The following is a 57,671-nucleotide window of genomic DNA, read 5'->3' on the forward strand; positions in this document are numbered from 1 at the left end:
TCATAATCATAACCTGGGAAGGTACGAGAATCTGATGCAGTATTTGTCAAGCCTGGCAAGGTTGTCAGTGCATATGTTGCAAGAGTAGTATCAGTATTTAATACTTTGTAGTATGTTGTAGCATCAATTGATTTTGGAACCAATGTCTTATCAGTAATTGTATTTCCATTAAAGGTAATGCTAATGTCACCTGCAACTGTATCTGAAGCAGAATCACCTGAATACGTTACAACAAATGGAGTGTCAATACCAGAAGTAGATTGGTATGTTGTAAAGTTTGTTGTATCACCAGCATTCATATAGCTTGATTCAAGAACATTACCTGATGAATCAACCAATTCAACTAGAACGGAAGAGGTAGATGGATCAGATGCTGCTGAAAGTCGGAAATACGAACCACTAGTAGAGGTTCCACCAAACCATGTATTAATAACCTGATCGTACCAAGTTGATAATGATGAATAGCTAAAAGTATAGTATCCAGCAACTGATGTGCTTTGCATTGTTCCTGATGTTGTTGAAGCTACTGCTGCTCCATTAGCATCATCCATTGACGGAGTAGCTGACACAGCATCAACAAGTGTACCAGTGCCTGAACCAATCGTCGTTGTGCTAGCAGCTTCGGCAGTTGCTTGCTCAAGAGAACTGTTTTCTACAGCAATTGTTTCTGATGAGGTTGAGCTACTAGAATCTGTTCCATTAGTCAACTCGACTGTTTCTGTCTCTGCTAATGTCTCCGTACTCAATTCCGAAGCAGTCACAGCTTCTTCAGCTAAAGCCGTTTCTGTAACTGCAACCCCACTCACTAAAGTAGTAGCGGTTGCCAAACCACGAAGCAATTGAATAGATGGCTTGTTATCTGTGGTAGTAACTTTTACTTTTTCTGAAACATTGCCTCCTAAACGTACAAGACCGATTTGTGACATAACCGTCCGCACCCAATGTTTTCCAGATTTGTGCATTTTTACACGGCTCTTACGAGACGTCTCAGTAAAATCCTTTTTCATTTAAAATCCTTTCCACTATTTTCCACAATAGTATCTATAAATAAGTATCAAGCTTCTATTTTTGTTAAAAATATAGGTTGCTTTTGTAGCATTTTATCATTATTATTCAGAAAAATCAAGGATATATCGTTTAAAACTTTATAGTAATTTCTACTGTCACTTTGTTTACTTTAAATTGTAGACCACCAATCATTTTTTTAGTTAACCCTTTATGGAGAATGATTCGACTGTCATGCTGACTAGAAATTTTCTACTATATAAAAAATGCCAGGTTTCCCTGACATTTTTTTAGATTACAAAACTAATGATTAGTTTTTATAAATCATTTCCACGAACAGTTTCTTCCTGTTCCGTAGTTCCCTTTTTCCGACGTTTGTAAAACGCACCCAAGAGCAGGCCTGCTCCAGCAAGTGACCATGCACCACTATTGTTTTCACCTGTATTCGGAAGAACACGTTTATTCGGTTTTTGACTTTCAGAACTTGGTTCGGAAGCTGACTCTGAGATAGATTCGGATACAGATTCTGAGATTGACTCAGACACAGATTCTGAAATAGATTCGGAGACTGACTCTGAAACTGATTCAGAAACTGATTCTGATACGGATTCAGAGATGGACTCAGAAACTGATTCTGAAATGGATTCGCTCACTGACTCAGAAATTGACTCAGATACAGATTCTGAGACTGATTCTGAGATTGACTCAGAAACTGACTCGGAGATCGATTCTGAGACTGACTCGGATACGGATTCAGATACTGACTCGGAGACTGATTCACTGATTGACTCAGAGATTGATTCCGAAACTGATTCGCTGACTGACTCACTGATTGACTCAGAGATGGACTCAGATACTGATTCGCTGACTGACTCGCTGATCGACTCAGAGATTGATTCAGATACTGATTCGCTGACTGACTCGCTGATCGACTCAGAGATGGACTCAGACACAGATTCTGAAATGGACTCGGAGATGGATTCTGAGACTGACTCTGAAATTGACTCGGATACTGATTCTGAAATTGACTCAGACACTGATTCTGAAATCGACTCGGACACTGACTCAGAAATTGACTCTGAAATGGATTCTGAGACTGACTCGGATACTGACTCTGAAATGGATTCTGATACAGATTCTGAGATTGACTCTGATACAGATTCAGAAATAGACTCAGATACTGACTCGGAGACGGATTCTGAAATGGACTCTGAGATGGATTCTGATACTGACTCAGAAATTGACTCGCTGACTGATTCTGAAATGGACTCAGAAACTGACTCGGAAATTGACTCTGATACAGATTCTGAGACTGACTCGGAGATCGATTCTGAGACTGACTCGGAAATTGACTCTGAGATAGATTCTGATACTGATTCACTTACTGACTCGCTGATCGACTCAGACACAGATTCTGAAATGGATTCTGAAACTGACTCAGAAATCGATTCTGAGACTGACTCGGAAATTGACTCTGAGATAGATTCTGATACTGATTCACTTACTGACTCGCTGATCGACTCAGAGATGGACTCAGAAATGGATTCAGATACTGATTCAGATACTGACTCTGAAATCGATTCTGATACTGATTCACTTACTGACTCGCTGATCGACTCAGACACAGATTCTGAAATGGATTCAGATACTGATTCTGATACTGACTCTGAAATCGATTCTGATACTGACTCTGAAATTGACTCTGATACGGATTCTGAGATGGATTCTGATACTGACTCTGAGATAGATTCTGATACAGATTCACTTACTGACTCGCTGATCGACTCAGAGATGGACTCAGACACAGATTCTGAAATGGACTCGGATACTGACTCAGAGATTGACTCTGAGACGGATTCTGAAATTGATTCAGAAACTGATTCTGATACGGATTCAGAGATGGACTCAGAAACTGATTCTGAAATGGATTCGGATACTGACTCGGAGATCGATTCGCTCACTGACTCAGAAATTGACTCAGATACAGATTCTGATACGGATTCAGAGATGGACTCAGAAACTGATTCTGAAATGGATTCGGATACTGACTCGGAGATAGATTCGCTCACTGACTCAGAAATTGACTCGGAGATCGATTCTGATACAGATTCACTTACTGACTCGCTGATCGACTCAGAGATGGACTCAGACACAGATTCTGAGATTGACTCAGAAATGGATTCAGAAACTGATTCTGAGATGGACTCGGATACAGATTCAGAAATCGACTCGGACACTGACTCTGATACGGATTCTGAAATGGACTCGGATACTGACTCGGATACGGATTCTGAAATGGACTCAGACACTGATTCTGAGATGGATTCTGAAACTGACTCGGAAATAGATTCTGAAATTGATTCAGAAACAGATTCTGAAATTGACTCAGAAATTGATCCAGAAACTGATTCTGAGATTGACTCAGAAACTGATTCTGAGATTGACTCAGAAACTGATTCTGAGATTGACTCAGATACGGATTCTGAAATGGACACAGAAATGGATTCAGAAACTGATTCTGAGACGGATTCTGAGATAGATTCTGAGACTGACTCAGAAATGGATTCTGAAACTGATTCTGAGATTGACTCGGATACTGACTCAGACACTGACTCGGAGATGGATTCGGATACTGATTCTGAAATGGATTCTGAGACTGACTCGGATACAGATTCACTTACTGACTCGCTGATCGACTCAGAAATCGATTCTGAGACTGACTCAGAAATGGATTCTGAGACTGACTCAGAAATTGACTCAGATACAGATTCTGAGATGGATTCAGACACAGATTCTGAAATGGACTCTGAGACTGATTCCGAGATGGATTCTGAGACTGACTCTGAGATAGATTCAGATACTGATTCTGAGATTGACTCAGAAACTGATTCTGAGATTGACTCAGAAACTGATTCTGAGATTGACTCAGATACGGATTCTGAAATGGACACAGAAATGGATTCAGAAACTGATTCTGAGACGGATTCTGAGATAGATTCTGAGACTGACTCAGAAATGGATTCTGAAACTGATTCTGAGATTGACTCGGATACTGACTCAGACACTGACTCGGAGATGGATTCGGATACTGATTCTGAAATGGATTCTGAGACTGACTCGGATACAGATTCACTTACTGACTCGCTGATCGACTCAGAAATCGATTCTGAGACTGACTCAGAAATGGATTCTGAGACTGACTCAGAAATTGACTCAGATACAGATTCTGAGATGGATTCAGACACAGATTCTGAAATGGACTCTGAGACTGATTCCGAGATGGATTCTGAGACTGACTCTGAGATAGATTCAGATACTGATTCAGAGATTGACTCAGAAACTGACTCTGAAATCGATTCTGAGACTGATTCTGAGATGGATTCTGAAACTGACTCAGAAATTGACTCAGATACAGATTCTGAGATGGATTCAGACACAGATTCTGAAATGGACTCTGAGACTGATTCCGAGATGGATTCTGAGACTGACTCTGAGATAGATTCAGATACTGATTCTGAGATTGACTCTGAGATTGACTCTGATACGGACTCAGAAATTGATTCAGAAACTGATTCTGAGACTGACTCGGATACGGACTCTGATACGGACTCAGAAATTGATTCAGAAACTGATTCTGAGACGGATTCTGAGATAGACTCTGAAATGGATTCTGAGACTGACTCGGATACAGATTCAGAAATAGACTCAGATACTGACTCGGATACGGATTCTGAGATAGACTCAGAAACTGATTCTGATATAGATTCGGAGATTGATTCTGATACGGACTCAGAGATTGATTCTGAGACTGACTCGCTGACTGATTCTGAGATGGACTCGGAGACGGATTCTGAGACTGACTCAGAAATGGATTCTGAGACTGACTCAGAAACTGATTCTGAGATGGACTCACTTACTGACTCGGAGACGGATTCTGAAATGGACTCTGAGATTGATTCTGATACTGACTCAGAAATTGACTCGCTGACTGATTCTGAGACTGACTCGGATACGGATTCTGAAATGGACTCAGAAACTGACTCGGAAATTGACTCTGATACAGATTCTGAGACTGACTCGGAGATCGATTCTGAGACTGACTCGGAAATTGACTCTGAGATAGATTCTGATACTGATTCACTTACTGACTCGCTGATCGACTCAGACACAGATTCTGAAATGGATTCTGAAACTGACTCTGAAATCGATTCTGATACTGACTCGGAGATTGATTCCGACACAGATTCGCTGACTGACTCTGAGATAGATTCTGATACTGACTCTGAAACTGATTCAGAAATGGATTCAGAAACTGATTCGCTGACTGATTCTGAGATAGACTCTGATACTGACTCAGAGACGGATTCTGAAATGGACTCAGAAATTGATTCAGAAACTGATTCTGAGATGGACTCTGATACAGATTCGGAGACAGACTCGGATACTGACTCTGAGATGGATTCTGAGATTGACTCAGAAACTGACTCGGAAATTGATTCTGATACTGACTCGGAAATTGACTCTGATACGGATTCTGAAATGGACTCAGACACTGATTCTGAGATGGATTCTGATACTGACTCTGAAATGGATTCTGATACAGATTCTGAGATTGACTCTGATACAGATTCAGAAATAGACTCAGATACTGACTCGGAGACGGATTCTGAAATGGACTCAGAAACTGACTCGGAAATTGACTCTGATACAGATTCTGAGACTGACTCTGAAATCGATTCTGATACTGACTCGCTGACTGACTCTGAGATTGATTCTGATACTGACTCGGAAATTGACTCAGAGATAGATTCTGATACAGATTCTGAGACTGATTCAGAGATGGACTCAGACACTGATTCTGAGATGGATTCTGAAACTGACTCGGAAATTGATTCAGATACTGATTCTGAGATGGATTCTGAAACTGACTCTGAGATAGATTCGGATACAGATTCAGAAATAGACTCAGATACTGACTCTGATACGGATTCTGAAATGGACTCGGATACTGACTCGGATACGGATTCTGAAATGGACTCCGAAACTGATTCTGAGATGGATTCTGAAACTGACTCGGAAATTGACTCTGAGATAGATTCAGAAACAGATTCTGAAATTGACTCAGAAATTGATTCAGATACTGATTCACTTACCGACTCTGATACAGACTCAGAGATTGACTCTGAGACGGATTCTGAGACTGACTCTGAGATAGATTCTGAAACTGATTCTGAGATGGACTCGGAGATGGACTCTGATACCGATTCGGATACGGACTCCGAAACTGATTCTGAAATGGACTCTGATACTGACTCTGAAATTGACTCAGATACAGATTCTGAAATGGATTCAGATACGGATTCTGAGACTGATTCTGAGATGGATTCGGAGACAGATTCAGATACAGATTCAGAAATAGACTCAGAGATGGATTCTGAGACTGACTCAGAAATTGATTCACTTACTGACTCAGAAATTGATTCCGATACTGATTCAGAGATTGACTCAGACACTGACTCGGAAATAGATTCTGAGACTGATTCAGAGATTGACTCAGAAACTGACTCTGAAATCGATTCTGATACTGACTCTGAGATAGATTCGGAGATAGATTCAGATACTGATTCTGAGATGGATTCTGAGACTGATTCAGAAATAGACTCAGAGACTGACTCTGAAATGGACTCGGAGGCTGATTCTGAAATGGACTCTGATACTGACTCTGAGATGGACTCTGATACTGACTCTGAGATGGACTCTGATACTGACTCTGATACTGATTCTGATACTGACTCTGAAATGGATTCGGAGATAGATTCTGATACGGATTCGCTTACTGACTCAGAAATTGATTCTGAAATGGATTCTGAGATGGATTCTGAAATAGACTCTGATACTGACTCGGAGACGGATTCTGATACAGATTCTGAGATAGACTCTGATACAGATTCAGAAATAGACTCAGAGACTGACTCGGAGACGGATTCTGAAATGGACTCAGAAATTGACTCGCTTACTGATTCCGAGATTGATTCAGAAACTGACTCGGAGACTGACTCAGAAATGGATTCTGAGACTGATTCTGATACGGATTCTGAAATGGACTCTGACACGGATTCCGATACAGATTCAGAAATAGACTCGGAGATTGACTCTGATACGGATTCAGAAATAGACTCTGATACTGACTCAGAGATGGATTCTGAGACTGATTCTGAGATTGACTCAGAAACTGATTCTGATACGGATTCGGAGATTGACTCAGAAACTGATTCTGAGACTGACTCGCTTACTGACTCTGAAATGGATTCTGAGACTGATTCAGAAATAGACTCTGATACGGATTCTGAAATGGACTCAGAAATTGATTCTGAGATGGACTCTGACACGGATTCCGATACAGATTCAGAAATAGACTCGGAGATTGACTCTGATACGGATTCAGAAATAGACTCTGATACTGACTCAGAGATGGATTCTGAGACTGATTCTGAAATGGACTCTGATACAGATTCAGAAATAGACTCTGATACTGACTCGGAGACGGATTCTGAGATGGACTCAGACACTGACTCGGAAATTGATTCAGATACTGATTCAGAGATTGACTCAGAAACTGACTCTGAAATCGATTCTGAGACTGACTCTGAGATGGACTCTGAAATGGATTCTGAGACGGATTCAGATACTGACTCTGAGATAGATTCTGAGACGGATTCTGAGACGGATTCTGAAATGGACTCTGAAATGGATTCTGAGAGGGATTCTGAAACTGACTCTGATACCGATTCTGAAATGGACTCAGAGATTGATTCTGAGATGGACTCTGATACAGATTCAGATACTGACTCAGAAATTGACTCGCTGACTGATTCTGAGATGGATTCTGAAATGGACTCAGATACGGATTCTGAGATAGACTCTGATACTGACTCAGAAACGGATTCTCTGACTGACTCAGAAATTGACTCTGATACGGATTCAGAAACTGATTCAGAAACTGATTCTGAAATGGATTCCGAGACTGACTCAGAGATTGATTCAGAAACGGACTCAGATACTGACTCTGAAACAGATTCAGAAATGGATTCTGATACCGACTCACTGACTGACTCTGATACGGATTCTGAAACAGATTCACTAATCGACTCGGAGATAGAGTCACTTATCGAGGTTGAAACAGAAGTAGAAGTTGATGTCGATTCTGATTGCGACAATGAAGCAGATTTCGATGTCGATTCGGAATTAGACAACGATTCCGACTGTGAAAGGGATGTAGAGTCAGATAACGACTGCGAATTTGATACGGATTGGGAGACCGAATCAATTCCAGGGTCGATATTATCAATATCAATACCTGCCAATGGAGATTCGTCATAACGTTCTGGATAAAGAGTACGTCCATCCCCCTTTAGAATCCCTTCAAGAGTCGTTTGGACAATAGCCGTAGCTGTACGCACATAAAAAGTTTTGGAATTTCCTTCTGTGACAAAGGTCCAAGTCATATTATTTGCGACACCACCACCGATGGTACGCCACTCCGTAATGTTAACTGCATAATTATTATAAACCAAATTATCAAACGATGATTTAGCCATATACGGTGTATAGTCGCTATTTCGAATCAAATTCCCGTCTGAATAGTAAGACATGGATCGAGAGACAATCGTATCATCCGATGCCACTACAATACCAAATTGGTTGTTGGTAGCAAAGGCCGGAGATAAAGAGACCTGCCAAGTTGTCTGATTGGTCCCAGTGTCATAGGAATACGTAATCGCATCGATAATGGTATTGTTTCCATTTTGTGACGCATCACTACCTGCCAATGTTCCGGAGTAGATGTATTGAGTCACTCCATTGGAATCCACATAGGAAGTTGGGGTATTGCTGGTCACTGATTCACGACTTGCTGATGCTGCAATCGATGACAAATCAATTGCAGCAGAAGTAGCTTCTTCTGTCTCAATTGTTTCTGATGAAGCATCCGCTGTTACTTCTGAATCCTCGCTTGTAGCCGCTGTTGTTGTCGGTCCCATAGTGACCGTATCAGTCGTTGCCAACGTATCAGTTGAAACCTCGGAAGAAGTAACTGTTTCTTCAGCCCAAACGTGCTCATTCACTGGCAAAGTCGCGCCTAAAAGAGCCCCTGCTGAGAGTGCTCCTTTTATCCATGCAGAAGATAATGATTGTTCTTCTAAAAGGGGAGTAACTTTTACTTTTTTCTCTTTCTGAGAAGAAGATTTACCAACTAAGACAAAGCCAATTTGAGTCAAAACTGTACGTACCCAGTTTTTCCCAGACTTGTGCATTTTTACACGTGTTTTTCGGGAAGTTTCACTATAACCTTTTTTAATTGAACGATTGTGCATAGATATCCTCATCATTTTTAAAAATTGATAAATATTATACCAAATTTCATTCGTTATTTCAAATAATTTGATAAAAAGGCTCCATAATCTCCATAGTGGATTTACCCACTACAGAAATTATAGAGCCAACTTATATCACGAACGCCATTGAGCTACCCTATTCCAATGCTAAACTGGAAGCGACCAATAAACTCATCAAGGACATCAAGAGACAGGCTTTCGGCTTTAGGAACTTTAAGAACTTTAAAACTAAGATTTACATCGCTTTGAATATTGAAAAAGAGAGAACGAATTTCGTCCTCTCTAGGTGTTAGCTTTTCGTCTACCCACTACAGTTGACAAAGAGCCAAAAAATGCCAGGTTTCCCTGACATTTTTTAGATTACAAAACTAATGACTAGTATTATAAATCTTTCGTATGAACAGTTTCCTCAGTCCCTTTTTTCCGACGTTTGTAGAACGCACCCAAGAGCAATCCTGCTCCAACAAGTCCTAATGTATCATCACTATTTTCACCTGTGCTTGGAAGAACACGTTTGTTCGGTGTTTGACTTTCGGAACTTGGTTCAGAAACTGATTCGCTGACTGATTCTGATACTGACTCTGATGCTGACTCTGAAATGGATTCTGAGACTGACTCAGAGACGGATTCTGAAATAGACTCAGAGATTGATTCTGATACTGACTCTGAAATGGATTCAGATACTGACTCGGAGATTGACTCAGATACTGATTCAGAGATTGACTCAGAAACTGACTCGGAAATTGATTCAGAAACTGATTCTGAAATGGACTCTGATACTGATTCTGATACTGACTCGGAAATTGACTCAGATACTGATTCTGATACTGACTCGGAAATTGACTCAGAGATAGATTCTGATACAGATTCTGAGACTGATTCAGAGATGGACTCTGATACTGATTCTGAGACTGACTCGGAAATGGACTCAGAGACTGATTCTGAGACTGACTCGGAAATGGACTCAGAGATAGATTCTGATACAGATTCTGAGACTGATTCTGAAATGGACTCAGAAACTGATTCAGAAATGGATTCTGATACTGACTCAGAGATGGACTCGGAGACTGATTCTGAAATCGACTCAGAGATTGATTCTGATACTGATTCAGAGATTGACTCAGACACAGATTCTGAAATGGACTCAGAAACTGACTCGGAAATTGACTCGGAGACTGATTCTGATACTGACTCAGAAATTGATTCAGAAACTGATTCTGAGATGGACTCAGAGACGGATTCTGAGATAGACTCAGAGATTGATTCTGAGACTGACTCGGAGATTGACTCGGAAATCGATTCTGATACTGACTCGGATACTGATTCTGATACAGATTCAGAAATAGACTCAGAGATGGATTCTGAGATAGATTCTGAGATGGACTCAGAAATGGATTCTGAGACTGATTCTGATACTGATTCAGATACTGACTCGGAGACGGATTCTGAGATTGACTCGGATACTGACTCAGACACTGACTCGGAAATTGACTCTGAAATTGATTCAGAAACAGATTCTGAAATGGACTCAGAAATTGATTCTGAGACTGATTCAGAGATTGACTCAGACACTGACTCGGAAATAGATTCTGATACTGACTCGGAAATTGACTCTGAGACGGATTCTGAAATGGACTCAGACACTGATTCTGAGATGGATTCTGAGACTGACTCGGAAATTGATTCTGAGACTGATTCAGAGATTGACTCAGACACTGATTCTGAGATGGATTCTGAAACTGACTCGGAAATTGATTCTGAGACTGATTCTGAGATGGATTCTGAAACTGACTCTGAGATAGATTCGGATACAGATTCAGAAATAGACTCAGATACTGACTCTGATACGGATTCTGAAATGGACTCGGATACTGACTCGGATACGGATTCTGAAATGGACTCAGACACTGATTCTGAGATGGATTCTGAAACTGACTCTGAAATTGATTCTGAAATGGACTCTGATACTGACTCAGAAATTGACTCAGAGATAGATTCTGAGACTGACTCGGAGATGGATTCAGATACAGATTCTGAAATTGACTCAGAGATGGATTCTGAGACTGATTCAGAGACTGATTCAGACACAGATTCTGAAATGGACTCAGAGATGGATTCTGAAATAGATTCAGAGACTGACTCAGAGATGGACTCAGAAACTGATTCTGAGACTGACTCGGATACTGATTCTGAGATGGACTCTGATACAGATTCAGAAATAGACTCAGATACGGATTCTGAAATGGATTCTGAGATTGATTCTGATACTGACTCAGAAATTGACTCGGAGATCGATTCTGATACAGATTCACTTACTGACTCGCTGATCGACTCAGAGATGGACTCAGACACAGATTCTGAGATTGACTCAGAAATGGATTCAGAAACTGATTCTGAAATCGATTCTGATACTGACTCGGAGATTGACTCAGATACTGATTCTGAAATGGATTCTGAGACTGACTCGGATACTGACTCGGATACAGATTCACTTACTGACTCGCTGATCGACTCAGAAATGGATTCAGAAACTGATTCTGAAATCGACTCGGATACTGATTCACTGATTGACTCAGAGATTGATTCCGAAACTGATTCGCTGACTGACTCACTGATTGACTCAGAGATGGACTCGGAGATTGACTCGGAGATTGACTCTGATACAGATTCTGATACAGATTCAGAAATAGACTCAGATACTGACTCTGATACTGATTCAGAAATAGACTCAGAGATGGACTCGGAGACGGATTCTGAGACTGATTCAGAAATTGATTCAGAAACTGATTCTGAGATGGACTCGGATACAGATTCAGAAATCGACTCGGACACTGACTCAGAAATTGACTCTGAGATAGACTCAGATACGGATTCTGAAACTGATTCTGAAATAGATTCACTTACTGACTCAGAAATTGATTCTGACACTGATTCAGAGACTGACTCGGATACTGATTCACTGATTGACTCAGAGATTGATTCCGAAACTGATTCGCTGACTGATTCTGAGATAGACTCTGATACAGATTCTGATACTGACTCGGAGATTGACTCTGAAATGGATTCTGAGACTGACTCTGATACGGATTCTGAAATGGACTCAGAGATGGATTCAGATACGGATTCAGAAATCGACTCGGACACTGACTCAGAAATTGACTCTGAGATAGATTCAGATACGGATTCAGACACTGACTCAGAAATTGATTCTGAAACTGATTCTGAGATTGACTCTGATACTGACTCAGAGACAGATTCTGAAATGGACTCGGATACGGATTCTGATACAGATTCAGAAATAGACTCAGATACTGACTCGGATACGGATTCAGAAATAGACTCAGATACTGACTCGGATACGGATTCTGAAATAGATTCGGAGATGGATTCTGAGACTGACTCAGATACCGATTCTGAGACTGATTCAGATAAGGATTCTGACACTGACTCTGAAACTGACTCGGAGATCGATTCAGATACTGATTCAGAGATTGACTCTGATACGGATTCTGAGATTGACTCAGAAATTGACTCTGATACGGATTCTGAGATGGATTCTGAAACTGACTCGGAGATCGATTCTGATACAGATTCACTTACTGACTCGCTGATCGACTCAGAGATGGACTCAGACACAGATTCTGAGATTGACTCAGAAATGGATTCAGAAACTGATTCTGAAATCGATTCTGATACTGACTCGGAGATTGACTCAGATACTGATTCTGAAATGGATTCTGATACTGACTCGGAGATTGACTCAGATACTGATTCTGAAATGGATTCTGATACTGACTCGGATACTGACTCGGATACAGATTCACTTACTGACTCGCTGATCGACTCAGAGATGGACTCAGAAACTGATTCTGAAATCGACTCGGATACTGATTCACTGATTGACTCAGAGATTGATTCAGAAACTGATTCGCTGACTGACTCACTGATTGACTCGGAGATTGACTCTGATACGGATTCTGATACTGACTCAGATACGGATTCTGAAATGGACTCTGATACGGATTCTGATACAGATTCAGAAATTGATTCAGAAACTGATTCAGAAACTGATTCTGAGATTGACTCGGATACAGATTCAGAAATCGACTCGGACACTGACTCAGAAATTGACTCTGAGATAGACTCAGATACGGATTCAGACACTGACTCAGAAATTGATTCTGAGACTGACTCTGAAATGGACTCAGAAACAGATTCGGATACTGACTCGGAAATCGATTCTGAGACTGACTCTGAGATGGATTCAGATACGGATTCAGAAATCGACTCGGACACTGACTCTGAAATTGATTCTGAGATGGACTCAGACACAGATTCTGAAATGGACTCTGAGACTGACTCAGAGAGCGATTCTGATACTGACTCAGAGATTGATTCTGAGACTGACTCAGAAATTGACTCGCTTACTGACTCTGAGATGGACTCAGAAACTGATTCTGAGATGGATTCTGATACTGACTCGGAAATAGATTCAGATACAGATTCTGAGACTGACTCGGAAACTGATTCTGATACTGACTCGGAGATAGATTCGGATACAGATTCAGAAATTGACTCGGAAATGGATTCTGATACTGATTCAGAGATTGACTCAGAAACTGATTCTGAAATGGACTCTGATACTGACTCGGAGATCGATTCTGATACTGACTCGGAAATTGACTCTGAGATAGATTCTGAGACTGATTCACTTACTGACTCGCTGATCGACTCAGACACAGATTCTGAGATTGACTCAGAGATGGATTCAGATACGGATTCAGAAATCGACTCGGACACTGACTCTGAAATCGACTCGGACACTGACTCGGAAATCGACTCTGATACGGATTCTGAGATGGACTCTGAGATAGATTCTGAAATGGACTCTGATACTGACTCGGAAATCGACTCTGATACGGATTCACTTACTGACTCGGAGATTGATTCTGATACTGACTCTGAAACTGATTCTGAGATGGATTCTGACACTGATTCAGACACAGATTCTGAGATGGACTCAGAAACTGATTCTGAAATGGACTCTGATACTGACTCAGAAATTGACTCGCTTACTGACTCTGAGATGGACTCAGAAACTGATTCTGAGATGGATTCTGAGACTGACTCGGAAATAGATTCAGATACAGATTCTGAAATGGATTCAGAGATGGACTCAGATACGGATTCAGAAATTGACTCTGATACCGATTCTGAGACGGACTCGGAAATTGACTCGGATACCGATTCTGAGACGGACTCGGAGATTGATTCTGAGACTGACTCAGAAACTGATTCTGAAATAGATTCTGATACTGACTCTGAAACTGATTCTGAAATGGACTCGGATACAGATTCGCTGACTGAACTGCTGAGAGATTCAGAATTTGAAATCGATTCTGAAGTACTTACTGATTCAGAATTTGAGATAGATTCTGAAGTACTTGTTGACTCAGAATTTGAGATAGATTCTGAAGTACTTGTTGACTCAGAATTTGAGATAGATTCTGAAGTACTTGTTGACTCAGAATTTGAGATAGATTCTGAAGTACTTGTTGACTCAGAATTTGAGATAGATTCTGAAGTACTTGTTGATTCAGATAGTGATGTCGATAGCGACTCCGAACTACTTGTATTAGCAGTATACCAATGAGTAGTTTGCGTCAATGTTGGACTTGCTGGGTTGGTAAATGACAACGGTTGGTTGATACCGTAAAACGACATTTTTTGATCAGGATTATCAGTTGTTTCTCCCGAATACGGTGTACGTACAAACATGGTATGAATACCAGTATAGTTTCCATCAGCTGGTAACCACAATACTATATATTTTAGAGTTCCATTGGTATCGCTTGTTAAATCAAGGTTAGGGTTAACATCAATCACGAGACTCTGCGTTCCTGAAAGATACAAATCTGATATTGAGGTAACTGCGGTACCGTTATCAAATCCATCTGTATATGTCCATCCAACAGGCATTCTCATTACAGAATAATTGTCTAAAATAGAAGTATCTATTGTAAAGCTCGTACTAGTCCCTGCTGGAACAATCTCACCTGTTGTACCAAAATGGAAGAATCCACTCATGTCTAGAGATGTAAAGTCATGTGTGCCTGTATAAGTAGGATCAATAAGATAAAGGCTCTTAGTAATCGTTCCATCTGTTCCGATAGGTGTTGCGGTTAACTTCAGACCAACCACAGAAACATTACGCGACCTATCTAAGTAAGTAGCGCCAGCTGCCTTTGTCACTGTCGTCGTAGTAGTCGTTGACGAATTGTAGTCGTAATCCGGGAATTCACGTGAGTCTGAAGCAGTATTTGTCAAACCAGGCAATGTAGTGACAGTATAGGTCGCTAACGTAGTATCTGTATTTAGTACCTTATAATAAGTTGTTGCATCAATTGTCTTCGGAACCAAGGTCTTATCTTGGATTGTATTTCCATTAAAGGTGATACTAATATCACCTGCAACTGTATCTGAAGCAGAATCACCTGAATAAGTTACAACAAACGGAACATTAACCCCTGAAGTAGATTGATAAGTTGTAAAGTTCGTTGTGTCACCAATATTCATGTAACTTGATTCGAGAACATTACCTGATGAATCAACCAACTCTACCAGAACTGAGGAGGTAGATGGATCAGCTGATGCTGACATTCGGAAATAAGATCCACTAGTAGAAGTTCCACCAAACCAACTATTAACAACGGAATCATACCAACTAGACAACGGCGAATAATTAAACGTGTAGTAACCTTCTACACTAGTTGCTACCATCGTACCAGAAGTTGCTGAGGATACTGATGCTCCATTAGCATCATCCATTGACGGAGTAGCTGACACAGCATCAACAAGTGTACCAGTGCCTGAACCAATCGTCGTTGTGCTAGCAGCTTCAGCAGTTGCTTGCTCAAGAGAACTGTTTTCTACAGCAATTGTTTCTGATGAGGTTGAGCTACTAGAGTCTGTTCCCGTAGTCAACTCGACTGTTTCTGTCTCTGCTAATGTCTCCGTACTCAATTCCGAAGCAGTTACCACTTCTCCAGACAAAGCCGCTTCGGCAACAACACCTCCCGCCAAGGCAGTAGCCGTTGCCAGACCACGAAGCATCTGGACAGATGACTTGTTAGTTGTATTCTCAACTTTTACATTTTCCGACGCACTTCCTTCCAAGCGTATGAGTCCGATTTGCGACATAATTGTCCGTACCCAATGTTTTCCAGATTTGTGCATTTTTACGCGTGTTTTTCGCGAAGTTTCTTTATAACCTTTTTTCGATGAGCGATTATACATAAATATCCTTCTTTATTTTTTTAAAAATACCTCTCCATTGTACTAAACTTTATTTCCAATTACAACAATTTTGAACCGATTAATTTTTCAAATATTAGAATCGACTAAACTTTTATCGAATAAAAAACCCTATTATCATTTTCATAAACTGAAAAGATAATAGAGCTTATTTTATCATCTATGTAAAATAATGTTACTCACACTTTTAAAATATCAGCCCGACAATTAGTATTCTAGTAAAGTCTGCTAAAAATAAATAAAATAGTATTAATTTGACCCCTTGCCGGAAGAACTTAAACTGCATCCGAACTATTTCCAGAAGTAACCATATTCGACGCCGCAAACAGGGGCATTGGTTTCACAGAGGCATTTGTAAGTCGTCTGTCTCAAGTTGAACCAAATAGACTCTATATTTTCTCAAGGCATTTGCATCTAAGCTCACGATTTCTTTAACTGCATAATGCAATTGCCTATTGATAAGATTACTATGATTAGTTTCTCTTCCCATATCATCTATTTTTGTAAGATGAATAAAGGTCCAGTTTAACAGAAATCTGTTTATACAGCTCCATCTGACCAGCTGACAAAGCATCCTTCTGGCATTTTTCTAAACGTGCTACATATGAAGCCAACTGAGCCTTGGTGTCATACCCTAGGGCAAGCAAAAGCGCTAACCTTTCCTCAGCATTCGAAATCATCGTCGCGATGTCATCTAGCATAGTGGTTCGAGATAATCCTTCTGCTCTCTGAGAATAGTAATAAGGGCCCTGATTCGTGAAGTGAATCTGATTTGCCTTCAGATAAAGCTTATAGATTGTCGCATCGTCCTCTCGCAAGCGACCAATCGGATAGCGGATATCTCCAAAAAGCTCTCTCTTAAACAATTTAAGCGGGGAGAAGGTAAAGGTCAAGTGCATATTGTTCTTCATATTTCCTTCCAAATCTAACCACTCTTGTACAGAATAAACCCGTTCGAAGTAATTATCTTCATTTTGGAAGAAAAGGAAACTCTGTCTTTCTTCATTAAAAGAAGTAAAGTTTACCGCCGCAATGTCCGAACCCGACTGTACGGCTGCTGTATACAAACCTTCTAAATAAGTATCTTCAACAAAATCATCTGAATCCACAAATGTAATAAAAGCCCCACGCGCCAATTCAATACCTTTATTGCGGGCCGCTGATACTCCAGCATTAGTTTGGTGAATCAACCGAATCCGTTGGTCCTTCTTGGCATATTCTTCTAAAATAAAGGCGGAGCCGTCTGTCGAACCATCGTTGATTAAGATAAACTCACAATCCTGATGAGTCTGTTTCAGCAGTGAATCCAAACAACGTTTCAAATATGGCTCAACATTATAAACCGGAACAATCACGCTGATCAAGCTAGACTCTACCATCTTTTTGGGAGCCTCAATCCCTACCCATGCTACAACTTGATTCAAATAGGTCCTATCTACCACATCCTCGACATGTTCATCGTAATTGAATTCTGCGGTATGCTTATGTGTTAGTTTTACCTTGTGCGACGCCTTCATCTGGTACCATTCATATTCCGAATCAATATGCCCCAAATCAATAGCTTGATAGCCCCTTCTATTCAAGTCGTAAGCTAGCACTTTAGCTGTTGGACCTAGCATTAAAAGAATCAAACGATTGTCTGCTGCTGCCAACACTTCTGGTAAAATTTCATCATAGTAGCTAAAAGCGTTCTTAGATGGACAAACAATCCGATGAACTGACTGAGCATTGGAAAACAAATCATTGCCCATTCCAGAACGAGAGGTCTCCCCCTCCACAATCAACACATCGAGCCCTTCCCAAAGACGACGGATTGATTGAAAATACAAGTCCGATTGACTCTTATCTACCAAATCAATGTAAGGGCGAGACAGGAATGTTGAACCATACCAATCTGACTGACAGTTTGTCTTGTAAAAATCACTATATTTATCAAAATGACTCCGCCAAAACAGTTGCGCATTCTGATTATACCGCTCCATGCCTTCAAAAACATCCGGCAAGCAAACTAAAAAATCCTCACTGCTCTGTAAATGCAAAATCCCTAACAAGGCTTGAGCTAGATCTTCATCATAATCCTGATATGGGATACTGTGCCCTGTCATTACATCAATTTCCCCATCTCCAAAGCGAGCCACAGATGCCCTATTTTCTTGGATAAATCTTAAGCTGTCTAAAATCGGTAATACCCGAATATCTTGTAAATCTTTCATTCTCCACCATTACACAAAGCTTTAAAAACAGCTTCGGTCAATAATTTTCTCGTAAAATACCCCTGACGTAGTAAGGGATTGAAATTTCGCACCGACTCTACCATACTCTGATAATCTTGAGGGGTCATCTGTTCTATTTTTTCCACAGCCTCATCTAGACTATCAACTACTATCCCTAGCCCATTGTCCTCGATTAAGGTTTGATTCGCAATACCTCTTTGGACCAATACGGGTATTCCTGCCGCCAAGAAGCTCCCCAATTTATAAGGGCAGTATAACTTTTGATATTCCTTATCGTGGTCATCCATCCAGACCAGACCAAACCCTCCTGCGGACATTTCCATCAACAATTGTTCCGATGGCCGGTATGGAAAGTACCGAACGCTATCTGGTAAGTCAACAGATTGACTAGCATATAAATTGAGTTGGATAGGATAAGACCAAGATTGGACAAAACTAAATCGATCTGGTGACCCTGGAAAGTGGATTACCTTTTTAAACGTCGCATCCTGCATAGGAGTCTGAGTCGGTTGATCCCACATTCCTTGGATAACTGTTTTTTTAACCGTCAATCCATGGGCACGTAAGGTATCAAGCATAGCCTGACTTGGTGCAACAATAACATCTGCTTGATTGTAATATGCAATCGTTCGGTCCATGAGGTAGTAGTTCCCAGCAAACATCAGCGGAACCACATCGTGGATAAAAATTACAATTTTAATCCGATATGCACGTAGTTTAGCCATGAGCCGCTCATCAAAAGCTGTTGTATTCCAAGTTGGAGTTTGAAAAATCACCACATCTCCATGTCGCAATCCAGCAACAATCCCATCGATTCGCTTGCTCAATTCCTCAGGACTATCCGTATCCATCCGATACGCGTGAATCCCCATTTCTCGGTAGCCAAGAGAAACGGCAACATCTGTTACCATATTCTGACCAAGTTGAGCAGTACTTGACCCTGCATGACCATTGATATTTGTAATATATACTCGCATTAGTTTTTCCTGTATTTTTCTAGCAACTTCAAACGAAAATTCAATTCTTTATAAGCAGCAATATCACCCTGACGAAGTTTACTATCACGGTTAATCCCTCCGCGCCATTCAAAAGCCTTGATTTCTCGTTCTAAATCAAAACCAATTAATCCCAAGACTTCCAGACGTTCCGTTACTGGAACTGTACCAAAAACTGTAGCCAAATCAGCTACTTCTGTCATTGATTCTTTATTTACTCGATAAATCAGACTAGATCTGTGCATATAGGCAATCTTATCCGCCATCAGATAGAGTTTCCACGTAGTACGATCATCCTCGCCAAAACCATCCGTTGGATACAAAACCGTCTCAAAGAGCGACTTTTTATACATTTTACTCCAAGGAACAGTAAAGCAAGAGCTGATATTATTGGGGACCCCATACTGATAAGCAAACCATTCCTCTGGAGTATAGACTGCCTCGTAGTAATCCTCTGGCCCAATGTGAAGTAGATACCTTCCCTCTTCTTCTACATATTTAGTAAAATTAGAGATGGCTACATCACTACCTGTACGTTGCATCAAATCATACAAATCACTGACATGATTTGGATCAATCCAGTCATCAGCATCCACAAAGACGATATACTCTCCTGTCGCGATCTCTAACGAGGTATTTCGTCCTGCTCCCAATCCTTCATTTTTAGGTTTATGGACCACACGAACACGAGAATCCTTTTGTTTGAATTCTTCACAGATGGTAGCTGTCCCATCCCTTGATCCATCATTTATAAGTATAATTTCCAAATTTTGATAGTCTTGCTTCAATATGCTTTCTACACATTGACTTAAATACTTTTCACCGTTATAAACCGGAACGATAACACTGACCTTTTCCATATTTACCTCGTCTTATTCTTAGTTCCAAATTCCAAATTGATGATGAGCAGACCAAAGTCCTGTCACAAAAGATTGGATTAATTCAGGGTCTGATAAAAAATCTGCCAAGGACTGTCCTTCCAAGAAACCATAAGGACTCACATGACCAGTAAACGCGCGACATCGTTGCTCTATCTCCTTACGCACCTTCAAATATGCATCCGAATTTTCTAGAGGCTGGTTAACATCGTACCCACCTGCCAAAAATTCCTCTGCTGTCATATGATGCGCCAACTCACGTAGACTACGAAAGCGGGCTTCCTCAAAGTTTGGCAACTCAATGTTGAGAACAGGTGTTCCCAAAGCCAAACAAGGCAAGGTCCCATGTAAACGAGTCGTGATGACAAAACGAGCAGATTGATAGAGATAAAGGTAGTATTTAGCCACCTTCATTCGATGGCTGGGGGTCATGTACTGGTGGTTAACATCTGCACTCATGCGCAAGACTGGCAAGCGGGAATCTTTCTGTACCTTGTCAAATACATCATTTGGTAGATCGATCGCTAAAATAAAATCTTGTTTTCGAATATACTTCTCCGGTTGAAGGGTCAAGGTTAAACACCCTGACCAATAAGAATCTACACCTAACGATTCTAGAAAATCTTTGGTATCCTGACTTCTGGCTCCTACTGGCTCATGACGCTTGAAAAATGCCTGATTTGCAGGAGATGAAAAAGCCTCCTTGACGGGTCCGTCTATGTACATAGAAATCAAAAGAGGATCAATTTGGCTGTGTTCCAGCAGGAAATTTTCTGGTCGATGCGAGTACCAACCATTCATAATTAATTTAATCTTCTCATCTGTATCTGGCTGAAAGTCATTCATATAATCACGATTGATATAGTAATCAACTCGTGGCAAAAATCGATTAGCTGCAATCGACTGAATATCATCACCAATATTTCCTGTTGTATAGGTGAAAAGTGCATATTTTGTCATTTCGGTTTCATTCTATAATTGATTTTTATCCTACAAATCTAGAACCAAAGCTACATTAAAATATAACGTTTCTGATAGATACCTACTTTATCAACGTTCCTACAATCAGCACCTTCATGAAACAAAAAAGTGGTAGACTTATCTGCCCACTTGTTTCGTAGTTCGGTTTCAATTTGCTTTACCAATAAGTATATCACATAGCTTGGTATTTTGCTGAACCCAACTATCAAATAAAGCCTATCACCTTAAACAGAATGCACCGTTGCACCTTCTCCGTCTTGAATACGGAAGCTATACTTATGCCCCTGAGTTAAGCTATGATAGAAACCTTCCCCTTGATACAACTGAAAAATCTGCATGGTTTTACGACTTTCTTCATCACGATAAACGTGCTGAACATAGGGATTATCTGCAAATACTTTCTCCAACAAATCTAACCCTGCAGGCCGAGCTTTGCCTTCTATACGAATGACCTGAATCAGATAATCTTCCTCAGAAAATGCCGTAAGCGCCACACGCTCATCCCCCATTAACTGTTGGTAAAATTGAGTTTCTGAGCTAGTCATAAAGAAAACTCCCTCTTCCCTAGCAGCAGTAATATGAATAGGACGCGAATGAGGACTCCCTTCTTTGTCAACAGTCGCAAAAATCCCTACTTTCATGTTCTCCAAAACTTGCATAATATCTGTCATTTCCATAAGTTCCCTCCAGAAAACGTTTTCCATTCCTATTGTAACAGAAAAAGACAAAAGTGTTAAGCCTTTTACGAGAGACCGTAAAACAAAAAGAAAAAGCCTTTTGACTTTTTCTTTTTCGTTTAATAGGTCGCCAATCGCTTTTCTAGCTGAAGCTGACCGAAGGCATATAGCGTACAGATACCCCAGTAAATAAGTGCCACACAAATATAAACTGTCATATAATCCGACTTGGCACCACCAACAATTTTGGCCTTATTGAAAATCTCTGGCACCGTAATCATAGCTGTTAACGAAGTGCTTTTTACCATATCCAAGAGAACATTACTCAAAGGTGGTAGGGCAATCCGAAAAGCTTGGGGAATGATGATTTTTCTGTAAATCACATTGGTTCGCAAACCTAGTGAACGCGCCGCTTCCCACTGCCCCTTATCTATTGCAGATAGAGAAGAACGGATAATTTCAGAAATATAGGCACTAGACATAGAAGTAAAGGCAATGATAGACGCTGTAATAGCATCTAGTTCAATCCCCATAAACGGCAGACCAAAATAGATGAAAAAGAGCAGGACCATGAGCGGAATCCCCCGCATGAGTGAAATATGGGTCATGGCCAACCAACGAAGTGGGGCCAGCTTAGACATTCGCAACAGGGCTACAAAGAAACCACAGAAAGTCCCCAAAGCAAAGCCGATTAACGACAAGGCCAAGGTATAAGGCAAGCCCTCCAAAATTTTCGGTATGGCTTCTCTTGCTATATCCACATTAAAAACAGCCTGCCAGTTGATATTCATCCTATCCTCCTTCTCCTTATAGGAAAAGCCCTCCAATGCGGGCTTTTCCTTATTCTACATCCGATGTGTCAATCACAGGAAGATCCTCTGCTCCCTCAATTGGCTGTGTCAAATCTTGACCACCATAGTATTTCTCTGAAATTGCAAGAAGCGTTCCATCTTCTTTCATTTCGTTGATGACTTGGTCCAACTTCTCTTTCAGACTAGTATCTGTCTTACTCATGACAATTCCTTGTTCCGTTGGATTGTACTTAGCTTCTCCCATTTTCACCTTGATGTCAGGGAAATTTGTCTTCACCCAAGCAATCGCCATCACTTGTGTATAGTAATCATTTGGAATAAAGTCTGTACGACCTGTCGATACATCACGAAGATAAACATCATTAGTCACATTATCGTAGATGACTGGCTCAGCACCCAATTTCTCAGCAATCTTCATGTACTGAGTACCTGCACCACCACCAGCCTTCTTACCTTCCCAGTCGCTGAGGTCGGCCGCTTCCATACCAGATGAGCCATCTTCACGGACAATGTAGCCTCCGACTGAATACTTGTAAGGAGTTGAAAAGTTATACTTTTCCAAACGCTCTGCCGTCGTGTCAAAGTTATTGACTGCAACGTCCACCTTACCGCTATCGACTGCTGTAAAAGCTTCTGCTACACCGATTTCTTGGTATTCAATCTCTAGACCCAAACGTTCACCAATTTCGTTCATCATCTCAATTTCATAACCGACCAACTCATTGTCATCATTGTAGTAGGATGTTGGGTAAAGAGTTCCCGGTGTCGCCACTTTCAAGACACCTGCTGCTTCAATACGCTCCCATTCGGTCTGTTCTGCTGAAGAAGAGTTAGTAGTCGAACTACTTGAACACGCAGCAAGGGCAAGAGAGGACACTAACAAAGCCGAAGCCAGTAGTTTTTTCATCATGATATAATCTCCTTTTTTGTTACATTACTAACATTAAAAGGGTAACATATCCAACTCGCTTTAGCAACTAATTGAACTGAAAATTGATTCGGCTACAATGTGAAACAAGCAGTACTTTCTAACTGCTCTGCTAGTTGCAACAAGAGGTCTTCTCGGCCTTTTGCAGCAGTAAATTGCACACCGATTGGTAATCCTTGTTCAGTCTTATAGGTCGGTAGACTAATAGCTGGTTGCCCAGTGATGTTTGCCTGCTGGGTAAAGGGAGTCCAAGCCAAACTTTCTGCAAACATCTCCCAAATCAAGCTCTGCTGCTCTGCCATTGACAACTCCTGCGTGTGCAACAAGCGTTCCACCATCTCCGGCGATTGAGTGAACTGGTCCAATTTAGGAGCTACATCTGCCACAGTCGGTGTCAGAAGAAGGTCATAGGTTTCGTGAAAATTAGCCATTTTTGCGCTATAACGATCCCAATCTTGTAGGACCTTGGAATAGAGCTTGGCTGGAATTGTTTGCCCACTCTGGTAGATAGCCCAAGTCATGATTTCCATATCATTCGGCGTCATGCGTCGTCCAAAACCTGTTTCTATATCATCAAACATCTGTGCCGTTTCGACGCTATTCATCAAGTAATAGGCTTGCATGACTTCGACACCATCTAGAACAGAATTTGACGACTCAGTGACTTGGTGGCCCAAGGCTTCTAGCTGAGGCAGGAGTGACAAGACAGCTTGTTTAGCATCCGATGAAACTGCACTCCCAATGGGTGATTCCAAGCTATAAGCAATCTTCAAGGGTTTATCTATTGGTAAAAAAAGGGATTGTTCACTCAATAGGGCCAGAGGGAAGGGCGCTTCAACTTGATAGGTCTGCAAATGATAGAGCAACCGCTTCGTATCGCGGACTGATTTGGTTAAGGCAAAATTGCTGGAAGCTCCTTGCCAACCACGGTAAGAATTTGGTCCAACAGGAATACGACCTCGACTGGGCTTGAGACCAATCAAACCATTGAAAGAAGCAGGGATACGGATAGAGCCACCGCCGTCCGAAGCCGCTGCCAAAGGCACCATACCCGAAGCTACTGCCGCTGCCGCACCTCCACTGGAGCCACCCGCATTGCGACTCACATCTAGCGGAAGTTTGGTCGGACCATGCAGGCTAGAGTTCGAGATGTTCTTAAAACCAAACTCAGGTGTATTTGTCCGACCTAAAATGATAAACCCTAAATCCTTAAAAGCCTGCACTAGTCTATCTGTATGATTAGCACGATAGTTCTGAAACAGACGCGATCCTGCCGTTGACAACTGCCCTGCTTCATTTTGCCCCAAATCTTTCAACAAGAGAGGAACACCGCCAAAAGCTTTGTCTTGAAAGTTGTTTGATTCCGCTTCTTGCAGGGCTTGCTCGTACTGCTTGCTGACGACTGCGTTGAGACTCGGATTTAGCTCCTCTATTTGCTCAATCGCTTCTAAAACCAATTCTTTAGCAGATACCTGACCACCTTGAACCGCCAAAGCCATTTCCGTCGCATCTTTCCACATAGGTAACTCCTTATATTTTTCATAAGCTTATCATGAATGCAAAAAATCAGCAAGTTGAATGAACTTACTGATTTTAGTGGATTATTACAAGTCATCAAAGGCGTCTTTCACCTTGTCAAAAAATCCCTTTTTTTGTGGTTGAACATGGATATTCCCTGCCGCGGCGAATTCCTTGAGGGCAGCTTTTTGGCGATCATTGAGATGAGTTGGAGTGACGACGTTAATAGTAACGTACTGGTCACCTATTGCTCCACCGCGTAGGCTTGGAGCCCCTTTCCCTTTAAGGCGGAATTTCTTACCAGTTTGTGTTCCTTCAGGAATGACCAAGTCCACATCGCCATGCACGGTCGGCACGTGAACCGTATCTCCAAGAGTTGCTTGGACAAAGTTAAGGTTGAGTTTGTAGTGAATGGTTGTTCCATCACGCTCAAATTTGTCCGAAGCCTTGACTTGAATGACAACGAAGAGGTCACCGTATGGACCACCGTTGAAACCTGCTTCTCCCTGACCTGCTAGACGAATCTGTTGACCAGTTTCCACACCTGCTGGTACCTTGACAGTTACAGTATGAGCTTGTTTCTCATGACCTGTTCCATGACAAGTTTGACATGGTTCCTTGATTTGTTTTCCACGACCGTGACAGACATCACAGGTCATTTGACGGCGCATGGTACCAAGCGGTGTCTGTGTATCCACGTTGATAACTCCTGAGCCATGACAACGACCACAAGTTACAGGGCTAGTGCCTGGTTTAGCGCCTGACCCCGTACATGTCTTACAGGTCGCTTCGCGGTGATAGCTGATCTCCTGCTCCGTTCCAAAAATGGCATCTTCAAAGCTGATGTCCACACGGTAGCGAAGATCGTCACCCTGACGAGGAGCATTTGGATTACGGCTCGCTCCACCACCAAAGAAACTAGAGAAGATGTCTTCAAAACCGCCGAAGCCCGCTCCGTCAAAACCACCAAATCCACCTGCTCCTCCGCCGAAGCCTCCATTAGCACCAGCAGGACCATACTGGTCATAGGCTGCCCGTTTCTGCGGGTCGCTCAAGGTTTCATATGCCTCTTGGACCTCCTTGTACTTGTCCTCTGCACCAGCCTCCTTGTTGATGTCAGGGTGGTACTTCTTAGACAACTTCCGATAGGCTTTTTTTATCTCGTCCTGGGAAGCATCCTTGGAAACCCCCAGACGATCGTAAAATTCAGTATTGTTCATATAAGATACTAAGGGCGTTAAGCGGACACAGCCAAAATAGGAGTTTTGACGCAGGACGTCACCGTCCTAGGAAAAACTATCTTTTTGGCACAGTCCGTAGCCCGTGTTCGATTGCGAACACTTTCCTTTCTATCATGGTTTTGGAAAAGTGAAAACAGCAAACTGACGCAGTGTGCCTAACACACTAGGAAGTTTATCTTTTCACTAGGTTTTTAGCCTGTGTTCGAATAGCCGAACTTGTATTCCTTTCTTTAGAATATAGAAAGTAACCCGTGTTCGATTACGAACACTTTCCTTTCTGTAAAAGTTAGAAGGGTATTTACCCAAAAACAGAGGCTGGGTTGCAACCTCTGTGATTAGGATTTTGATTGACTAATGATTTTATTCTCGGGAAATGAGAACTGAGTTCGTGCTAAGAACTTCGGAAAAAAGATTTTCCGAACCCTAGATACTCAAAGAAATTCAAGACTAGGCTAGGCAACTGGACGAAGATTGAACTAGAGTTCATCGAGGAGAGTTAACAAAGCCTAGTGAAGAATTTCGAAGAGTATTACTTTTCAGTAAACTCGCCATCCACTACATCATCGCCTGCGTTGTTAGTAGTTTGGGCTCCTTCTTGGCCTGCGGCTGCTTGTTGTGCTGCTGCAGCTTGTTCGTAGAGTTTCACTGCAAGGGCTTGAGCTTTTTCGTTGAGGTTTTCAAGCTTGGCTTTCATGTCGTCCAAGTTGTTTGCTTCTTGTGCTGCCTTCAACTCATCAAGAGCTGCTTGAGCTTGGTCACGTTCTGCGTCAAAGCCTTTTCCTTCAGTTTCTTTGAGAGTTTTCTCAGTCGCAAAGATTGCTTGGTCAACATCGTTACGAAGGTCAACTTCTTCCTTACGTTTCTTATCTGCTTCAGCGTTTGCTTCTGCATCTTTCATCATGCGGTCGATTTCTTCATCTGTCAAACCTGAGTTAGACTGGATAACGATGGTTTGCTCTTTTTGCGTACCAAGGTCTTTGGCTTTTACAGAAACAATACCGTTCTTGTCGATGTCAAATGTTACTTCGATTTGTGGGATACCACGAGGTGCTGCAGGGATGTCTGTCAATTGGAAGCGACCAAGAGTCTTGTTGTCCGCTGCCATTGGACGCTCACCTTGAAGCACATGGATGTCAACAGCTGGCTGGTTGTCTGCCGCAGTTGAGAAGACTTGTGATTTAGAAGTTGGGATAGTTGTATTGCGGTCGATGAGTTTTGTAAATACGCCACCCATTGTTTCGATACCAAGTGACAATGGTGTTACGTCAAGAAGGACAACATCTTTGACATCACCAGTGATGACACCACCTTGGATAGCCGCACCCATGGCAACAACTTCATCAGGGTTAACTGATTTGTTTGGCTCTTTACCAGTTTCAGCTTTTACAGCTTCTACAACGGCTGGAATACGAGTTGAACCACCAACAAGGATAACTTCGTCGATTTCTGACAAGCTGAGACCTGCATCTGAAAGGGCTTGACGAACAGGTACTTTTGTACGTTCTACAAGGTCGTAAGTCAATTCATCAAATTTGGCACGAGTCAAAGTCATTTCCAAGTGAAGCGGACCTGCTGCACCTGCAGTGATGAACGGCAAGCTGATTTGAGTTGAAGTCACACCTGAAAGGTCTTTCTTAGCTTTTTCAGCCGCATCTTTCAAACGTTGAAGAGCCATTTTGTCAGCTGACAAGTCGATGCCGTTTTCTTTCTTGAATTCTGCTACCATGTGGTCGATAATCTTTTGGTCAAAGTCGTCACCACCGAGCTTGTTGTCACCTGCTGTTGCAAGTACGTCAAAGACACCGTCACCGAGCTCAAGGATAGATACGTCGAAAGTACCACCACCAAGGTCGAATACCAAGATTTTCTCGTCTTTGTCAGTCTTGTCCAAACCGTAAGCAAGGGCTGCTGCAGTTGGTTCGTTGACAATACGCTCTACTTCGAGACCTGCGATTTTACCAGCGTCTTTTGTTGCTTGACGTTGGGCATCGTTGAAGTAAGCAGGAACCGTGATAACGGCTTTAGTTACTTTTTCACCAAGGTATTCTTCAGCGTAGCCTTTCAAATATTGAAGGATCATAGCTGAGATTTCTTGTGGTGTGTACTCTTTACCATTTGCTGAAACTTTTTCAGAAGTTCCCATTTTTGATTTGATAGAGATGATAGTATCTGGGTTGGTTACTGCTTGGCGTTTTGCCGCGTCACCAACGATGATTTCACCATTTTTGAAAGACACAACAGATGGAGTTGTGCGGTTTCCTTCTGGGTTTGCGATAATTTTTGATTCAGTTCCTTCAAGAACTGCAACTGCTGAGTTTGTTGTACCTAAGTCAATACCGATAATTTTAGACATATGATTTACCTCTTTTTTTATTTCTTTTAGTGATACTCTCCTTAAGTGGCGACGCCGTCAGAGCCCGCTTTTGCGGTCTCTTTGACTAAAGTTTGAGCCAATTGTCTCAAACTTTGCGTATCTACCGCCACGGCGGAGAGTATCAAATGGGCTCACGATGTTCGCCAGCCTACAAGCCTAAGGCCTGTCTTTGTTTACAATTTCATAGTTTAACGACATTTCGGTCAGGTTGTTCGACGCATGAAGATATAGTCATCTTCAATGTTGTTTGATTCTTGAAAGCCTAATTTCTTCCAGAAATTTCTAGCTTCCAAATGTTCTTTATGAACTGGTAGAGAAATTTGAGCTAGGCTGTGCTCTATGCTCAGATAGTCTATGCAGACTTCAGCTGCTTTTCTGCCAAATCCTTTTCCTTGATGATACTTATCAATTAAGAAATTGATGATTTCACCATTGCTGTCTTTGCAGTAAAGCGAAACGTAGCCTATCAATTCACCTTCATTGTAAATAGCTTTCGGATGTGAGAATGGTCGAAGGCTCCAAGCTTCTGCCAATGAAAACTCAACTGAATCGACATAATCTTTGTTAGATAAGCCAGAATCTAGATGTAAGCAATCGTGAAAATTTTCATCGCTGATTTCGCGTAGTTCTATCATTTATTCTGACACCACCACCATAGCCGGTCTCAACAGACGTTCATGCAACTTGTAGCCTTTTTGGAAGACTTGTGCGATGTGTTCTGCTGGGCAGTCGTCTGTGGCCGGAACGGTTTGAATGGCCATGTGAAGATTTGGATCAAAGACATCGGTTGCGACTTCTTCCACCCCTTCTTCTTTGAGGGCTTGAATCAAGCTTTCCTGTACCATTTCCAAGCCTTTTTTGACATCTTCTGTCAAACCTTCGACTTGAAGGGCACGCTCTAAGTTATCCAAGCTCGGCAAGATTTTCTTAGCCAAGTCTTGTGAACGGTAACGCTGTATAGTCTGGCGTTCCTCGTTAGCACGACGTTGGATATTTTGCATTTCAGCGTGGGCACGGAGGTATTTGTTTTCAAATTCCTCTGCACGCTCATTTGCCAAATCCAATTCTGATTTTTCAGGAGTTTCGACAACTTCTTCTGTTGTTGCTACTTCCTCAACAATTTCTTCATTTTTGATTTCTTCTGACAAAGCATTCTCCTTTTAATTGACTTCGTAATGATTACTGCTCAGGTAACGATAGTAATCGGTTAATTTCATAAATAGGACGCGACTGATAATGTTGATTAAACTCATCTGCCTACGATAGTCCATGTCAACAGGACCGAGCAAACTCATCTGGGCCATGCCCCGATAAGGGATTGGAAAGCAATGATGAATGACCGTCACATCTGCGAGGGCTGGATCCATACTTTCCGCCACGGAAATGCTAGTCTGCTGATCTGGCGCCAAGCCCTTTCGCAACTCTGGAGCCAATAGCTGTGGGCTATCCAAGAGCTGGTAGGTGGCAAGATTACCATAAGTCAGCGAAGCAACTTTTCCACTGATAAAGACTGATTCTTGGAAGAGTGTGGAAAAGATATAATCCATCAGATCCAAGACATTGTCCGTCGTGGTAAAGTAGCGTTGCACAACTTGGGGAACCTCCGTCCGTAGCTTGTAGTGGATAGATAGGACCGTCTGACCAACGAAGCGTTCATCCACCAAACGTTTGAGCACTTCCAAGTCCCTTGTCAAAAAGTTCTTAGGAATGGCAAACTGGACGGTGACAGGTTTTGACTGATCCAAGGTCAAGACTGCCAAGGCATCGTGACTACTTAACTGCACGATATCAAAGGAAGTCAACTGCTGACTGGTCGGCTCCACATCCAGTATCACCGAAGTGTAGCCTGTCAAATCAGCTAGGACTGTACTGGCCCGCTCCAAGATGTCTTCTAGCTTGAAGGCTTCAAAGTCGAAGGCCTTGACCACCTGATAAACATCCTCTTCATTGATATGTTCCAAGTTGAGCGAGTGGTTAACAAAGTATTGAAAACCAGCCCGACTGGGCATCCGACCGCTTGACGTGTGGGCCTTTTCTAGCAAACCCAACTGCTCTAGCTTAGCCATATCATTACGAATGGTAGCCGAACTAGAAGCAATCATCTCCTGCAAGGCCTTAGAACCAACTGGCTCATGGTGGCGCGTAAACAATTCAACAATCAGATTCAAAATATCATTTTGACGTTGGGTAATCATCTCCGCTCCTTTCATGAACACTCTGATTTTTGTTTTAGCACTCTCGTATGTCGAGTGCTAAACTTTATACTCCCATTATACGCCGAAAAAATGGATTGTCAAGAGAAAAAACCAAAAAATTAGCACTCTTTTACCTAGAGTGCTAAAAATCAGTCTGAAGACCTAGTTGTTTTTTACAAGTCGATAAAAACGGTATCCAATCAACAGCAAGAGAGGGATATAGATTGCGGAAAGAACAAGCGTAAATACATGATCATGCTCATTCAGATTCATCCCTATCAAAATGAAATAAAGTCCTAAGGATAGTAGATAGCGTCTTTGGATGATTGTTTTAACAAATACCAGCTTGCTTTCCCTATCACCGTATATCTCAAGATCTCCCTTTACAGCTGCCTTCCTAAAAATAACGAAGCTTTGGCATGATGTGACAAATTCCCAACCATAGTCCTCGTACATGCGTAGATAGGATTCTCTATCCTTGTTTTTTCTTTCTTTAAAATCAACTTGGTAGACGACATCTTCTGGCTCACATTTTTCAAAATGATAAAAGAAGCTCCAACGAATTTTAGTTAGCCTCCACCCTTTCCGATGCATTTCAGTCAGATACTGCGCCTGCTGATTGAAATCCGTGATAAAAAATACTTTACACTCTGTCTTAGTTTCCATAACTTTCCCCCTTACTATTTCGATAAAGTCGTTCAATTCGAGCCAATTCTATATCTAGAATTTCTCGACCTGTTGCTGTTATTTGGTAAAACTTTCGCTTGTCTTCTTCTCTGACGAGAATTAAACCAAAAATGAAATGCAGCTACCGCATTCACTCCCCTTCCCTTAGTTCCAAGATATTCCAAAAATTTAAAACCATCATCAGCGTTATAGCAATCAAGCTGATAAAACTATTTCGATTTAGAAAAATCACTGCGAAGATTGCAAGAGCATTGATAAGTGCTGCAATTCGTTTCTGTTTTGTCATTTTCCAACCTCCTTATACTTCTGACGCAAACGCATCAAACCAATTGAACAATAGAGTAAAACTGGTAAGTCAGCAATAGCCATACCAATCATAACAGCAGGCAATTTCAAGACATAAAATAGCAAGATAAAGAAAACAAACAAGGAAGTGGCCAGTAGAAACTGTCTGGTAATAATTCTGTCAATCATCTCGAACTTACTCTGACGGTCACTATAGAGCTCAACTTCTCCCAAACTCTCATTTTTTCTAAAATAAGAGAAATGATTGCAATCACCGACATATTCCCAGCCATAATCTGCAAACATCTGGAGGTATTCCTCCTTATCCTGACCTTTGGGCTTAAAATCCAGTTGATAGCTAACTTCTTCAGGTAGACATTTCTCAAAGACATAGAAAAAGCCAAATTTATTTTTTTGAAATTTCCATCCTTGGCGGTGCTGCTCTGCCAGATAATGTTCTTCCTTTTCAAAATCAGGCAAGAAGAAGAAATGAATTTCTGTCTTAGTCTCCATAACTTTCTCCCTTACTGTTTCGATAAAGTCGTTCAATTCGAGCCAATTCTATATCTAGAATTTCTCGACCTGTTGCTGTTATTTGGTAAAACTTTCGCTTGTCTTCTTCTCTAACAAAGGCAATCAAGCCGTCCTTCTCCATCTTTGATAGGGTACCGTACATGGTTCCAGGGCTAATCACGACCTGACCTGCCGTGACTTCCTTGGTCTTCTGGGTAATATCGTAACCATGCCGTTCTTCCTGTAAATGAAAGAGAATATAGAAGGCTGTCTCTGTCATGGGAACATAGACGCGTTTTAATTTATCGTCCATAAAACTCCTTTCGCACTACGATACATCGAAATTCGATATACAAATTATATCGCATCTCGATACACTTGTCAAGAAAAAAATCAGAGAAGATCCCTGATTTCATTTCTTGATTGTTTTAGAAAATGGTGTTTTATGTGTCGTGATAAAGTTCTCAAGCCAGCTAGCATCATCGCTCTCCGTCGCTACTTCTTCCCTTCCCTCATCCGTGTCCTGTTCTTCATCGTCTGAAAAATCGACTTTCCCAAACAGAACTACCTTGCCCTCCGTTTCAGCACTTGCTGAACTGCTATTAGTTGTTAGAAGCCCAAAAGCTACAAAACCTAGTATTGCAAGAGCACCTAAAACAAGTAATTTCTTCATCATTATTTCCTCCAAGATAAATAAACATTATTCGTAAATTTATAAAACTTACAAGTATCATCTTACAAGAAATAGCGAGCCACTTAAAATTCATTACATATCTGTAACTTTCTCAATTTCCTTATTGATTTGGTGGATTAAATCATAGCAATCTAAAAATTTGGCAATATGCAGGCATTCCTTCATTATTTCTAGGCCACCATCATTTCCATTCATGTAGGACAAGCGTGCTTTTAGGAGCTTAAGCAGCAAGCGATCCCGCATATTCTTTTCCATGATATTGACAGAGTCAAGAATTTTGAGAAAGCGAATAGCAGCAAGCTCCTCTCCCCTATCTAACAAACTACTCGAAATATTGATGAGCACCTTATAGACATTATCTCTGTTTTCTGTGATATCCATATAAAACTTGGTTCGATTGAGAACTTCCATTCCCAACACCTCTAACATCTTGCTAGGAAGACCTCTGCTACAATTTCCGAAAATCCAGAGTTCAAATTTACCCCAATCATCTATGGACATTAAATAGTCCGATAGAATTGCTTTTTCATCCTCAGAAACATCATAATCAGGATCGCACCATTGTTGCTTAAAAATATGAAAGGCCGCAACCATCACCCTATCAAACGGACGTCCATCCCTATCATACTCTGCTTGATGGTACAAAATTCTATCATCCATATACTGAGCATTGTGACTATAAACTGCACGGACAAATTCCTCTGATGAAAACAAATTATCTATCTGAAAGTAGGACTGGTAGAGGGTAGAAAATTCGCCCTCTACCACATTCATCCGTCTCAAGCAATGAAAAAATGTATCTACAGAAAGATTGCTCTTTCCATTTTCAAAGCGTGATAACTGAGCAGGTGTCACGAAATCCCCAGCCACTTCTTTTAGAGACATATTTTTTGATTCTCGAATCATTTTAAAAATTTTTCCGTAATTTCCCATTATATTCTCCACGCGTTACATTTATGTAACGAAATTTGCCAACTTTTGAATCTAGTATATCATAGATTTATCATTTTTTTATAGAAAGGCAGGTAGTTATGTCATCTCTCTTATCTACCCAACAATTATCAAAGCAATACGGGAAACAAAAGGCTGTTCATCAGGTTTCTTTAACGATTAATAAAGGAGAAATCTGTGGTTTAGTCGGTGAAAATGGTGCTGGGAAGACAACGCTTCTCAGAATGTTATCGGGTCTCATTTCCCAAACTTCAGGTACCATTACTAGCTCAAAATATTGTCGTATTGGAGCTTTAATTGAATCCCCTGCTCTACAACCTAATTTATCTGCGATCGATAATCTTCGTTACATGGCTCTGCAATTAAATCTCAAGCAAGCGGACGAAAAAATCTTAGAGACATTAGCAATTGTCGGTTTAGAGGATGTTGATCCTAAGAAAAAATCCAAAGATTTTTCACTGGGAATGCGTCAACGTTTAGCTATTGCCTTAGCTATTCTAGATAAGCCTGACTTTTTAATCCTAGACGAACCGATTAATGGTCTTGACCCTGTTGGAATCAAAGAAATGAGAAGCATTATTTTAAATCTTCGCAATCAATATGGGATGACCATCCTTATCTCCAGTCATATCCTATCAGAGCTTGAGATGGTGGTTGATCGATACATTATTATGCATAAGGGCCTTATCGTCAAAGAATTCTCAAAGCAAGAGCTTGAACAAACTTTAGAGGAACAACTCTATCTACAAACAAACAACCATCCTAAGACCTTTACTATCCTTGAAGAGCAGGGCATCGCTTACAAAATAGATAAGGATTATATCAGTCTGTCATCAGATACGAATGTTATGAGCCTCATTCATCTCTTGATAAACCATGAGATTGAGGTCAAAGAAATTTTTAAACAACAAATGTCATTTGAAGATTATTATCTGACATTGCTTCAAGAAGGAGAAGAGCATGATACATTACTTTAAAGCTGATTTATTTAAGATTCAAAAAGAACAGAGATTAACGATTTCATTGGGAATATTGGCTTTACTGTCCTTTTTATCCGCTTTTTTGTTGCATGGCAACGAAGACTTCACTAGCTCTCTTATTCAATTGCTTTCTCAATTTATCACACTATTTTTTATCGTCCCGACAAACCTATTCTTTGGAGAAGATTTTACTTACCGTACCATCAATCATATTATTATCAAGCAACAAATAAGAAAAGGAGTATTTTTCTATAAAGTCTTAGCAACCCTTGTGCTAAATCTCGCTTATATCCTTCTAGCCTATTTATTGAGTAGCAGTATTGGCTTACTTCTGGGTGCCCCTGTTGATGTTGCAGTGATAATACACAGTTTCATTGCTCAAACACCTTTATTTATCTGTATCTCTCTGTTATCCATCCTGATATTTGTCAAGTCCAATAAAGTCAATCAAGCCTATCTTGCCTTTAGTTTAATTAGCCTTCTTTTTGACAATGTCACCAACCTTATTACTAGTAACCTACTCCATATGACATTACCAACAGATTATTTTCTATTTCTTTCGCTTCAACAGTGGGAAAATATTTCAAGGCTATCTATGTGTATTAGCTTTATGGCTAGTATGCTATATTTTTATATGAGTTACGTTATTTTTAGTAAAAAAGAGTTTAAATAGTGATGTAGGAACCATCACGTACACAAAACTATGACAAATCATGAATATGCTTTGACTAGAGAAGCAACAAACATAACTTTATTCCTATTAATTACTAAAAATGCACCTTTTCATCCAACTTTGATAGGAAGAAACAGGTGCATTTTATATTTGGAAGCAAAAATTTACTTCCCTTGAGCAATCAATTCTGCTCCGCGATGACGATAGGACATATCGCCGACTGCTTCAATGGTAAATTGACCATTTTCATACTTGAGAACAGTGATAGAGCCATTGTCTAAGAATAAATTGGTCGGACTTTCTGGATTGAGCAGATTAACAAGTGTTGCAATAGTCATGCCGTGGCTGACCACCAGAGCATTGCCACCACCTTGTTTTTCTACATCTTTTGCAATGGATTCAAAACCTGTCAACAAGCGCTCGCGCAAGACTTCCCATGACTCTGACCAACCAGCCGTGTCTGCTTCCTGAATACCTGCAGCAATTTCTTCATAAGACATTCCCACTGTATCAATCGTGCCCCGTAAACGTGGCAAAACACCTTGGAAAAGATCCGCATCATACATACCTTCAAAACTTCCGAAACACCATTCGCGGATTCGTTTGTCCTGATAATAGGGAATCTTTCCTAAAATCCCCAATTCACGTTGGGCAATGGTAATGGTCTGAACTGTTCTGCCTAAATCACTAGATACGGCAACCTTGAAATCAAGCCCTGCATCTTTGAGGCCTAAACCAAGTTCACGGATTCCTTCCTCACCGACCTTAGTCAATGGTGTGTCGCACCAACCCTGCACACGACCAATAGTATTGAACATTGTCTTTCCATGGCGGGAAATATATAATCGAGTTTCTGTCATTACACTTCTCCTTGTGTTCCTTTTTCTATCTATTATAGCAAAAAACCGACTGCTTGTCGCAGTCGGTTAGGAGAAAATTGAGTTAACTAGCAATCTCCAACCCAGAACAATCCTTGCTCGTTTTTTTCAAACTGATAAATACTTACCAGCTAATCTGACAACAAAACTATCCCAAGCTATTTTTTTTAAATTCTTCTTCGCTTTAACCATAATAGAATGCGGACGATCCAGTATATTAGTATTCCTATCGTTACCATACGTAATGGAAAAAGTAAGGGACTTTTTTGTTCTATTAACGGCTGGCCAAAATAAATAATTCCAAAAAAGAAACCCATTTCAACCATCAAACGGACAATAAACAACCATTCTTTCTTAGGTATTATTGCCCCATCTTCTTGATGATACTCTTCCCAATATTCTTTGTTCCGCCACTTTAGAATGTTTGCATAGAGCAATTCTACTGTTAACCTTGAGAAAACAATCAGCAAGAATAGTCCCCCAACTATCCCGAGAATATTCGCTTGACCAGCTGTAGCCCATCTTCCTGCTAAACTTCCACTAAAAATGATAGCTAAAGAACCTGTATTTTTGACTGCTGGTTTAGCTAAAAAATTCTTTTGCGTTCTTTCTTCGGAAAATCCAGCTTGCAACTGCCCTTTCAACCAAAAGACATTATAGAAAATACTGATAATATAAACTATCAAAAAAATCCAACCGAGTATGGCCATTCTATCTAAATCAAACCCTGAACCTGTTATTCCAGACACGAAAATCATCAGCAATGATAGTGAAAAAATCAAAATTAGCATAAATATGTTTTGAAAAATCCCTGCTATATCTTGATGCTGAAACACTATCTTCTTAAGAGGAGGAAATACCAAGAATAAGATAAATAGTGTCATAAATCCGACTGAAACTACCAGACTTCTGCCCAAAAAAGTTTGCGAAGCCTCAATTCCATAATCCTTCCCAACAAGCCAATACATACTGAGCATAAGCACACCAACAAACAGACTAGCTAAGTAGAACGAAAGATTCTTCAAGGATATTCTCGTATTAATTAAAGATTGAAAATATTGTTGGTTTCGTTCTTGCGATATAATTTCTTTCTTCCTCATTCTGTACTATTCTTCCGATTTTTTATTTTTCTATAACCCCAAATAACAATACGAAGTCCCCAATATACCAAGATGAGCCTTGGAATTATCTTCAATATTGGAATCAAGGGACTATCAACTGGAAGAATTTCTGTACGAAGATAAGCGAGACCTATGATAAACAAAACCTCCAAAAAAATGCGTATGAACGATTTTGTTTTCTTAGAAGTCCCTCCAATCCCATCCTCTTGACGATATTCTTCCCAATATTCTTTGTTCCGCCACTTTAATATCATGACATAAATATACTCTAGGTTCAAGCGTGAGAATGCCATAACAAACAATAGACCTGCAACCATCCCAAAAATATTTGCTTGACCTGCTGTCATATACCGCGCAAGGACTGTTCCACTAAAAATCAAAGCCATTGATCCTGCACTTTGAACCTTTTTTCGAGACGAGTAATTTCCTTCTGTATGCTCTGGAGAAAAACCATGTTGCAATTGGCTACGAAGCCAATAAATGTGATACAGCATCGACAAAATATAAATAACCCCCAAAACAAAACAAACGGCATAAATGGGTTCATAGCTAAAACTACCTTTTTTATATACAATCATTGCAGTTGCTAAAAGAAACAAATTAATTGTTAGACTTACTGAAAATAGAAAATGCCAAATGCTAGAAAATCGCTGATGTTGGTAAAGCTTCTTTTTCAGATAGGGAATAACAATGGCAAACAATAGCAGAAGATTTATCGCATTGAAAATGAGTAAAGTCACAACAATGGGATTATACAAGGAATTCATTCCATAATCTTTAGGAACCAGCCAGTATGGTACCGCCATTAAAGCACCAACAAAAAAGTTTGATAGATATAAAGCTGGATTATCTAAGGTCCCCCGTCCGTCAACAAATGCTCTAAAATATGCTTTGTTTCGTTCTTGTGATGTGGCTTGATGTCTTGTTTCCATTTATCCCTTTTGTTTCTCCTTATTCTTTCGTATCTTCCATAGAATGATGCGGATAATCCAGTATATAAGTATCCCTATTGTTGCCAGACGTAGAGGAAATTCCAGAGGGTTATTTTGCTCGTTCAGTTTAAGACCCAAATAAATAATTCCAAAAAGCACGCCCGCTTCAACCATCAAGCGAATCATAAACAACCACTTTTTCTTAGGTATTATTATTCCATCCTCTCGACGATACTCTTCCCAATATTCCTTATCCCGCCACTTCAACACTGCCGCATAGGCATATTCTACATGAAGCCTAGAGAAAGCGCCTGTAAATAATACAAATGTAGCGAGCCCAATCCCTGTCATAAGTGTTCCTTTAAATATAAGAGGAGCAATCATGACCAATCCAAACATAATCAACAATGTATTTAAAGAAGCATTAGACAGAGAACTCAAGTAATTCTTTTGAGTGCGCTCTTCTGACATCCCTTTCTCTAACTCCTTTTTTAACCAATCAATATTGTAAGCAATACATAGTGAATACAGGGCGATTCCTCCAACTAGAAACGGTAGGCTAAAAGGAGAGCCATAGATATCCAGCATATTCTTATTGGCCAATGTCAGTATTGCAGATAGTACTATAAGCATAAAATACATTAAAAATACTGATAAAAATTGCCAAATTGAACTAAAGCGCTGATGCTTGTAAAAGAATCTACGAATCGGTTCTACAAAATTCAATAAGATAGACAGAACCAAAAAAACATTACTGCATATAAGGATCTGAGAGAGAATATCCTGTGGAGGGGTCACACCATAGTAAACCACTGTACCAGTGTGGAGTAAGTAGTTAATCCCCCCAACAAAAGCACCTACAATACCAGCGAACCCTATCATTCCCATGGACGCTCGAGTTGCGATGAAAGATTGAAAATATTTTTTATTTCGCTCTTGCGAAAGTTGTGTATTTTTGGTCATTTAGTTTTCCCTCACTACTTACCTGACATCCAGTTCCAAACATTGCTGACTGCTTTTCCAAAAGTTTTGACACCACTCTTCACTATAGATTTCGCCTGTTTTACTAGAGTGGTAGGTGGATTCCCATATTCCCAATTTAAGCCAATATTAATGACCATTCCAACTCCAGCACCGACAACTGTTCCAACAGGTGGTAAGAAGAACGAACCTGCCATCGCACCAGCGGCTGTTGCCCCAGAGCCTGCTAAGAAATCAACTGTGACATCTGAGCCCATACCAACCCAGTCCGTCTTACCATTATGAGTGTTGTCACTCCAATTCGAGTACAGACTTGTCACTGTGGAAACGACTCCTAAACCTTTTCCAAACTTCCCAATCGTTGAAGCCGCTTTAAAATCTTTAAAGCCCTTTGCAACATTAAACTTAGATTTAATATCTATGGAATCCACAATAGAAGCCTGGCCTGTTTTCCACATATTTTTAAAATTAAGCGTTCCATCCGCATTCTTGGCGTAATGTAACCCCTTAAACTTAATATCAACCTTCTGCTCAAAATCTTTTCCTTTTGTAAAGGTGCCATCCCAGTCCTTCAAATCTTTTGGTTTGAAGAGGTTCTTGGTGGAAGTTCCATTCCCCTTTAATGGATCGTAGAGCACCTTTCCTCCTAATCTTAAGACACCAGTATTGTCAACAACAATGGCAACTCCTTTTAAATAGGCACGACCGTTTTTGATTTGGAGGACGGATTGGATAACCGTTTGAAGCCGACCGCCACATGTTGCTACATAGTTATCAATAGAAGGAATAACTCCATCACCGTATTTTTTTATTTGATCTGCAATCCACTGAGCAGCCTCTTCCTCTGTGAAAGATTTTGGCATATTGGCAACCGCAAAGTAAAACGAGTCCTTAAAATCTTTGGATTCTTTTGTAAACCATGACGCATCTACTCCAGGGGGCAGGGTATAGGTTCCATCCGCATTGATCTGGCTCAAGGACAGAACGGCCATCGCCTGCATGGACACGCTCAAGTTCTCCTTAGCGCTTGAGAAGAGACCATTGGTATTGGCGGAAAAATTCCGCAACAATTGTAATTTCCGTTCAACTTCTGCGATATCTGATCCCAAAGAGGAAATTGTCGAACTCAAGCTAGTGAGGGAGCTGTTTAACTGTCCGATGTAAGAAGAATAGTCTGTTCCTTTTTGTCCGGACAAGTTCATGACTTGTGTACTGAGGTAGGAAGACAGCTGCTCAGCAGAAGCCTTCTGACTTTTTAAGGAGGTTAACTGTTTATTCAATTCATCTTCATCGAGAACGCCTTCTCCGCTAACTGTTCCATCTTGGGTTTTATAACTGGATAAGTCCGTCTCTATCGCGTCAACTGCACTCTTCGTTTTGTGAATCGCTGGGATAATGCATTCTGAAAACAAACCAGAAGCGGCCGTATAGGCGGCGCCTGATAACGTACGACCATCCACTGCGGAAACCAACTGTTGAGCACCGGTCGAGAGAGTAGCCATCTCCGATTTGATTCGCGAAATATTCTGCTCTAAGACTGTCATCAAGTTAGACGAATCAGAGCTGACATATTTTAATCCCATGGTAAATCATCCCTTTCTTTTTGTAACTGGCATTTTTCTTCATCTAAATTCTGAAGAGTTCTTGTATAATATCGGTCTAACTCATCTCGGTTTTCTGCCAACATCCGCACTAGGTGCGCTTGTCTTTCTCCCTATACCGTCTTCTGTAACTATTTCTTCCTCAATGGCAGGATTGGTTTCTCTACAGTAAGTGGCTGTAAAGAAAGAGGTAAGTTCAGCTTCCTTGATGGACTGCTCTAAGTCTAAAAACAATACCTTTCCATTATACCAAAATTCCAGACAAGGTGAGCCTGTCTGGAAAGAAAAATATTCGGTAGACTACAGAAGTAAGCCTACTTGAAAGCAAAATTTTCTAACTTATTTGCTGGGACAAGCTTAGGACTTGTGTACTCAGGTAGCTAGTTTCTATTTGTTACCACTCGTGAAATACTTCCGATTTAACCATAATAGAATGCGGATGATCCAATATATTAGTATTCCTATCGTTACCAAACGTAATGGAAAAACAAAGGGACTCCGTTGCTCTAATAGCTGTAAACCGATGTATATTATCCCAAAGAAAAGTACGATTTCGAGTAATATTCGAACAAAAGTTTTAATTGGTTTAGTAATAACATCTTGATTACTATCAGTCACATTTTTCTCCCAATAAATTCTACTCAATCGCTTTAATTTCGCAAGATAAGCATATTCCACATTTAAACGGGAGAATACAATAATAAAAAATAAACCAAATACAATTCCAAAAATATTTGTTTGCTCTGCTGATAAAAACTTGCCCATCATACTGCCGCTGAAAATTAAAGTGAGTGAGCCAACACTTTGTACGGCAGGCTTTGCCAAAAAATTCTTTTTGGTTCGCTCAGTTGAAAAACCGGCATTGAGTTGTCCTTTTAACCAAAATATATTGTAAACAACTGATACTAGATATGTTAACCCAATTTGTAAAATTAAGCTAGACAGAAAAAGCCATCTATGTTAGGCTCAGATAAACTACCACATTTGTCTGAAAGGAACTAACATAAATGACCTATACCCATCTTACCACAAATGAGCTCGTAATGATAGAGGCATACTACCAAGAAGGCGTAAAAATTGTAGATATTATGACATCTCTGGGGAGGTCAAAGCAGACTATCTATAATGTTATCAACTTTCTCAAAGACGGCCATTCCGCCTATGACTACTACGAACGCTATATAGCCAATAAGAAACGCTGTGGTCGGAGGAAAACAAGTCTTTCGCAAGCAGAAAAAGACATTATTCAAACTCATTTGGATTTAGATTGGAGCCTTGATGTCATCAAAGGATCTTATTCGGATAACATTTCTTGCTCTATGAGAACTCTCTATCGACTGGCTGACCGTGGTATTTTCAAGAAAGAGGATTTCCCCTGGAAAGGGAAGAGAAAGCCAAATGGTCATAGTGAAAAACGAGGAAAACAAACGTTTCGCAGAGATTTACGTGAAAGGGCTGAACTCTATCCTGATTTTAATGCAGAATTTGGACACTTGGAAGGAGATACCATTGTTGGGGAAAAGCACAAAAGTGCGGTTATTACCTTGGTAGAACGCCTTTCAAAATCCATCATCACACTGAAAACCAAGGGACGAAAAGCAAGTGATATTGAGGCTGCCATCAATCAATGGCTGTCTCAACTTCCTAAACATCTCTTTAAGTCGATAACCTTTGATTGTGGGAAAGAGTTTTCTAATTGGAAGTCTATTTCGAATGCACATGACATTGATATTTTCTTTGCTGATCCAGGTTGCCCTGGGCAGCGAGGTCTAAATGAACACTCGAACGGTTTGTTAAGACGACACGGACTTCCGAAACAGATGGATTTTACTGATATTTCTCAGCAGTTTTTATCAGCTATAGCTGATAAAAGAAATAGAATCCCTAGAAAGTCTTTGAATTATCAAACACCTTACCAAGTTTTTCTGAGTTATATAAAAAGTCTAACTTAATTTGACAATTTAAATAATAAAAAAACAAGAGCTAAATTACCAGTTGTTGTATTGTAAAAAGAATATTTTCCTTGCTTATAAGTCGATAAAAATAAGCACCCCATCGTCACTTCCAAAATCAATAGTATCACAAAAATAGTTTGAAAAATCGCTGTAATATCTTGATGTTTATATAATAAATTTCTTAACGATGGAACTGATGCAAAAAAAGATAACAGTCCTGTATATAAAATGCTCACGATAAAAATGATACTTACTAAATCAAAAGGTGCATTCCAACCATAAGCAGCCCCAACAGACCAGTATACTCCACCAAAAATCAATCCCGTCACAGTACCTGCAAAGAAACCACCAGCTTTATTTATCGAAGCTCGAGTTGAAGCTAATGATTGAAAATACTCTTTGTTGAGCCTTGACATTGTGTATTTTTCTGTTTTCATCAATTCTACCCTCCAAATCCAAGCCATTTACCAACGCTACTAATAGCTTTTCCAAGCTTGTTGCTCATTTTTCCAAATGAGCCTACTGGATCTTTTACAAATTGTTTTAGGTGCCCAACAGCTCTGGTTGGAGGATTGCCAAATTCAGTATTAATAAGAGTGTTAATACCGAAACCTATGATAGCTCCCGCACCAGTGCCTAGGTCTACAGTGAAGTCAGAAACTGTACCAATCATATCCCATTTTCTATTGAAAGCATTTCTACATAATTATCTATAACTTTTTCTTTCTTATAAAGATACGGGCAAGCCAATAAATAACCATTCCAATAACCCCAAAGCGGCATACTGGAACTAAAAAATGACTTTGAGGCAATATATACATTCCTACAAAAATAAATGTTGCAAATATCAATATCTCCAGTCCCCACCTTAGCAAAGTATGAAGACCTTGACTAGATATCCCATCCTCTCGACGATACTCTTCCCAATACTCCCTGTCTCGCCACTTCAATACTGCCGCATAGGCATACTCCACATGGAGACGAGAAAAAGCTCCAATAAACAATAACAATGCGAATACCCATAAAGTTGATAGTGATAAACCACTAAAAATTATCCCTCCTAGCAATACAACACTAAGAATAAATAATAGAGTTTTTGAAGAGTAGATAGCTGGCAAAGCTTGAAAATTTTTCCTAGCCCGCTCTTCTGACATACCAACTTGTAGCTGTCGGTGAATCCAATGAATATTATAGGCGATACAAATTATATAAGAAACAGTGGCCAAAATCAAAAACGGAAGACTTCTACGAAAATCGTACAAATTCATAAAAGGTTCGTCATAGACAATCAGTAATAAAGTAATAATACTTAAATCATATAAGAGAAAAACGACAAATATTAGCTGCCAGATAGAACTAAAGCGCTGATGCTGATAGAAATAATAACGAAATGGTTCTATCAGATTAATTAAGAAAGATATAAACATAAAAATAATGCTAATTAATAGTGTCGCTGAAAAGAAATCATAGGGAGGATTCCAGCCAAATTTTACAGCTGTTGCCCAATGATAAAGCAATGCTAAACTTCCAATGATGAAGCCAGCCAAACCGACTCCCAACATCCCCATAGACGCTCGAGTTGCGATGAACGATTGAAAATAACGTTTATTGCGTTCTTGTGATGTGTGTTTACTTTCTGTCATATTATCCTCCAAGTGCCCATTTAATTAGACTCTTAGCACCTGATTTGAGGTGTCCAACAACGCTCTTTGGTGGATTTCCAATTGGAATTTTTTGATTAACTAATGAGCTTACCACCATCCCAACTCCTGCTCCAACAACTGTCCCTAACGGAGGTAAGAAGAGAGAGCCAACTGCAGAACCGACAGCCGTCGCACCTGCACCTGCAGTAAAATCAACTACTACATCTGAGCCGAAGCCTACCCAGTCTGTTTTTCCTTTTTTTGTATTAGCTGCCCAATTCCCACCAACACTAGCAACCGTAGAAACAATTCCCAGTCCTTTACCGAATACCTTGGCCGTTTTACCAATTTTTCCTAAACTATTATACGCATTTTTCCAACTTTTAAAATTTGCTTTAACATCTATTTTCGACTTAAAGTCAAAACCTTTTATAAAAGTATTTTTAAAAGAAGTCCAACCAGCTTTTCCTACATTTTTCCAAATAATCTTCCCGCTAGCATCTTTAGAATAAATGAAATCATCCCATTTAAAATGACTTCCAGTTGCGTCAGACATTGCACTTGCAAATTGCTTACCTTGTTTATATTGATGACCATTTGCTAGCTTGTATATATATTTTGCACCCCATTTCAATCTGCCAGTCGCATCCACTGTAATAGGTATTCCGCTTAAATATGCTTTACCATTTTTCCATTTAACATAATTCTGAACAATTTTCCAGCCTCTACCTGCCCACTTTAATGGCTGCTTCAAGTAAGCCAATGTTTTTTCACCATGCTTATCAAGCTGATCTAGCACCCATTGTTGTGCCTCTTCCTCTGTAAAAGATTTTGGCATATTGGCAACCGCAAAGTAAAACGAGTCCTTAAAATCTTTGGATTCTTTTGTAAACCAAGACGCATCTACTCCAGGGGGCAAGGTATAGGTGCCGTCCGCATTGATCTGGGCCAGTGACAGTGCAGCCATCGCCTGCATAGACACACTCAAGCCTTCCTTTGCTCCTGTGAAGAGGCTACTGGTATTGGCTGAAAATTCCCTCAACAATTTGAGTTTTCGTTCCACTTCTGCGATATCTGAATCCAGAGAGCTAATCATCGTGCTCAGGCTCGTGATGGAGCTGTTTAACTGTCCGATATAAGAGGCATAGTCTGTACCTTTTTGTCGAGACAAGCTCAGGACTTGTGTACTCAGGTAAGAAGACATCTGCTCAGCCGAGGTCTTCTGACTTTTTAAGGAGGTTAACTGCCTATTCAATTCGTCTTCATCGAGGACACCTTCCCCACTAACTGTTCCATCTTGGGTTTTGTAAGTGGATAAGTCCGTCTGTATCGCGTCTACTGCACTCTTCGTTTTTTGAATAGCAGGGATGATACATTCTGAAAACAAACCAGAAGCTGCTGTATAAGCGGCACCTGATAAAGTACGACCATCTACTGCCAAAACCAATTGATTGGCACCTGTTGAGAGAGTATCCAGCTCCGACTTGATTTGCGTAATATTCTGCTCTAGGGCTGTCATCAAATTCGATGAATCAGAGCTGACATATTTTAATCCCATGGTAAATCATCCCTTTCTTTTTGCAACTGGTTTTTTTCTTCATCTAAATTCTGAAGAGTTCGTATGTAATATCGGCCTAACTCATCTCGGTTTTCTGCCAACATCCGCACTAGGTGAGCTTGTTTACTTTGCCGATCAGCCTCTTCCCACTTTGCCTTGGAACTGCCCATCGCCATCATCGTTTCGTACGAATCTTGTAACCGCTGAAAATGACTCCTCATCTCGATTTCAAACTCATTTAAGGCTTTTTCAACATCCCTATGAATCTGTTGAAAATCGTCGATTTCAGACTCTTTTTGAACGATTTTTTGATTCAAGGCAAGGCGCTCATTGGCACTCTTATCGTTCATCTATTTGCCTCCATTACCAGAGTTCATGCTTTGGGCCGCTTGTCCATCACGAACCTCCATTGCGCTGGCTAATTGGGGAAATTTCTCAGCCTGTATCTTAACAGATTCAATGAATGAATTGACAGTATCAACCATTGAATTTGCCACATCTGCTCCGGTTGTCATAGCAGTGATATTACTTTGAGAGATATCAGCTGTCTGACTCGTCACTTTGCCTGTTGCTTGAACTCCGGAAACTGCACCTTGTGCAGCTCCTGTATCTGATGCTACAATAACCACTTTTATTCTCCTTATTCTTTTCTAAATTTATAGAAGGGATCATTTTTTAAGAGTTCATCCTCTTCTACTTCCTCCTTGACAGGTGTAGGTTCAGGTGTAACTGTTTCTTTTACTACCTGTTTCTGGGCTGTTCCAGCATTTTCCATCCTCTGAAATAGGTCATTCAAAAAGTTTTCATCTTCTTGATTTTCATAACCTTTAAAGACAACTTCTACAATCTGACTATCTCGGATCGAAAACACTTCCTGTGTAGGTGTGTCACCAAAGGGATGGGGTGCCACACGGTAACGTGGCACTGTCGTATCTCCTGCACCTTTTGTAATCGCACGCGCTACGATAAAGTACAGCCAATCGTCATGCTCTGTTTCTTCCAATCGCACTATGGTCCCAAGTGGCAGGAAGTCTCCTGTTAGTTTTTGAGTCATGTCACATCCTCCTCTGGTACAACTATATGAGTCAGACTTTCTTCTTGTAAGCGGTGAAGCACATTATAGCGGAAGACTTCCTTCCGTTCTTCCATTGTTACTTGCTCTGCAAAATGTTGATTTTGCAGACTTCCGCCAAAGAACAACTCTGGAACAAACTCCTTGACAGTAGCTGTCAAGCTACCAAAGGTATTGCCGATTTTTGCCATGCTATCCATGAAAATCCATTGTGTATGTTCTTGACTCGTACTCAACCAACGCGCTACGTCGTCTGGGCTATAAATCAGTTTTTCAATCATATCCGACAAACCATTGACAATAATTAATCGTCTACGTGCAGTAGCTGTCTGTAGTGCTTCGACAGCTACTCGCAAATCCGAACCTCCATTCATCAAATCTGTTCGCCCGATATAGAGGGGAAGTTCTTGACTAAAGGCTTCCAATCCGCCGTGTGCATCAATTAAAACAAGGTCAAGTTCATCTTTTTCATTCGCCACCTGCTCGTAAAAATGAGAAAATACAAGGCGAAGTTGACGCTGCGACTCTGTGAAGAACCCAATATGTCGTCCTTGGAAAAGCTTGACAGTTTCCACTTCTACAGAATACTTATTGAGACCCATGTAGATCATCAGGGGAGCTCTTTCTTGTACATATCCTGCAAAATCAGCTCTAGTAAACCTTTCTGGTACCATTGGAATGCTTTCTGGACGTTCTCCTTGCCATGCGGTATCCATTTCTTCCACGATACTTTCTAAATTTCGCAAAATTTCAGCACTTGTCTCGCCTTGAGCTGGTTGATAAAACTGGATAGCCCGAGGAAGATCCAACATCATCTGCCCACGTCCCGGAACAGCCTCTTGTGAAACTCGATCTTTATTAATTAATGTTGATAGTTCTGCTTCGTCATTCAAGTATAGTGCAATCTTAGTAGAGATATTGCTCATCATATTCATACGAACACTTCCTGAACGGTTAGCACTTAAAATAAGATACAATCCTAGACTCGTTCCATCACGTAAAAGTTGAAGTAATAAACCATCAATCTTATCTTTGCGTTTGTCTTCTACCGCTAGGCCATCATAGTTGTCTAAGAAATGAAGAACAATCGGCAACCGTTTCCCAGTTTTCGCTTCATACTGGGAAAGACTGGCTACACCCATCTCCTTAAATATAGACTTCCGATGTGCCATTTCATCAGCAATACGCTGAAGCATTTTTTGTAATTTTTCATTATCTTCTAGCATTACTATGTCAGAAACATGTGGTAGATTTCTTAAAGGCAACAATCCGTTATTCCCGAAATCTAACAGGTGCATTTGTACGGTTTCAGGCGTATTAGCTCTCGCCATATTCAATGCGATGGTTTGCAACACCGTTGATTTACCGTATCCAGGACTTGAAAAGACTGCTGTATGGCCCCGTTTTTCAAGATCAAAATCAAAGTTCTTTTGTAATTGTTGATCTGGTAAGTCCATCATTCCCAATGGAATTCTGATATTTCGGTTAGATTGTGTTTGCACCAATGGAGATTCAATATGTTGTTCCAAATTCGGTAACCATGGGCGCTCAGGTTGTGGTAAGTTGGTTTCTTTGAAAACCCTATTAATTTCTTCAATAACAGCTTCCAATTGAGTCGGAAGTTCACTTGTATCACGACCTTGTTGGACTTCCTCGCCCGGATCATAAATCAATTCATATTGTCCAAGTTCATTTATTTTAAAGATACGTTCATCAACTATTTCCGTCTCTATATTTTCAGGGTCATATGGCAGGCCCGCATAACCACTTTGGAAAAGATCATATACTTCATTTTGCCCAACTTTCAAATAGCCACGACCTGGATTCGTAATATGGGCTGCATCAGGTGTTTTTAACAATTCATTAGAATCCTGTATATTCGCCATTTTCAAGGCAATCTTGGATGTCGAATTCGCCTCAATCTGATCATTCACTACGCCCGTTGGTTTTTGTGTCGCTAAAATCAGATGCACACCTAGGGAACGACCAATACGGGCAACAGACGTCAATTCATCCAGAAATTCTGGTACATTGGATTTTAACTCTGCAAATTCATCTGATACCAAAATCAAATGTGGAAGAGGTTTTTGAGGATAAGTGATATCCGGTTTTGGAGTATGGCGCTGCTTATACAGACTCATATAACCGTTGATGTTATTAACTCCATACTTAGCAAATTCCCTTTGTCTCTTATCTAACTCAGCCTTAATGCTGGCCAAAGCACGCGCCGTTCCTGCACCATCTAAGTTGGTAATCGCTCCCATAAAGTGCGGCAACTCATCCAAAGTATTTGCAATCCCTCCACCTTTCCAGTCAATGATCAACATACCAATGTCTTCCGGCGAAAAAGCAATGGCTAACCCAAGCAGATAGGTCGTCAAAAACTCAGATTTACCAGACCCGGTCGTTCCACCGACTAAGGCATGGGGACCATGAGCACGTTCATGTAGGTCCCAATAGACATAGTCTGCTTTCCCACGCCAACCAATTAAGGAACGAATTGACTTATTTGGTTCAGCTTCTGCCCACCTTCTCGCAATCGCCAAATCTGAGACCGATTGTACCTCGTATTGTTCTAATAAGCCTAGAGACTCAGGAATAGTATTTTTTTCAATTTCCACATAATGTAAATTGCTTAAATTGCGGATACTGGTTTCCAAATCTTTGTCTTTTGGATATAATTTAAAGTCTTTCTGAATGTAAACATTATCTTGTGTCACCAAGCGTCCGTATTGCGCATTAGGTAATTCCACCAGTGTTGTAACTGTCTCTGGAAGCTGATGAGCTGTTTCCTTTGACCAAATAACCGTCACTCCCAACTCACTCATATCTTCAGCCAACAACTCATTTAAGTTATGGCCGATTAGGTAGGAAGCATCCAAAATACTTAAAATATAATGGGGTAAAAATTGAGGTTTTTCTCTCCCAGCTTCTTGCAGAGCCTGTTTTCGTTTTATCAAAATCTGATAAAGTCCATTCAACACCACATCTCTTGATTGGTTACTATGGATCAAACCTCGAACATTTAGGTCTTGCACCTTAAAATGTGGAAGCAACCGCCATTTCTTCCATGTTTCTTGATAGTCTTTTCTCGATACTAGACTCACAAAATTGACATCATGGTAGGAATGAAAAAAGGCAACTTGAAACAACAGACTTTCTAAAAATAACGATGCATTTTCTCTCGTAGCAATCAAGCCAACAGCCTGTTCCCGCAAAGAAACAGGGATTGGAACTTCTTTCTGAGTTGAAAATCTTCTTTCTAATCGACGAAGTTCATCTGCCGACACACTTAAATCTCTAGGGTTAACATCTGATTTAACCTTTAGCTCCCCAGCCTTATCTCCAATACCAAAAGAAACTTCTAGAAAATCTTTATTATAGGATTGGCGTTCATAGATACGATTACTATGCTCCTTTATTTGAGATATCAATTCTTTTGGAGAAGGATGTTGGTAATGTAAGATCTCTGATTCCTTCTCATAGGCATCTACTACCTCCCCAACTGTCTTCACTAAATAACGTTGGTAATCAGATTCCCTACGAATTTTTTCAGTCTTTTGTTCCTTTTTATCTGTAATATATTGAGAAATAGAGAATGCTACTGTGACCACGCTCATCGTCCCCATTGTGAGCATCATCATCGGATTCCGTCCACTTAGCATCGTCGTTAAAACAGTCATACCAACCATTGCAAGCGGGGGAACGATTGCTTTTAACAAACCATTCTTTTGATGATTTGGAGCATGCTCTATCGCATGAAGTGTAAAAGAAGCTTTAGGAATTTCTAAATTCAAACGAGGTTTTCGACTATAATCTGGAAATTGCTTAAACTGTTGCCTGTCCCCTGATTGAGGAAAAATAACTTCTTGATGAAAGGAGTAATCCGTTGTAAACGTATTTAGCCTCCAATGCTTATCACATCTTTCCAATTGAAAATACGGAGTTAATAGAACATCCCCTACATGAAAGGTTAGTCGTTGACTTTTTTCCAACTTTTTCTGATTTACATACGCAAACTCATCCATTGCCTGAACAATCAACTCATCCCTATCTATAATATAATGGTTGTTTTTTCCGATACGGATATCAGCCATTTCAGATGAATGGATTTGACAGGTAACATGTTTATCTAAAGTGAAATAATGTGTTTTTGCATTCTCTCTAGAAATGATAAAAATACACTGTCCCTGCCATTGGTGCAATCCTGGACTAAGCTGGTCACCATTAATGTAGAGTTGATCATTAATGATACTCATTTTAAAAGATTGAAATTGAACATAAGGTTGTTTTTGCGTTAAGGCAACCTTTATACTTTCAGTACCTAAAAAATAGACCAAAAACTCTAACTCTTCTGGTATCAATCGATTATCAATTACAAAGGAATCTTGCTTCCTTAACTCCGTATTCTCAAATAAAGCCATATTTTCTCCACATCAAAATAGTTCACTAAAACCAAACGATTCTCTATTATTACTTGCTATTATCACTGTTTTGGCGATTAATCTAGTCAGAATCCGACTCTGACTGTGAATCACCTGTTAATTTTTCCTGTAAATTTTCGATTTCTTTGGTGTAGTCTGCCAATAATTTTTGTTTTTCTGCTCCATCCATCTTGCTGTCTAACTTGGTCAATTGATAGAGATTTGTATAAGCAAGCAGGATAAGTTGATCATCACCTAGATTTTGCGCTAAATTTAAAGCCTCTTTAAAATTCCCACGTCCGGTATAAATCCAATAATTTAACGTATTCTCATCCGTTTTCACTGAAATTGTATTTAACACTGACTCCTTTTGTTCGTCAGTCAAGTCTGTCAATTGAATACTAGAAACTGCTAAAATATGTTGAGCAGACTTTGGAAGACTTTCCGGCGAATATCCCTCTAGTTCATCCTGAGTAGCCGCATAATTGTTGACAATAAAGTTCGATTGCGCAGCAATGATTGCCTCTTGTTTTTGAGAAGCCAACCAAAAATAATAAGAGAAAATTCCAGAGACCGTTGCTAAAATGATCCCCACAATCCCAACCGTACGATACACTAAATATTTTGTTTTTGACACTGATCTCTGTGAGGTAGCAATGAATTTCTTCTGCTCTCTCAACTCACGCTGAATAAACTCATCCAAGGCCTCCATTTCATCGAACTGTGAAATTGTTTCTGAAAACTTATCCTTCAAAGCTATCCCACCTTGAATGAGTTGTTCAAATGGCAATTCTGGATGGAAAACATGCAAAATCAATGCTTTTATATCCTTAAACAATAACAATTCATCTATCTTCATTGGAGTTAAGGCATCTGAAATTCCATAGTGAATAACTTTCAACTGCTCTCCGTCTAAGCACAGATTTTTAGGGTGTAGAAAAGGAACCCGGTATTGATTCCGCTGTTTAAACAAATGGCATATTTTTTCCACCAACTGAAGCTTTTCTAATTTTGAAAGTGAGGTTTGCACAAGGTCTGATAAAATGACTGCATGATGTGACAGGGGATAAAAAATCTGTAATCCCTCTTCTGTCTCTTCAGATTGAACATACAAACCAATGATATCAAGTGCTTCTGCATCATATTGCAACTTTCTTAGAGTTACTAGCACTTGTTGCTGTTGTCTCTCAATCGTAAGTGTTTCCTTACCGTTCGTTATTTCCTGCATCGTATTCATTCTCCTACAACTAATTCAAGACGATCTCCATTTGAGATACGAAAATCTGCAATCATATCCAATTCTCCCATTTGAAACTGTTTATCAAGCCAGCGGAATGTAAAATTATTTTCAATGTTGACCTTATTTTCTCTAAACATTTCAAGCAATAGCTCTCTCAATCGTTGCATAGTGATTTGTTTAGAAATGACGATATCTATTTCTTGTCCTTTATATACTAATGTGATTTCAATCATATCTTCTGGTACTTCCTTCTTTTTGCCCACCAATTTCCTAAAATTGCTCCCAAAATAGCAATTGCAATAAAAAACACCACCAAAATGATGACCAGCCAACTAGTCTCAACAGTCTCTGTCTCAGCTTCTGAGAAAATGACATTGGGATGATAGTCTTTGAAGAGAAAATCAGTGTTTTCTCTTTTTGATTTTTTTGACTGGTCAGCAGTCGCTAGAAAATCAATGGACGCTTGCAAAGAAGTGATATCTATGTCCTGGCTCTCTAGGTCCTGAATCTTGTGATTCATATTCTCTAAAAACAACTGACCACGTATCGGAAAGTCGCCAATTCCTGCATTCCCCACCTTGTCATTCGAAATAATATCTTGTTTTATTTGGAGCGAACCATTATCCTGAGCAGCACCAGATAATGGACTTCCAAAAAAGATAAAACATGAAAGAATGAATAGTATTCCCCATCTTTTTTTCATAGTCTTCTTACCAAAAAAGCACCCCGTAGAGTGCTTTGTCATTACTTAAAAGCCGAAGCTACCAGCATCTTGTGCATCACGTTCTGCAACGGTATCCGCATACTTGTTCAATTGAGTGTTAATATTGACAAGTAATTCTTCAAATTTTTGAACATTTTGATACAATTGGTTGTATTGTTCAAGATAAGCTTGAAAAGCCTGCCCTTTCCACTGTTCTGCAATTGTAGAGTTCATTTGATTGACTTGTTGGATAGCTTGTTCAATTTGATCACGTGAACGTGTATAAACTTGAGCTTGTTCCTTTAGCTGTTCAGGGGTAACACTAATTTGTGACATAGTATAATCTCCATTTCTATATATTAATTGTTACTAATTCATTGTACTAAAAAAGATAACTTTTTGCAAGCTTTTTATTGCCTCTTTAGTGCTCATTTTCCTTTAGAGAACTCTCCTCCATTTGCTCATGGAAGAGGCGTTTTTCTTGATTTACGGCTTCTTCTATCTCATCCAACCGTCTTCTACAATGATGACGATAGCTCTCTAGATTTTCCTGCAATTGTGCGATACAACGATCCCGTTCGAAGGTATCGCTTCCTTGATAGGCTTGACGAACCATATCTACCAGCTGACCAGTCCTAACAGAGAATTGATGTCGCATGTCTTCTACCATTTCCTCATCCCGTTGAAACTGTCTTAGTCTCTGGTAATGTTCTTCCTCCAATTCTACACGTTCCATATTATCCATAGCCTTCTCCCTATTTCATTGGACTAGAAAAAGTAGGTTCTTCTATCTCTTGTAGATAGCTTTCCGCTTTCTGGGCTGCCAAACCCGTATAGGCCTCTACAAGATTTTTCGTTACCGTTTGTCCAAGATAATCTTTTATAGCCTTTGCCTGGTTCTGAAAATCCGTTTCTTGAGTTTCGCCCTGTTGCCGGATATTGGACTTCATCGCTTGCAAAATCCCACGAATCGCAATTCGTTCCTGCTCTTTACTTATCGATAATAGATAGTCTTGTTCCCACACTGGATTGATAGCCGATGCACCAGTTCCATTCGTTTGATAGTTCATCCTGTTCTCCTTATTGTCGTCTCTGTCTATGAAAACAACTCCACTCCCTTGCTGTCTATATCTTCAAAATTTCGGGCAGACTGGAGGAGTTTTTCCGCAATGGTATTGACCTTCTCTCGGTAGGTCTTCACCGTTTTCAAAACCGCATCTTCCTTGCTCGAGGACCAAATATCATTGAAACTATACCCAACTAGAAGGTTTTCAATTTCCCAATAGGGGAGACGGTGACCGACCATCCGGGCTTGGGTCTCTGCTGCGGTGACCGCATTTTTCGTGTCTGTTTTTGACTGTGCAACTGCTTCTTCTATCGCTGTGAGTTGATCCCCTACCTCTAGTACCATTAGTTGCGCAACTGCCTGAAGCAGGTCCATTCGTAAGCTGACCTTGTCACTCTCAGAAGCACCTCTAATCTTAGATTGATAATCTGGAATGGCCTGTTTATTCCACTTGATCGCTTCACTCCTTGCCCAAGCTATAATTTCATCATACTCTCCCTGTAATTCCTTCCAATCACGGACAGCTCTTAGTTTATTTTTCTTAGCCTCTGCCAGTAGCTTGGCTATTTTTTCTCCAGCTTCTAAGAGATAGGGATGATAGGTACTGGAGGCGATTTTAGGATTCCCATCTTTATCAAACTGGAACTGTCCAAACATGTGAGCTGAGCCGTTTCCTGTAAAACTATCTGTTATATCAAGTGGTACAATGAAGTGGACTTTTCCAAATTGTTGGCTCACAGGAACTTCTCGGTTGAGCATACTGACAACATCAAGAGGATTCAGGTAGTAGGTGACATGGCTCCCTAGTTGTTTGATTTGGGCATCACTTAACCCCATTTTCTGTAGACTCTTAGTTGGATCTGGACCGTTAAAAAGGACTACATTTCCTATTTGATCCCAATATTTCGGGTCTAAGCCTGCTAGACCTTGTGCCGTTACGAAGGTACCTAAGGAATGCCCCGTGAAGTTCATCTTAGCCTGAGGCGCTTTCTGGCGCATTTCGTCAAACTTGGCTTTCATGGCGTCCGTTGCGAGTTTTGCTTGTGGCACATTCGCATCCTTGATGGTAAAAGGAAGATTGTTGTCTATCCAATCATTCCAATTACTCTGATCTCCAATGTCGAACCCCCCATCACTTCCCCGCACCGCAAAGTAGGCATTCTTGGTCTGACTACTTAATGTAGGAGTATCGGTTAAAAAGTAGGCATTGAATCCTGCTGGTTCATCCGTCAGAAGACCTTTTTGATAGTGACCTCCTGTGGGGTAGGATGTTGACTGATAACCACCATTTATTTGCGGTAGGGCAATGTCAGTAGTTTTAGGGACCGAACGAAGCGTCGGATCCGGTTGCAAATACACCACGCCATTATTGGGCAAATTTTGACCGCCGGGGATGGTGCCGTTTTTTGTCACTTGATCAACAGAAAAATTAATTCGAACTGAATTTCCATTTTTTAACTGATCCCGTTGATTCGGTTCTAGCGCTTCAATTGGAAATTTTAGAGGTGAGGTAGGATAGGCGCTCTGAGCTAAATTAGCATATAGATTATTGAAATTTTGTAACGTATCACTCAATTGAATTTCCTCCTATACTAATCTGACTCCCTAGCTGCATTGACTCCATATCAATTACCCCATCTTCATTGCTGTAGAATACATCAACTCCCCATCCTGAATTTTCAATATGATTAAACCCTCCATAAATACTGATAAAATATTGGGTTTCAAACATGTGTCCTCCCTTATTCCACTGAGTTTCATCCCAATCAATCTGCACCGATTCTATCTTGGGATTCTGTGCCTTCACAAAGTCAATGATTTCCTGCTCATGTTCCTTGAGATAGGCCAGTTGCTTTTCCTCCCTGGTCAACTCTTTCGGTTGCGACACGGGAACTTCCCCAAAGCCAAATACCAGTTCCTTCATTGTATATCCTCCTACTACTAAACCTAGCACTGCAGCTCCAATGAGCCATTTGGTCCTTGTCTTCATAAACGCCTCCTTTCTGACTGCTTTACAACACTATTATACCACAAGAACGAGAAACGAACATAAAAAAATAAGCCCTTTGGCTCTCACTATTATCACATTTGTCTCTGCTGCAAAATAGGTATTCTTGGTCTGACTACTTAAAGTAGGGGTGTCCGTTAAAAAGTAGGCATTGAAGCCAG

50 protein-coding genes and 3 pseudogenes (2 of these 53 cut by a window edge) are annotated in these 57,671 nt (G+C 40.4%); 6 read left to right on the plus strand and 47 right to left on the minus strand.

All coding sequences use genetic code 11. The features are described 5' to 3' along the window. Positions 1-1,007, minus strand: partial view of a KxYKxGKxW signal peptide domain-containing protein gene (locus tag AC4CS8_RS08200; protein ID WP_493892757.1) — the beginning only. Its footprint begins 1,237 nt before the window's first position; 1,007 of the gene's 2,244 nt are visible here — the first part of the coding sequence; its start codon is at positions 1,005-1,007; the stop codon falls past the left edge of the window. A gap of 315 nt (positions 1,008-1,322) precedes the next feature. After that, positions 1,323-1,550 carry an LPXTG cell wall anchor domain-containing protein gene (locus AC4CS8_RS08205; protein ID WP_493893882.1) on the minus strand — a complete coding sequence of 76 codons (228 nt, stop codon included), beginning with the start codon at positions 1,548-1,550 and terminating at the stop codon, positions 1,323-1,325. A 70-nt stretch (positions 1,551-1,620) separates the two neighbouring features. Here AC4CS8_RS08205 and AC4CS8_RS08210 point away from each other — a divergent pair, with 70 nt between their 5' ends. Beyond that, positions 1,621-8,385: a MucBP domain-containing protein gene (locus tag AC4CS8_RS08210; RefSeq protein WP_493892758.1), complete on the plus strand. Its 6,765-nt coding sequence runs from the start codon at positions 1,621-1,623 to the stop codon at positions 8,383-8,385. A 507-nt stretch (positions 8,386-8,892) separates the two neighbouring features. Beyond that, positions 8,893-9,240, plus strand: a complete 348-nt coding sequence (locus AC4CS8_RS08215) for a hypothetical protein (protein ID WP_493892759.1) — start codon at positions 8,893-8,895, stop codon at positions 9,238-9,240. 38 nt (positions 9,241-9,278) lie between these two features. Here the strand turns inward: AC4CS8_RS08215 and AC4CS8_RS08220 are convergent. Further along, positions 9,279-9,392 (minus strand): annotated as a pseudogene (locus tag AC4CS8_RS08220) (KxYKxGKxW signal peptide domain-containing protein); the annotation flags it as partial. A 113-nt stretch (positions 9,393-9,505) separates the two neighbouring features. On the opposite strand from AC4CS8_RS08220, the pseudogene AC4CS8_RS08225 reads away from it, so the two are divergent. Next, positions 9,506-9,691 (plus strand): annotated as a pseudogene (locus AC4CS8_RS08225) (transposase); the annotation flags it as partial. Positions 9,692-9,779: 88 nt separating this feature from the next. Here the strand turns inward: AC4CS8_RS08225 and AC4CS8_RS08230 are convergent. The 21 genes and pseudogenes from AC4CS8_RS08230 to AC4CS8_RS08330 all read right to left on the minus strand — a co-directional run bounded on the left by AC4CS8_RS08230 (position 9,780) and on the right by AC4CS8_RS08330 (position 34,657). Beyond that, entirely contained in the window at positions 9,780-16,694 is a 6,915-nt protein-coding gene (locus tag AC4CS8_RS08230) for a KxYKxGKxW signal peptide domain-containing protein (RefSeq protein WP_493893883.1), read from the minus strand. A gap of 509 nt (positions 16,695-17,203) precedes the next feature. Next, positions 17,204-18,925 (minus strand): SP_1767 family glycosyltransferase, encoded by a 1,722-nt coding sequence (locus tag AC4CS8_RS08235; RefSeq protein WP_493892760.1) that lies wholly within the window; start codon positions 18,923-18,925, stop codon positions 17,204-17,206. Next, entirely contained in the window at positions 18,922-19,923 is a 1,002-nt protein-coding gene (locus AC4CS8_RS08240) for a sugar transferase (RefSeq protein WP_493892761.1), read from the minus strand. The genes AC4CS8_RS08235 and AC4CS8_RS08240 overlap by 4 nt, the downstream gene beginning before the upstream one ends. Next, a complete protein-coding gene (locus AC4CS8_RS08245) occupies positions 19,923-20,801 on the minus strand; it encodes a glycosyltransferase family 2 protein (protein ID WP_493892762.1) in 879 nt (292 codons plus the stop codon). Before AC4CS8_RS08245 ends, AC4CS8_RS08240 begins: the two co-directional genes overlap by 1 nt. An 18-nt stretch (positions 20,802-20,819) precedes the next feature. Next, positions 20,820-21,779 carry a polysaccharide pyruvyl transferase family protein gene (locus AC4CS8_RS08250; protein WP_493892763.1) on the minus strand — a complete coding sequence of 320 codons (960 nt, stop codon included), beginning with the start codon at positions 21,777-21,779 and terminating at the stop codon, positions 20,820-20,822. Positions 21,780-22,024: 245 nt separating this feature from the next. Continuing rightward, positions 22,025-22,477, minus strand: coding sequence for a pyridoxamine 5'-phosphate oxidase family protein (locus tag AC4CS8_RS08255; RefSeq protein WP_493892764.1), 453 nt, complete (start codon positions 22,475-22,477; stop codon positions 22,025-22,027). 119 nt (positions 22,478-22,596) lie between these two features. After that, positions 22,597-23,268 carry an amino acid ABC transporter permease gene (locus tag AC4CS8_RS08260; protein WP_493892765.1) on the minus strand — a complete coding sequence of 224 codons (672 nt, stop codon included), beginning with the start codon at positions 23,266-23,268 and terminating at the stop codon, positions 22,597-22,599. Positions 23,269-23,317: 49 nt separating this feature from the next. Next, on the minus strand, positions 23,318-24,199 hold the full coding sequence (locus AC4CS8_RS08265) for a transporter substrate-binding domain-containing protein (RefSeq protein ID WP_493892766.1): 882 nt from the start codon (positions 24,197-24,199) through the stop codon (positions 23,318-23,320). A gap of 92 nt (positions 24,200-24,291) precedes the next feature. Continuing rightward, the gene (locus tag AC4CS8_RS08270; RefSeq protein WP_493892767.1) at positions 24,292-25,737 is read right to left on the minus strand and encodes an amidase; all 1,446 of its coding nucleotides are present in this window, start codon (positions 25,735-25,737) and stop codon (positions 24,292-24,294) included. Between the two features lie 84 nt (positions 25,738-25,821). Next, positions 25,822-26,955, minus strand: coding sequence for a molecular chaperone DnaJ (dnaJ, locus tag AC4CS8_RS08275; protein ID WP_493892768.1), 1,134 nt, complete (start codon positions 26,953-26,955; stop codon positions 25,822-25,824). A 550-nt stretch (positions 26,956-27,505) separates the two neighbouring features. Beyond that, on the minus strand, positions 27,506-29,329 hold the full coding sequence (dnaK, locus tag AC4CS8_RS08280) for a molecular chaperone DnaK (RefSeq protein ID WP_105114407.1): 1,824 nt from the start codon (positions 29,327-29,329) through the stop codon (positions 27,506-27,508). 224 nt (positions 29,330-29,553) lie between these two features. Then, complete coding sequence (locus AC4CS8_RS08285) at positions 29,554-29,985, minus strand: GNAT family N-acetyltransferase (protein WP_493892769.1); 432 nt, start codon at positions 29,983-29,985, stop codon at positions 29,554-29,556. Then, a complete protein-coding gene (gene grpE, locus AC4CS8_RS08290) occupies positions 29,986-30,498 on the minus strand; it encodes a nucleotide exchange factor GrpE (protein WP_172021170.1) in 513 nt (170 codons plus the stop codon). A 12-nt stretch (positions 30,499-30,510) separates the two neighbouring features. Continuing rightward, positions 30,511-31,545, minus strand: a complete 1,035-nt coding sequence (hrcA, locus tag AC4CS8_RS08295; protein ID WP_172021168.1) for a heat-inducible transcriptional repressor HrcA — start codon at positions 31,543-31,545, stop codon at positions 30,511-30,513. Between the two features lie 162 nt (positions 31,546-31,707). Then, the gene (locus AC4CS8_RS08300; protein ID WP_493892770.1) at positions 31,708-32,211 is read right to left on the minus strand and encodes a DUF2812 domain-containing protein; all 504 of its coding nucleotides are present in this window, start codon (positions 32,209-32,211) and stop codon (positions 31,708-31,710) included. Continuing rightward, positions 32,201-32,338 (minus strand): annotated as a pseudogene (locus AC4CS8_RS08305) (PadR family transcriptional regulator); the annotation flags it as partial. The gene AC4CS8_RS08300 and the pseudogene AC4CS8_RS08305, both read right to left, overlap by 11 nt. Before the next feature lie 24 nt (positions 32,339-32,362). Beyond that, positions 32,363-32,518, minus strand: a complete 156-nt coding sequence (locus AC4CS8_RS08310; protein WP_172021164.1) for a hypothetical protein — start codon at positions 32,516-32,518, stop codon at positions 32,363-32,365. After that, a complete protein-coding gene (locus AC4CS8_RS08315) occupies positions 32,515-33,030 on the minus strand; it encodes a DUF2812 domain-containing protein (RefSeq protein ID WP_172021162.1) in 516 nt (171 codons plus the stop codon). The genes AC4CS8_RS08310 and AC4CS8_RS08315 overlap by 4 nt, the downstream gene beginning before the upstream one ends. Further along, positions 33,020-33,343: a PadR family transcriptional regulator gene (locus AC4CS8_RS08320; RefSeq protein ID WP_172021161.1), complete on the minus strand. Its 324-nt coding sequence runs from the start codon at positions 33,341-33,343 to the stop codon at positions 33,020-33,022. The genes AC4CS8_RS08315 and AC4CS8_RS08320 overlap by 11 nt, the downstream gene beginning before the upstream one ends. A 99-nt stretch (positions 33,344-33,442) precedes the next feature. Next, positions 33,443-33,706 carry a hypothetical protein gene (locus AC4CS8_RS08325; protein WP_172021159.1) on the minus strand — a complete coding sequence of 88 codons (264 nt, stop codon included), beginning with the start codon at positions 33,704-33,706 and terminating at the stop codon, positions 33,443-33,445. 90 nt (positions 33,707-33,796) lie between these two features. Next, a complete protein-coding gene (locus tag AC4CS8_RS08330) occupies positions 33,797-34,657 on the minus strand; it encodes an Rgg family transcriptional regulator (protein WP_172095538.1) in 861 nt (286 codons plus the stop codon). 98 nt (positions 34,658-34,755) lie between these two features. Here AC4CS8_RS08330 and AC4CS8_RS08335 point away from each other — a divergent pair, with 98 nt between their 5' ends. Next, positions 34,756-35,652: an ATP-binding cassette domain-containing protein gene (locus AC4CS8_RS08335; protein ID WP_172095539.1), complete on the plus strand. Its 897-nt coding sequence runs from the start codon at positions 34,756-34,758 to the stop codon at positions 35,650-35,652. Then, a complete protein-coding gene (locus AC4CS8_RS08340) occupies positions 35,636-36,328 on the plus strand; it encodes an ABC transporter permease (protein WP_172095540.1) in 693 nt (230 codons plus the stop codon). Before AC4CS8_RS08335 ends, AC4CS8_RS08340 begins: the two co-directional genes overlap by 17 nt. Before the next feature lie 164 nt (positions 36,329-36,492). Here AC4CS8_RS08340 and AC4CS8_RS08345 read toward each other — a convergent pair whose 3' ends face one another. The 6 genes from AC4CS8_RS08345 to AC4CS8_RS08370 all read right to left on the minus strand — a co-directional run bounded on the left by AC4CS8_RS08345 (position 36,493) and on the right by AC4CS8_RS08370 (position 42,666). Beyond that, a complete protein-coding gene (locus AC4CS8_RS08345; protein WP_172095541.1) occupies positions 36,493-37,188 on the minus strand; it encodes a histidine phosphatase family protein in 696 nt (231 codons plus the stop codon). A gap of 185 nt (positions 37,189-37,373) precedes the next feature. Continuing rightward, the gene (locus AC4CS8_RS08350) at positions 37,374-38,306 is read right to left on the minus strand and encodes a hypothetical protein (protein ID WP_493892771.1); all 933 of its coding nucleotides are present in this window, start codon (positions 38,304-38,306) and stop codon (positions 37,374-37,376) included. Next, positions 38,303-39,259 (minus strand): hypothetical protein, encoded by a 957-nt coding sequence (locus AC4CS8_RS08355; protein ID WP_172095673.1) that lies wholly within the window; start codon positions 39,257-39,259, stop codon positions 38,303-38,305. The genes AC4CS8_RS08350 and AC4CS8_RS08355 overlap by 4 nt, the downstream gene beginning before the upstream one ends. Further along, positions 39,260-40,222, minus strand: a complete 963-nt coding sequence (locus tag AC4CS8_RS08360; RefSeq protein WP_172095672.1) for a hypothetical protein — start codon at positions 40,220-40,222, stop codon at positions 39,260-39,262. Positions 40,223-40,236: 14 nt separating this feature from the next. After that, complete coding sequence (locus tag AC4CS8_RS08365) at positions 40,237-41,823, minus strand: hypothetical protein (RefSeq protein WP_172095671.1); 1,587 nt, start codon at positions 41,821-41,823, stop codon at positions 40,237-40,239. A 405-nt stretch (positions 41,824-42,228) separates the two neighbouring features. Continuing rightward, positions 42,229-42,666, minus strand: a complete 438-nt coding sequence (locus tag AC4CS8_RS08370; protein ID WP_493892772.1) for a hypothetical protein — start codon at positions 42,664-42,666, stop codon at positions 42,229-42,231. Positions 42,667-42,848: 182 nt separating this feature from the next. Here AC4CS8_RS08370 and AC4CS8_RS08375 point away from each other — a divergent pair, with 182 nt between their 5' ends. Then, positions 42,849-43,793: an IS30 family transposase gene (locus AC4CS8_RS08375; protein ID WP_172095684.1), complete on the plus strand. Its 945-nt coding sequence runs from the start codon at positions 42,849-42,851 to the stop codon at positions 43,791-43,793. On the opposite strand, the gene AC4CS8_RS08380 is transcribed toward AC4CS8_RS08375, so the two are convergent. From AC4CS8_RS08380 to AC4CS8_RS08460, 17 genes are all read right to left on the minus strand, one after another. Next, a complete protein-coding gene (locus tag AC4CS8_RS08380; protein WP_172095635.1) occupies positions 43,790-44,233 on the minus strand; it encodes a hypothetical protein in 444 nt (147 codons plus the stop codon). The two genes, AC4CS8_RS08375 and AC4CS8_RS08380, sit on opposite strands and share 4 nt — an antisense overlap. 5 nt (positions 44,234-44,238) lie before the next feature. After that, positions 44,239-44,469 (minus strand): hypothetical protein, encoded by a 231-nt coding sequence (locus AC4CS8_RS08385; protein WP_172095636.1) that lies wholly within the window; start codon positions 44,467-44,469, stop codon positions 44,239-44,241. A 37-nt stretch (positions 44,470-44,506) separates the two neighbouring features. Next, positions 44,507-45,439, minus strand: a complete 933-nt coding sequence (locus AC4CS8_RS08390) for a hypothetical protein (RefSeq protein ID WP_172095637.1) — start codon at positions 45,437-45,439, stop codon at positions 44,507-44,509. Position 45,440: 1 nt separating this feature from the next. Beyond that, positions 45,441-46,997, minus strand: a complete 1,557-nt coding sequence (locus tag AC4CS8_RS08395; protein ID WP_172095638.1) for a hypothetical protein — start codon at positions 46,995-46,997, stop codon at positions 45,441-45,443. After that, positions 46,988-47,347, minus strand: a complete 360-nt coding sequence (locus AC4CS8_RS08400) for a hypothetical protein (RefSeq protein WP_172095639.1) — start codon at positions 47,345-47,347, stop codon at positions 46,988-46,990. Before AC4CS8_RS08400 ends, AC4CS8_RS08395 begins: the two co-directional genes overlap by 10 nt. After that, positions 47,348-47,626 carry a hypothetical protein gene (locus AC4CS8_RS08405; protein WP_172095640.1) on the minus strand — a complete coding sequence of 93 codons (279 nt, stop codon included), beginning with the start codon at positions 47,624-47,626 and terminating at the stop codon, positions 47,348-47,350. A gap of 11 nt (positions 47,627-47,637) precedes the next feature. After that, positions 47,638-48,051, minus strand: coding sequence for a DUF4176 domain-containing protein (locus AC4CS8_RS08410; protein WP_172095641.1), 414 nt, complete (start codon positions 48,049-48,051; stop codon positions 47,638-47,640). Then, positions 48,048-52,493, minus strand: coding sequence for a type VII secretion protein EssC (gene essC / locus AC4CS8_RS08415; protein ID WP_493892773.1), 4,446 nt, complete (start codon positions 52,491-52,493; stop codon positions 48,048-48,050). Before essC ends, AC4CS8_RS08410 begins: the two co-directional genes overlap by 4 nt. An 82-nt stretch (positions 52,494-52,575) precedes the next feature. Then, positions 52,576-53,721 carry a type VII secretion protein EssB gene (essB, locus tag AC4CS8_RS08420; protein WP_172095642.1) on the minus strand — a complete coding sequence of 382 codons (1,146 nt, stop codon included), beginning with the start codon at positions 53,719-53,721 and terminating at the stop codon, positions 52,576-52,578. A gap of 5 nt (positions 53,722-53,726) precedes the next feature. After that, positions 53,727-53,966, minus strand: a complete 240-nt coding sequence (locus AC4CS8_RS08425) for a hypothetical protein (protein WP_172095643.1) — start codon at positions 53,964-53,966, stop codon at positions 53,727-53,729. Then, positions 53,963-54,436: a type VII secretion protein EssA gene (gene essA / locus AC4CS8_RS08430; protein ID WP_172095644.1), complete on the minus strand. Its 474-nt coding sequence runs from the start codon at positions 54,434-54,436 to the stop codon at positions 53,963-53,965. The genes AC4CS8_RS08425 and essA overlap by 4 nt, the downstream gene beginning before the upstream one ends. Positions 54,437-54,481: 45 nt before the next feature. Next, positions 54,482-54,772 carry a WXG100 family type VII secretion target gene (locus AC4CS8_RS08435; RefSeq protein WP_172095645.1) on the minus strand — a complete coding sequence of 97 codons (291 nt, stop codon included), beginning with the start codon at positions 54,770-54,772 and terminating at the stop codon, positions 54,482-54,484. A gap of 85 nt (positions 54,773-54,857) precedes the next feature. Next, positions 54,858-55,181, minus strand: coding sequence for a hypothetical protein (locus AC4CS8_RS08440; protein WP_172095646.1), 324 nt, complete (start codon positions 55,179-55,181; stop codon positions 54,858-54,860). Positions 55,182-55,191: 10 nt separating this feature from the next. Beyond that, the gene (locus AC4CS8_RS08445) at positions 55,192-55,506 is read right to left on the minus strand and encodes a hypothetical protein (protein WP_172095647.1); all 315 of its coding nucleotides are present in this window, start codon (positions 55,504-55,506) and stop codon (positions 55,192-55,194) included. A 26-nt stretch (positions 55,507-55,532) separates the two neighbouring features. Then, positions 55,533-57,077: a cutinase family protein gene (locus tag AC4CS8_RS08450; protein WP_493892774.1), complete on the minus strand. Its 1,545-nt coding sequence runs from the start codon at positions 57,075-57,077 to the stop codon at positions 55,533-55,535. Next, positions 57,070-57,492, minus strand: a complete 423-nt coding sequence (locus AC4CS8_RS08455) for a hypothetical protein (protein WP_172095649.1) — start codon at positions 57,490-57,492, stop codon at positions 57,070-57,072. Before AC4CS8_RS08455 ends, AC4CS8_RS08450 begins: the two co-directional genes overlap by 8 nt. Before the next feature lie 33 nt (positions 57,493-57,525). Beyond that, positions 57,526-57,671 carry the final stretch of a hypothetical protein gene (locus AC4CS8_RS08460; RefSeq protein WP_493892775.1) on the minus strand. 358 nt of this gene lie beyond the right edge of the window, so only the last 146 of its 504 coding nucleotides appear in the window; its start codon lies off the right edge, out of view — the gene reads right to left on this strand; the stop codon is at positions 57,526-57,528.

This window comes from Streptococcus sp. NSSLK0004, assembly GCF_059039125.1.

Excerpts from the sequence above, each read along its gene's own strand:
- AC4CS8_RS08210 (WP_493892758.1), top strand. The coding sequence starts at position 1,621 with ATGGACTCAGAAACTGATTCTGAAATGGATTCGCTCACTGACTCAGAA.
- AC4CS8_RS08230 (WP_493893883.1), bottom strand. The coding sequence starts at position 16,694 with ATGTATAATCGCTCATCGAAAAAAGGTTATAAAGAAACTTCGCGAAAA.
- AC4CS8_RS08235 (WP_493892760.1), bottom strand. The coding sequence starts at position 18,925 with ATGAAAGATTTACAAGATATTCGGGTATTACCGATTTTAGACAGCTTA.
- AC4CS8_RS08240 (WP_493892761.1), bottom strand. The coding sequence starts at position 19,923 with ATGCGAGTATATATTACAAATATCAATGGTCATGCAGGGTCAAGTACT.
- AC4CS8_RS08245 (WP_493892762.1), bottom strand. The coding sequence starts at position 20,801 with ATGGAAAAGGTCAGTGTTATCGTTCCGGTTTATAACGGTGAAAAGTAT.
- AC4CS8_RS08250 (WP_493892763.1), bottom strand. The coding sequence starts at position 21,779 with ATGACAAAATATGCACTTTTCACCTATACAACAGGAAATATTGGTGAT.
- AC4CS8_RS08255 (WP_493892764.1), bottom strand. The coding sequence starts at position 22,477 with ATGGAAATGACAGATATTATGCAAGTTTTGGAGAACATGAAAGTAGGG.
- AC4CS8_RS08260 (WP_493892765.1), bottom strand. The coding sequence starts at position 23,268 with ATGAATATCAACTGGCAGGCTGTTTTTAATGTGGATATAGCAAGAGAA.
- AC4CS8_RS08265 (WP_493892766.1), bottom strand. The coding sequence starts at position 24,199 with ATGATGAAAAAACTACTGGCTTCGGCTTTGTTAGTGTCCTCTCTTGCC.
- AC4CS8_RS08270 (WP_493892767.1), bottom strand. The coding sequence starts at position 25,737 with ATGTGGAAAGATGCGACGGAAATGGCTTTGGCGGTTCAAGGTGGTCAG.
- dnaJ (WP_493892768.1), bottom strand. The coding sequence starts at position 26,955 with ATGAACAATACTGAATTTTACGATCGTCTGGGGGTTTCCAAGGATGCT.
- dnaK (WP_105114407.1), bottom strand. The coding sequence starts at position 29,329 with ATGTCTAAAATTATCGGTATTGACTTAGGTACAACAAACTCAGCAGTT.
- AC4CS8_RS08285 (WP_493892769.1), bottom strand. The coding sequence starts at position 29,985 with ATGATAGAACTACGCGAAATCAGCGATGAAAATTTTCACGATTGCTTA.
- hrcA (WP_172021168.1), bottom strand. The coding sequence starts at position 31,545 with ATGATTACCCAACGTCAAAATGATATTTTGAATCTGATTGTTGAATTG.
- AC4CS8_RS08300 (WP_493892770.1), bottom strand. The coding sequence starts at position 32,211 with ATGGAAACTAAGACAGAGTGTAAAGTATTTTTTATCACGGATTTCAAT.
- AC4CS8_RS08310 (WP_172021164.1), bottom strand. The coding sequence starts at position 32,518 with ATGACAAAACAGAAACGAATTGCAGCACTTATCAATGCTCTTGCAATC.
- AC4CS8_RS08315 (WP_172021162.1), bottom strand. The coding sequence starts at position 33,030 with ATGGAGACTAAGACAGAAATTCATTTCTTCTTCTTGCCTGATTTTGAA.
- AC4CS8_RS08320 (WP_172021161.1), bottom strand. The coding sequence starts at position 33,343 with ATGGACGATAAATTAAAACGCGTCTATGTTCCCATGACAGAGACAGCC.
- AC4CS8_RS08325 (WP_172021159.1), bottom strand. The coding sequence starts at position 33,706 with ATGATGAAGAAATTACTTGTTTTAGGTGCTCTTGCAATACTAGGTTTT.
- AC4CS8_RS08330 (WP_172095538.1), bottom strand. The coding sequence starts at position 34,657 with ATGGGAAATTACGGAAAAATTTTTAAAATGATTCGAGAATCAAAAAAT.
- AC4CS8_RS08335 (WP_172095539.1), top strand. The coding sequence starts at position 34,756 with ATGTCATCTCTCTTATCTACCCAACAATTATCAAAGCAATACGGGAAA.
- AC4CS8_RS08340 (WP_172095540.1), top strand. The coding sequence starts at position 35,636 with ATGATACATTACTTTAAAGCTGATTTATTTAAGATTCAAAAAGAACAG.
- AC4CS8_RS08345 (WP_172095541.1), bottom strand. The coding sequence starts at position 37,188 with ATGACAGAAACTCGATTATATATTTCCCGCCATGGAAAGACAATGTTC.
- AC4CS8_RS08350 (WP_493892771.1), bottom strand. The coding sequence starts at position 38,306 with ATGAGGAAGAAAGAAATTATATCGCAAGAACGAAACCAACAATATTTT.
- AC4CS8_RS08355 (WP_172095673.1), bottom strand. The coding sequence starts at position 39,259 with ATGGAAACAAGACATCAAGCCACATCACAAGAACGAAACAAAGCATAT.
- AC4CS8_RS08360 (WP_172095672.1), bottom strand. The coding sequence starts at position 40,222 with ATGACCAAAAATACACAACTTTCGCAAGAGCGAAATAAAAAATATTTT.
- AC4CS8_RS08365 (WP_172095671.1), bottom strand. The coding sequence starts at position 41,823 with ATGGGATTAAAATATGTCAGCTCTGATTCGTCTAACTTGATGACAGTC.
- AC4CS8_RS08375 (WP_172095684.1), top strand. The coding sequence starts at position 42,849 with ATGACCTATACCCATCTTACCACAAATGAGCTCGTAATGATAGAGGCA.
- AC4CS8_RS08380 (WP_172095635.1), bottom strand. The coding sequence starts at position 44,233 with ATGAAAACAGAAAAATACACAATGTCAAGGCTCAACAAAGAGTATTTT.
- AC4CS8_RS08385 (WP_172095636.1), bottom strand. The coding sequence starts at position 44,469 with ATGATTGGTACAGTTTCTGACTTCACTGTAGACCTAGGCACTGGTGCG.
- AC4CS8_RS08390 (WP_172095637.1), bottom strand. The coding sequence starts at position 45,439 with ATGACAGAAAGTAAACACACATCACAAGAACGCAATAAACGTTATTTT.
- AC4CS8_RS08395 (WP_172095638.1), bottom strand. The coding sequence starts at position 46,997 with ATGGGATTAAAATATGTCAGCTCTGATTCATCGAATTTGATGACAGCC.
- AC4CS8_RS08400 (WP_172095639.1), bottom strand. The coding sequence starts at position 47,347 with ATGAACGATAAGAGTGCCAATGAGCGCCTTGCCTTGAATCAAAAAATC.
- AC4CS8_RS08410 (WP_172095641.1), bottom strand. The coding sequence starts at position 48,051 with ATGACTCAAAAACTAACAGGAGACTTCCTGCCACTTGGGACCATAGTG.
- essC (WP_493892773.1), bottom strand. The coding sequence starts at position 52,493 with ATGGCTTTATTTGAGAATACGGAGTTAAGGAAGCAAGATTCCTTTGTA.
- essB (WP_172095642.1), bottom strand. The coding sequence starts at position 53,721 with ATGCAGGAAATAACGAACGGTAAGGAAACACTTACGATTGAGAGACAA.
- AC4CS8_RS08425 (WP_172095643.1), bottom strand. The coding sequence starts at position 53,966 with ATGATTGAAATCACATTAGTATATAAAGGACAAGAAATAGATATCGTC.
- essA (WP_172095644.1), bottom strand. The coding sequence starts at position 54,436 with ATGAAAAAAAGATGGGGAATACTATTCATTCTTTCATGTTTTATCTTT.
- AC4CS8_RS08435 (WP_172095645.1), bottom strand. The coding sequence starts at position 54,772 with ATGTCACAAATTAGTGTTACCCCTGAACAGCTAAAGGAACAAGCTCAA.
- AC4CS8_RS08440 (WP_172095646.1), bottom strand. The coding sequence starts at position 55,181 with ATGGATAATATGGAACGTGTAGAATTGGAGGAAGAACATTACCAGAGA.
- AC4CS8_RS08445 (WP_172095647.1), bottom strand. The coding sequence starts at position 55,506 with ATGAACTATCAAACGAATGGAACTGGTGCATCGGCTATCAATCCAGTG.
- AC4CS8_RS08455 (WP_172095649.1), bottom strand. The coding sequence starts at position 57,492 with ATGAAGACAAGGACCAAATGGCTCATTGGAGCTGCAGTGCTAGGTTTA.